This window comes from Stenotrophomonas sp. 115C5, from assembly GCF_056861055.1.
Genome location: NZ_JBSPUQ010000003.1, coordinates 216,174 through 268,578, shown reverse-complemented (window position 1 = coordinate 268,578; position 52,405 = coordinate 216,174). Strand labels below are relative to the sequence as shown.

The window sequence follows — 52,405 nt, the reverse complement described above, 5'->3', positions numbered from 1 at the left end:
GCAGTCCACTGCGGAACCGAGCCGCCGGCCGTGCCGCTGCCAGCGTTCCCCAACGGGTTCTCCAGTGGCACGTCCTCGTTCACTGTGCCACCGGCAGTGGCTGGCCACTGCGGCTCGGTATCGCCGGAACGCGCGTTCGCACCGCTCACCGAGCTGACCGTGTACTTGAAGCCGTTGTTGGCAGACGGCACAACCACGTTACCGACAGTGCGCGCGGCGTAGGCCTCCCACGCGGCGTGGCCACCACCGGTGTCGACCAGCGAATAGGCCAGGCCGTTGGGAGCAGTCGGGCTGACCAGCGCCCCCGGCAGGTAGGTGGTGTTGGCCGCCCACGGCTTCCCCTCCTCCAGCCAGTAGTGATAGGTCGACCCGTCGGAGAACTCGGCCACCACGTACAGGAACCCAAGGTACGGCAGCGAGTAGTGGATCTCCTTCAGCGTGGCCGCACCGTTGCTGGGGTGCTTCAGCACCACCACCGAGTAGCCAGGGCCAGCCGGCATCACCTGGTCCGCATAGACGACGAACGCGCCCTTGAATGAGGTCAGGCCGATCGTACCGGGCGGCAGGTCCAGTTGGATGCGCGCGGCCTGGCGCATGCGGATGGTCCGGGCAGCGGTCACGTAGCCGTTGAGCAGGTCGAACAGGGCATCCTCAGACGCGCCGCCCTTGTCGCGTAGGCGGGTGATGCCGGCCTTTACGGCGGTCAGATAGGTCGCGCGCATCAGTTGCCCTCCGGCCAGCCGCCAACGGGGATCGGGCGCCGCGCCGGTGGAATCTGTCGCGTGCCGGGGATGTAGCGCCGGGTTCCATGGGAACCGGCAATCAGCTGCCGCACGTAGGCCTGGGCCTGCTGCATGTAGTTGCCGGCGTCTGGCTGCTTGTAGTGCGCCTTCGCGTTCGCCAGCGCGTGCAGGAACACCGCGCGGCTGTTGACTGTCAGCAGGTCGTCGTCACCGGAGAGCCACTTCAGCCCAAGGTGTCCACGGATCTTGATCGTGTAGGCACGGTCGGGCGCCGGGAAAATCTCGATGCAGCCGGTGATCCTGTAATAGGCCGGCTTGCTCAGCGAGGTGCTGGTGTACAGCACCGGGTCGATGCCCTCGATCAGCGGCGTCCACTGCACGTCGTCCTGAATGCCTGCCCACGTGATGCGCCGGAAGTCCAGGTACTGGTCCAGATCCAGCGGCACGTCGTACAGGTTGGCGCCGGGCACGCACTGAATGGTCCACCAGCGCTCGGTGCGCAGTTCCTTGTACTGCTGGTACAGCTGGTCCTGAGCGTCACGAATGAAGCTGTCGACCATCGCATCGAGGTCGAATGGCCGGCGCTGCGCCATCTCCTGCAGGCGGCCGTAGTAGGCCTCGGCGTCCTTCTGGCCGTACTTCGCCTTCGCATCGGCGATCGCCTGCATTTCCACGGCCACGCCGTCGATCAGGGTCTTGTCGTCGCCTTCGACCAGCGGCGCCTTCCCGTCGCTGTAGCGATCCATGGCGTACCGCTGCAGCAGTGAGTCCTGCGCGGTGTTGATGATCTGGTCCACATCCGCAGACTTGGCCACCGTGGTGATGTAGCCGCCCAGCTGGTCGTAATAGGCCTTCGCGTCCTGCTGGCCGTGGTGGGCCTTACCGTTGGCCAGGGCCAGCAGGAAGACGGCCCAGGGATCGAGCGTGGTCACGTCGGCGTCGTCATGGAACGGTGCCAGCGGCGTGCTGACGCTCAGCCGGTACTGGTGCTGCAGCGCCACCTGCGCTTCGGAGAGGAAGTTGGTCAGCAGCTCCTTGACGCCCGGCGCCCAGGCGTCGGCCGTGGCCTGCGCGGAGAACCCAAGCCTGCGCAGCAGGTCCAGCCGCAGTGATGCCATCGTGCGCGGTGCAGGCGTGCCCACGTAGGTGAAGCCAAGCGCCGTCGATACCGTCTGCCGCAGCTGGTCGAACGTGCGCTGCACCTTCACCGGCTCGACCACGAAGCCGAGACGGCGGATCACCTCCTGCCGTGCCTTCTTCAGTGACCATTCCACGCCCAGCGATGACAGGTTCACCTGGCCGGTGTCGTAGTTGATCGGCGCGTCGTACCCCAGCGGGCTGTCGTAGACGTTGCCGCCGTTGACCATGATCGGTGCGTTGTTGCCGCCCATATCGTTCTCCAGGAAGAAAAACGGCCGACCGAGTCGCCCCGGCCGGCCGCCAGCCCGCCGCCAGCGGACTTAAACGGTTTCGCTGCCCTGGTCGCCCAGCGCCGCGCTGATGGCGTCGATCACGCCCTTGCGGTTCTTGCCAGCCTTCTCGATCTCGGCAAGTTTCTGCAGGTCCTCGTCGGTCAGGTTGTCCAGCGCCGCCTCAATCTCGGCGACGGTCTTGCCAGCGAGGGTTTCCAGCTCGGTCGGCTGGTCGTCTTCTTCCTCGTCGTCCTGGTCAAACTGCTCGGCTTCGTCCTTGGCCGCAGCGATGCTGGATGCCACCGCCTTGGCGAAGTCACGTTCGTTGCGGTAGGCGTACTTCAGTGCCTCGGAACCTTCCGCAGTGCGGCCGTACTTGTTCTGCAGGCCGGCGAACACTTCTGCCATATCGAAGTTTTCGACCTGGATGGCCTCGCGCTTCGACTCGCTGATGGATTCCGGCGGGTACAACTCTTCCACGATCGGCAGCTCGTAGTCGAAGATCTGCACCGGCAGCTTGGTGGTTGCGTCGCGGTCGATGACCAGCGTCAGCAACAGCAGGGATACGGTCTTGGCCATTACTGCACGCCCTCCAGGGTGATCGGCGCCGTCGCGGCGGTGCCAGTGCGGATGAAGTCCGGCAGGTCGGCAATTTCGACCACCGGGGCCAGGTTGGCGGCCGCGCTCAGCAGGGTGAACCAGCCCGAGCTGCCAGCGGCCGGAGTGCTGCCGTCGGCCGGTGCTTCGTGGCCCTGCAGCAGTACGCCGGTGGTCACGGCAGTGTTATCACCCAGGTTGGCAAGGCCTTCGCGGCCCCAGCCGCCCAGCAGCGGGGTCTTGTTGAGCTTGACGATGGTGCCCCCGGTCGGGAGCGTCTTCACGTTCGGCATTTCGTTCTCCTGCCGGCGAGGGATACCCCCGCCGGCGTTGCGTGGGGTCAGGCGATCGAGAAGACCGCGTTGCTGTTGCCCTTCTTCAGCGTCAGGCCGTAGTGCGCCGTCATGCCGAAGTAGTGGGTATGGCGGTCGTACACGCGCGGCGGCGTGCGGCGAACCATCCAACGGCCCTTCACCGGGCGCAGCTTCAGCGACTTGCTGTTGAGGAAGTACCCGCGCTTCTTCCACGGAACCGCGATGGTGCCCAGCAGGTCGTCCAGGGCGTCGAAGGTCGGATCCCACACCACCGGCACGCCCTTGAAGGCCAGAGCCTTGGTGGACGGGTCAAGGGTGACGCCGCCGGTGGCCGAGGTGCCCATGGTGATCTGGCGGCTCATGACCTTCAGCGCGTCAGCCTGGATGGCGTCGTACATGTCCGAGCCGACCACGATGAAGTCGGGCGCACCCAACTTGCCGTAGGCGATCGACTTGCGCCACAGGGTTTCCAAGTGCGAGATCAGGTTGCCGGCGGTACCGGTGCTGATGCCGATGTCGGCCCAGTTGCGCCAGTACGGCGTGGCCGCGCGATCGATGCCGCCGACGGTGCCCACGGTCGGGGTGGTGCTGACCAGCGCGTCCAGACCCGGAACAGCCTTCGGGTTGGTTGCGCCGTCCAGGTGCACTTCGATGTCCCAGTTCTCCTGGAAACCGTCCTTCAGCGTGGTCCAGTTCTCGTCCAGGATGTTGACGATCTGGATCTTCTCGGCCTCGGTCATCACCGCATTGCGGTCATCGGTGAGGATGATGCCGTTGTTGGCCAGCTCGGTTTCGTTGAGGGTGAAGCCGTCGAAGGCCTCATACGCCTGGAACGGCGCCAGGCGCACGGTCTTCTTGCGGTTGTAGGTGACCTGGTCGTCACCGGTGTAGTTCTGGTAGTTCGAGTCGTTCGTGTAGCGGATCTTCTCGTTGAAGACGCCGTTGCCGAAGATCGAATCCTGGCGGTTCTGGATCAGCCAGTTGGCCAGCGGTCGCTGGGTGGTGAACTGATCGATCGGGTCGTTGGTGGCGTAGGACTGCAGCTGGGTATTGGCACCAGACAGCAGTTGCGCAGCGGTAAGCGGCATGGGAATGGCCTCGGAAGGAAAGATGGCCAGCCCGCAAGGGCTGAGGGTCTTTCCGCGTTCCGAGGGCGCGAGGCTCGTTACAGCGCTACCGGCGGCGAACCCGGCTTACGTCACACGCGGGGCGGCTGGTGTGCCGCTCAGTGGTCAAGATGCCAGCGCTGGTGGGCGCGTCAATGGGCGCTGGCGGTACACTCGGCGGACCGGGGCAAGCCGGCTATCCACATACAGGGGCAATGGAATGAGTTTTCCCGTAGCAGCTTTCTGCGTCGCTGACGCATCCGCCGTTCCGACCGGCCATTACTTTTTCTTGAATGGGAACTGGTTCATCTCCGTCGATGCCAGCCAAGGCCGCAGTTCACAATCCGCAATCTGTCTTTCTGGCGATGCCACCGGGCTGTTTGCTCCATCTCCGGCAGGCGAAGCCATCTACATTGGTGGCGGATTCAAGGTTGTTCCACGCGTCAAGAGCATTGAAGCATCGGTGACTGGACCTAAGAATCCGTGGTTCGGTTCGCTCATCCTCGGCGTTATGCCCCACATTTACACAGAGCAGCGCAGTCTCCCTCGGCTCTTCAGCATCGATGGATTCGAGCGTGACGGAGACGGCCTGGCTGATAGCCGACGACGATTCGTCGAGTGGGAGGCGTGGCTAGTCGACTCGAACGGGAAAGATGTCCAGCAGCAGCCACTGTTCGTCGTGGCTTCGCCAGCCAGCAAGGATTAAAGAGAAAGGGGCCGAAAGGCCCCTTCTCCGTTACTGCCCGCGCGCCCGGGCTGCTTGCACACCGATGTCGAACGCGTTCTCGGGAGTGATCTGCGGAGCAACCGGCGCGGCAGAGTTCGCCCTGACCGGGTTGGGAGCACTGCGGGCGACAGGTGCCGCTGCAGCTGGCGCGGCGACCGCGTTGGCCGGCAGGGCCAGGTAGGCGCGGTGGATCTCGGTCTGCCACTGCGCCGGCGGCAGCGTGCGCTGGATGATGTCGATCGTCGGCGTCAGCAGCACCATTTTCTGGTCGAACTGCGCATCACCAGCGCGGAGCTGCGCACCCAGCTGCTGCACCGACACAAGCCCCTGCTGGTACTGCAGGTCCTGCTGCTGGCGATCCTGCTGCGCTTGGGTGTGGCTCTGCTGCAGCTGGCCGGTCTGCCGGTGCTGGGCCAGTTCCAGTGCCACGTCGCGGGTGATGTCGCCGGAGTTCACGCGGCCGGCCAGGTCCGGGTGCGCACTGAGCGGGTCAAAGCCAGGCGCCTCGCGGCCCAGCTGCTGGCCCAGCCACTGCAGTTCCCCCTGCATGCGCTCGTAGGCGTCTGCCATGCGCCTCGGGTCGCCGGAGTTGATGTCGGACAGGTAGCGCAGCGCACCGCCGAACTGCTCCGGCGTAGCGCCGGTGCTCTGGACAGTTTCCTCCCACTGGCTGACCCGCTCCCGGGCATCCCGCGCCTGGGTATGCAGCTCCTGGAAGCGCTCGGCCGCGCGTTCCTTCAGGCCCAGCTGCTTGACCTCGTCATCAACGGTCGGCTGCTGCGGCTGCGCGGGCGGTGCCGGCTGCTGCTCACCTGCAGGCGGCGCATTCGGGTCGACGGCAGCCGGCGTTGCCGGTGCGCCGTCCTGCGGCGGCTGGCCGTCTGCTGCCGTCGGGGCATCGCCGGGGAGCGCGTCCTCGCGTGCTTCCTGCTCGCGCGCGGCTTCAACGCCGGCGGAGAAGGCATCCAGATCAGCGGCAGCGGGCTGCAGTGCGTCCCCACCGTCGGCAACCGGCGGTGCGCCAGTGTCGGCCGGCTGGACGTCGGTCGGGGTGGTATCCGGCGTGGACGGGGTGTTCTGGTCTTCGGTAGGCATGGTGGAACCTCAGTTGGCGGCGGGTTGGCGTGGCAAGGGGATCAGCCCAGTCCGGGGTGATCGGGGAGCGAGGTCAGCTCGTCGCGCAGGCGGAAACCCAGCAGCGGCCAGATCTTGGCCACAGCGTTCTGGCGCGCGATCTTGCGGCCGATCTCAGCGTCGAAGTTCTCCGGGCTGGCGCAGGCCGATTCGCCGGTTACGGTGAAGCCGTTGCGCAGGACCAGCACGCAGAAGGTGAGCTGGCGGAGTGGCGAAACAGCACCTACCGGGGCGTGGAACCCGTCATGGGGTACGCCATCCGCCGCGATGATGTACCACTCGCTTTCGATCTCCGCCTCGATGGCGCCAGGCGTCACACGCGGGGCGGTCAGGCCCTTGGCCTGGATTTCCTGCTCGATGGTCTTGTCGTTCATGGTCTGCTCCTGTGGTCAGAGAGGCGGGGCGACAACGCCGCCCACGGGTGCTGCGGTGGGTACCGGCGCTTCGGCCGGCGGGAGGGCTTGCATCGGGTCGGCAGGCGGCATGCCGGGCATGGCCGGCGCATCGATCACGGCACCCGGCGCAACCTGCGGCACCTGGGGAATGAAGGTGTAGGCGTCGATCGACGTGTCGCCGGTGCGCTCGATGGTTTCGACCATCAGCTGCTCCAGGCTGCTGGCGATGTCCAGCGGCGTTGCGCCGCGCATCTCGCCGATGGTGACGACAGCCTGCTGCAGCTGCGGCAGGATCGCGCCCCACTGCTGCCGGCGCAGGTTGGACGCCGGGCGCCCCGAGCTGCCGGCGCGGATGTCGACGTTCAGCAGCGCGGAGACCAGCTCAGGCAGGGGCGCGTTGAACCAAAGCGCCTCGGGCCCGGCGATGTCGCTGACCTCTTCAGGCGACAGGCCGGCGGGCGACATGGATTCCTCGGCCGTGTACTGCGCGATCTCGCCCAATACGTCGTCCAAGCTGTCGCGGCTGTAGCCCAGGCGGGATTCGGTGCCCTGTTGCTGGATGTCGGCCTCGGTGGCCGTCTTCGCAGTCTGGATGCTGGAGGACAGCGCCTCCTGGATGCCCCAGATCAGTTCCAGCTCGGCGCGGATCGGGGCTGTGTCGTACAGCGCGGCATCGATCTGGTTGTACTGGATGGGGAACAGCACGTTGCCGGTGGGCTGGCCCTTCAGGTCCAGGCCGACCATCTCCCCGACGCCTGCGCCTTCCAGCTTCGCCGCATCGTCCGGCTCTACAGCGCCGCGATCGAAGCCCAGCTTCGGGATGGCTCGGCGGCGATGCTCGCGGTAGTTGGTGCGGGTGCGGTTGTACTCGTCCAGCAGGGCGCGCGAACGGTCCACCAGCGACTGCGGATGCCGCTCCCCATCCACCCACAGCGGTGCCCACTGGAAGAACGGGTAGAAGCGCGTGCTGCGCTGGTCGGGGGTGTACGGCTGACGCAGGTTGCGGCGCAGGCCAGGCGTGATGGTGTGCACCAGGTTGGTGGTCAGGTCCCACACCTCCCAGATGCACATGAAGCGCGGGCCGGCGTCACTGCCCTGACCCGCTGCCGTGGCGCTGCGGAACACCTCGGCGTCGCTCTCGCTCACCACGCCATCGGCCGGGGCGAAACCGCCTTCGCGCGTACGGCTCTCCGGCTGCACGTGGTAGTAGGCCTCAGCCTTGCCCAGGTCGTCGCGCAGCTCCGGGAACGTCGCCTGCGCCTTGTCGTACGGCATGAAGGTGCGGTGGGCGATCCACGGCGAGATGGCGTAGTCCTTCAGGGTGGCGACGTCCATGGACACCTGGATGTCTTCGCCGCGCACGAAGTCGAAGACCAGGCCGTTGTAAATGATGTGCTCGACCTGCGCTTCCAGCGTCTGCATCTGCTGCTCGTATTGAGCCTTCAGCAGGTCCGGGTTGGCGGCGTTGCCCTCGGCCAGCTCCGTTTCCATCAGCGACAAGGCTTCGAGCTTGGCGCGCAGGTCGGCGATGCGCTGATCGGTGGTCGGGTCGCGTTCGGTCTCGCGGTGCCATGCCGCCTTGATCCAGCCAATGCCGATGCTCAGGCCCGAACGCACCATGGCGTCGGCGGCGTGCTTCAGGCGCCCGCGCTTCCACAGCGAGGCGATGACGATCTCCAGCGTTCGGCCGACCTGCTTGGCCAGCTGCACCCGGCTGGAACCGACAGATTCAGCGGGCTGCACGGCGGGCTCAGGGTCGCGGGCGTACAGGAACGAGGTCAGCAGGTTCACGTAGGTGCCGGCGATCGGCACGCTCACGTCATAGACCGGGTCGACCTGGTTGCGGCAGTAGCGCCGGTCCAGCGCATAGCCCTTGCGGGCATGTTTGTCGAACTCGCGAGATTCCTTGATGCGCTTGTGCCAGTTGGCGACGTCTGCCTCTTCCTGTGCCAGCGCCTGGGCCTGCGCCTCGCGCTCGGCGTCGGCTGCCTGCTCGGCCGCCAGTGCGTCGGTGAAGCTGTCGGCGGTGGGCATGGTCACAGGGCGGATCTCCTACGTTCGGCGAGTGAGGGCTGGTCGGAATGCTCCAACCACTGGCGGCTATGGGGCACCAGCACCCGAGGCCGTTCAATGGACGGTCGGTCGCGCGCGCTTACTGCGGCGGGGAATTTGCTGTGGATGAAGTAGCCAAGGGCGTCCGGCGGATGGTCGAAGCCGGTCGTTTTGTCGGGCAGCCCGTTGGCGTCGTACGGCTGCTTCTCCAGCGCCTCCGTCAGCTTCGGGCAGTTGCGCACGTTCACCAGGAAGCGGCGGCGGCGCTTGGCGTTGAGGATCATGGCGTTGACGCTGACCACGCGGGAGCGGATGCGTGGGTTGGCCGCCGGCACCACGATCGTCATCGACCGCTCGGCGCGGATCAGGCCCAGATCGGACGTGCTGGCGTTGTTGGTGTGCTGGCTGTCGCCGCTGGCGTCCGGGTAGATCGTCATGCGGTGGTTGCCGTACTGATCCCGCAGCGCCTGGATCATCGCCGGGGTGTCGCGGATGCCGGTCAGCTCGGCCAGCGCCATCGGCTCGCCGTCGCGGATCACGCAGACGATGGCCGTCATGTTCAGCACGTTGAAGTCCATGCCGATGTGCAGCGCCTCGCCGTCCTGGATCTCGGCCGTCGTGTTGTTGGCGGTGCGGGAGAACGCCGGGTACACAGACCCCGTGGTCAGGTTGACGAACATCCCGTCGATGTAGGCCTGCACCAGCTGGGGCGGGTAGCTCTCGAACAGCGACTGGATGTAGTCGTCCGGCAGGTTGGCCTCGTTGTCGTAGGTGCTGGCATGCACCAAGCCGTACAGCGCCTGCAGCTTCGGGTTCTCGCTGGGCAGCTGGTGGAACTGCTCGTAGACGAAGTTGAACCCCTCGGGGGTGGTCGTCACATCGATGCCGTTCTGCAGGCCGTCGGCCTTCACACGCAGGCGGGCGATGATCTTGCGCCAGGCGTCCTGGGCCTTCCGCTTCTTCAGCGTATCGATCTCATCGACCAGGGCCTTGCCGACCTTGAAGCCGACGATGCTGGCCGGGTTGTCCATCGACCGGCAGATGACCGTGCCGCGGTACTGGCGGCCTGAGTACAGGTGGGCCTCCTTGTTCGACTCGACGATGCGCGCGCGCAGGCCCCAGTCGTAGGCCACTTCCTCGATCGTCGGATAGAAGATGTCGCGGATCTGCGGATAGCTGGGAGCGAAGTAGCCGGCCGGCACGCGCGGATGCGTCCACACGTGGCTGCACAGCGAGCCGCAGCCAACCCAGGTCTTGCCCGAGCCGAACCCGCCCACGAAGGCGCGGAACTTGTGCGGCAGCTGCAGGAACGCGGCCTGCGGTTCGTTAAGGGTTGGCATTCCGGCGGCGCCCGCTGACCACGTTCACCGTGACCGCGACCGGTGCTGGTGTCTCGCCGTCGTCTTCGCCCTCTGGCTTGTCCCGCCAGCTGCCCGGCTTGCGGTTCTTCAGCCAGAAGATCGCCGCGGTGGTGTCCGGCGGGAACTGCTTGTCGGTCGAGGTGACCACGATCTCCCCTTCCACCACCCGGACGTCGTCCTCTCGGCAGCGGTAGCCGGTTGCCCGTTCGAACAGGGCGCGCTCCACCCGCAGGTCGGCCTCGGCCTTACTCAGCTTTAGGGCTTCCGAAAACTCGGGGTGCTTGATCTTCCACAGGTTGACCGTGGACAGAGCCACGCCGAAGAACTCCGCCACTTCCGGGTCGGTGCAGCCCCTACGGCCCAGCAGTGCGGCCTGGCGCGTGAACTCCGCGCGGTACTTGGTGGGCCTACCACCCTTCGAAGGGGCTTTGGCGGCCTTTTTGGCCGGTTTGGCCTTCGGCACGTCTTGCTTCTTGCGGGGCATCAGCTCGCCCTCTGCGGGCAAGGCTGCCGATTCCCGGGGGCATGAACGTCACCATGGAGAGGCAAGTCCCCATGGCCGCCGCAACGCGGCATTCCCCGTGTCGGCTGCACGCTGTTGTCGACACCTGCGTGCTGGTCGTCCCGGTACTCGCCCCGGGCGGCTTCCTGACTGTTCCGCCACCAGGGCGACGGGCTGCGGTCGATAGCCGGCACCGTTCCGTCGGGACGGACGATGCTCGCGTGCAGCAGTTCCATGGTGGATAGCGTCTGGCGGTCGCTCATGCTGCTGTTATCCCAGCCTGAGCATTCCGATCAATGGCGATCAGGCAGCAGCGAACAATTCCAACTGCATCGGCCAGCGGATGGGCTCAGGCTGCTCCCAGCCGTAGTGCTCCCGCAGGTCCTCGGCGATCTGCTCCGGGTTGGGGAAGCTGACCCTCTTGCCGTCGGCGGTGTCGGCGCCGTAGAGCCCGAACAGCCAGCCGGGGTGTTCCCGCATCATGCCCTCCCCTGCTGCCGAGCCGATGCGCAGGGCGAAGATGCTGCAGGCCGGATCGCCGAACACGTAGCTGCCTTCTCCCTGAGCGTTGCGGATGTCGCGCACGCGGGAAAGCACCTTCCTGGCCACCATCAGCACGTCCGCCTCGCTGGCCACGGCAACGCCAACCGCTGACCGGCGGAACTGCCGGTGCGGTGCTGCCTGCCTGGTCGTCTGGTTGTCGGTCTTCTTGCGCATGGTCGTTCCCCCGGTGGGGTTCGTCGGGATCAGGCTGAGGCCTCGTCGGTGATGTGCGAGGCCAGGTGGGTGTTCTCGAACCAAAGGGCGATCAGCAGCGCGTCGGCGCGGCCGTTGTCCTTCTTGCGGCGCAGGGACGGCGCGGCTGATGGGAACCGGCTGATCGCCAGCACGCGAGCGGCGTCCTTCTCCTGCTTCAGCAGCCCGAACGACCGTTTCCAGCTGGCCGGCTCCGCTCTGGTGGTCGGTATGCCCAGCAGCTCCAGCACTGCCTTTGCCTTGCCGTAGGTGTCGCCGAAGTTCATGGACGACTGGGCGCCCTGCTTTCGACCCTTGGCCGGCATGGCCCGCACCCGTTCGATGCAGGCCGAGACGTGGGCATCCGGGTTCATCTCCTTGGCGGCGCGGATGAACAACGCCATCGCGCGCGCGTCGAGCTCGGTGTGGCCGTCCACTTCCATGGTGGGGGTGTCGATCACCGGCCCGGCCTCGCCGTCCACCAGCGTGGCGATGGCGCCGGTCAGGCCAGGGTCGATGCCGAAGGTCAGGCTGCGCGCCATGGCCGCACCCTCCCCCAATACTGGTCGAGCGCGGTGTTCTGCAGGTCCAGCAGGTAGTCGTCGTTGCCGATCTCCTGGCGGAAGCGGCGCGGCTGCTTGGCGTAGGACGGGCCGAACAGCGCTTCGCAGGTGTCCGCGTCCATACCGCCGAAGGGCTCGCCGCGGTGCGAACACGGGTTCAGGCCGATGGTGAAGTCATGGCCGCGCCGCTTCTGGCCGTGCTTGCCGCCGACCGTCAGGTGGTGCACTTCGCAGGGGATGTAGCCCATGCCCAAGGCATATGCGACCACGCAGCCGATGTCCTTGATGGCATCCATGCGCTGTTGCTGCTCAACGGTGGGCTTGCTGGTGCTGCGACCGCGCTTCATCAGCGTCCACCCATCTGCCACACGCAGTACAGGGCGCTATGCCCCACGCTGGTGCATTCCTTGAACTGCCAGCGAACGCAACCTCCAACCAGAAGCAGAAAGCCTCCGATGAAGACCAGGTAAGCCACGAGTTGTAGCTTTTCTTTGAGCCATTTCATGCCGCATACCTCTGCAGTCGCTTCGGGGCTTGGTCGCTCAGGCGCACGTTGTTCTCCACGGCCCAGGCCTGCGCGAAGGTGATCAGTTCGGCCATCTGTCCCACGGTCATGCGCCGGGTCTGGATGGACAGGTTCACGATGCTGGCGCCGTCAAGGGACGGGACCACGTCGCCCTGCTGTCGGTTGGACTCGCGCGCCCACGCGTCGACCAGCAGGCGCTTCCAGCCCTCGGCGTCGATGTAGCGGCCGGCCCATTTCAGTTGGGTGGCCATCTCGCCGCAGATGGCGTGGAACATGGCGTTCTGCTCCAGGCTACGGCTGGGCTTGTACTCCTTGACGGTCACACACACGTCCAGCCCCAGCTCCAGGAACTGGCAGGCGAAGTGCCACGCAGCCGCCATGCGGTCGCGGGCATTGCCGGCGCGGAGAATGAAGGTTCCCAGGTTCATGCGGCGCGCTCCTCTTCCGTCGCCAAGGTTGTGGCCATACCCCTGCACCAGCCAGCGATGGCGTAGCCGATGGGGACCAGATCCAGTTCGGCATCCACCGGCGGCAGGCCTGCCTCGATTTCCTCGGCCTGCTGAATGCACCAGCTCGCCCTCTCGTTCGGTGTCATGCGCGCTCTCCAGTTGCCATGTCCTTGCCGCTCCTGCGGCGATCGCGCGGCGCGTCGAAGCCGCCGCTGTCATCGTCTGCATCGCGCAGAACGGTTTTGAGCGAGTAGTTCGGCTTCTCGCCGTGGTGGTTCTCGAATCGGCTGCATTCGAGGTGATGCCGCAGGTAGGCGGTGCCGGTCTCGCCCTGGCGGTTCTTGGCCAGGATGAATTCCGAGATGCCGGGAGCGCCGCAGGCGTCCTTCGTGTAGTAGTCGTCGCGGTAGATGAAGGCGATCACGTCAGCGTCCTGCTCGATGCCCCCGGACTCGCGCAGGTCGGCCATCACCGGGCGCTTGTCGGTGCGGGTCTCCAGCGAGCGGTTGAGCTGCGACAGCGCGATCACCGGGCAGCCGAGCGTCTTGGCCAGCTTCTTCAGCGTGCGCGAGATGTAGGAGACTTCCTCGGTCCGGTTACCGGCCTTGGCCGGCCCCGACAGCAGCTGCAGATAGTCGACCGCGACCACGCCCAACCCGCCCTTCACCTTGGCGTGCATGCGGGACGCGCGCGCGACCAGTGAATCCACCGGCAGCGAGCCGCAATCATCGATCGCCAGCGGCAGGCCATGTAGGAAGTTGCGGGCGATGCTCAGCTTGTGCCAGTCGTCGTTGGTCAGCTCGCCCTTCACGCGCATGCGCGACAGCGGCACGCCCGAGTGCATGCTCATCAACCGCGCCAGCAGCTGCCGGCGGGCCATCTCCAGGCTGAACACCGCAGCGTGCTTGCCCTGCACTGCCACGCTGTAGACCCACTCCAGCATGTTCGCCGTCTTGCCCATCGACGGCCGGGCCGCGAGGATCATCAGGTCCGTGGGTTCCAGACCGGGCAGCTTCCTCGCCACGTTCTGCCACGGCGGAACCAGCCCCAGGTCGGCGGTTCCCTCGAACCGGGCCTCCATTTCCTCCCACATGCCCTGCAGATCGCTGCGCACCATCACCAGGCCACCGTTGCCGCCCGACTGCACGCTCAGGTTGGCGAACTTCGCGGTGGCGTTGGCCACCAGCGCATCGGCGTCCTCGTCGGCCGTGCCGTAGGCGTCGTTGGTGATCTCGGTCGCGCGCTCGATCACGCCCCGCAGCAGCGCCTTGTTGCGCACGACCTCTGCATAGCCGCGGATGTTGGCCGCTGACGGCGTGGTGCTGGCCAGCTCGACCAGGTAGGCGCCATCGCCCACCAACTCCAGCTGCCGCTGGTTCTCGAACCAGTTGATCAGCAGCACCGTGTCGAAGGGCTGTTCACGGTCGGCCAGATCGCAGATGGCGTGCCAGATCAGCTGGTGGTCGCGGCGGTAGAAGTCCCGCTCGGTCAGCACATCGCGGACCTCGCTCAGCGCTTCCGGCGCCAGCATCAGCCCGCCGAGGACGGACTGCTCAGCGTCGATCGAATGCGGCGGCACCGGCAGGTAGGCATAGTCGTCGCGGTAGGCAGGCTGGGCGCTCATGGGGCCTGCTCCTGCTCACGGGCCTTTTCGGCGTCACGCTCACGGGCCAGCTGCACACCGGCGGTGGTCAGCTCGCAACCGCCGGCAGGCGGCAACCACCAGAGCTTGAACCAGTTCCGGCGGACGGCATCGCGGAAGTGGGCGCGCCAATCCTTCTGCAACCGGCCGCTGTCGCGATGCCGGCCAGCGAACTCCCGCCATGCCAGGTGCAGGAAGTCCTTCGGGATCCCAGCGTCACGGGCGAAGGCAAAGATCGGGTCCGTCCTCGGGATGGCCGATTCGCCAGCGTCCTGGCACTGGTCGAGGAACGCAGCGAAGGTGATCTTCTCCCGCTTCTTCCGCCCTGGCTTCGCCCCTTCGGCGGCAGCCGGAGGGGTATGGGGAGGTTCTTCTGCTTTTGGAGACGGATTCGGAGACGGAGACGGATTCGGAGACGGGGCATTGCCAGAATCTGCTAGCGGCAGATTTCCGCCTGCTACGGGCATGCCACTACCCTGCTCGTTCTGTGCTTGTAGCAGCTTGGCCGCATACTCTGGCATCAGTTGCGATGCCTCCTGGCGACCGTGCCGGCGGCACAGTGCAGCCCATTTCGCCTTCTCCGAACGAGCCTCAGCACCGGCTGACCAGGGCTGATGCTCGGACCAGTCGTGCAGCTGGTAGGCGCCCTCGCTGCCATCGAGGAATCCGACCGAGGCCAGCTCACGCACCAGCGCGTCGTTGTCGCCAGCCCAGTCCGCAGCCAACTCGATGTCTTCGGCGGTCATCCCTTCCAGATCGCCATCCGGCCGGTTGGCGCGCGCCCACAGGATCAGACACACCAGCGACCAGCCAGCGGCAGGACCCAGCCGACGAACCAGCTTCTTCGTCTTCGGGTGGCCGGGCAAACCCGTGCTGAGACGCGCGTCCGTGCTCATGCGCCCCTCAGCATCCCGGCCAGGCGCGACACTTCCGAGCGCCAGCACGGGGGCTCCATGGCAGCCTGCAGATCGAAGAACTGGCGCAACAGGTTCGACTCAGTCGCAGCGCACAGCGGGCCGACCAGCCGGCGCGGGATCGGACGCATGCCGCGGCGCATGCGCGACACGTAGCTCTCCGACTTGCCGATGGCAGCGGCGACGTTGGCCAGCTTGTGATCGCCGGCCTTCATCGCGATGGCCAGTGCTTGGTCCGGCGACTCGATCTGCCGCACGACCTGCAGCGGTGCGTCCTTCGGCTTCCTGGTCACGCAGATGCCCAGGTGAAGCCGTCCAGTTGGATCCGTCAGGTTGTCAGTGATTTCCATGATTTGCCTTTTCTTGCCAGGGGGTTGGGGGCGGAAATGGAGGCCCACCACAACGGAAGGCCCCGATGCCCGGTTCACTGCGGAATGCCCACGGAAACGTCGTCCAGATGATCTGGACCGGTGGGCGGTGCTTTGCCCTCGTAAGGGCGGGTGGAAAGACCCACGTGCGACCGCTGAAGCGGAAGAAGCGCGAGCCGATGGCGGCCGGTGCGGTGGGCGTGGTTGTGCCCTTCCCCACCAGGCCGGTGTGAGGTGGCCATGTCAGGCAGCCGAATCGGTGGGTTCATTGGCCGGCGCCGGACCGAAGACGTCGGGGCGCAGTTCGCTGCGGTTGACCCGCCCCCGGGTGGCGCGGTGGATCTCGTTTGCAAGCTTCGGACTGGGCTGCTTGTTCCCCAGCGCGATCTGGTAGAGCGTTCCAACGCTGCAGTTGGCCTTTTGGGCAACCGAAACCAGAACCGGGCACTTCAGCGTGCCGGTTCCCCCTTTGCTGGTGGCGTAGTTGGTCAGGTTCATGCGCCGCACATTACCGTTTTGGTTATTGGCGGTCAATACCGTTTCGGTCATTCCCCCGCAGGTCGTCGCTTGTGACCATTACCCCTATGGACGCAAGCACTGCCCGAACCGAAAACATGCGCCGTCTGGTCAATCAGGCGGGAGGCCCAGCCGAATGGGCGCGCCAGTACGGCGGCAGCCGCTGGGCGCAGCCGCAGGTCAGCCAATGGATCTCCGAAGGGGCTCCAAAGGGCATAGGAGGAAGGTTGGCCCGTGACCTGGAGGCTGCCATGGGCCTTGTCCACGGCGAACTGGATCGCCCACCCGCTTCAGCGTCTCAGTCTGTGGGAATAGACGTGGCTACGCTCCGTTCCGCCCATCGGCTACTGCAGCTAGTGGCGGAAATCAGGGGAGAACCACCTGTCCCAGACATCAATGTGGTCGCACTGGCCGTCGCCTATGAGACGGTCAGTGCGGAAGCGGCTGCTCTGGATGACAGCAACGTTCTCGACTTCATGCGGGCCTTCGTGGCACGGCTGGAAAAGGCAAAGGGAGCGAATGATGGCTTTGAGCGAAGAACGGTTGAGGGAGCTGGCTAGCCGGATGGCGAAGGCGATGGGGTCCGAGGTAGGTAGCGATCGGCCTAAGCTTCGCCTGGTAAAACCACAACCTCCCCCGCGCGGCATGGATGACCTGATGCGGGAGTCGCATTGCAAGATGATCAGACACTTCCGGCGACGCTGGGGGTACCCCATGCAGATGATCATCGACCAGGCAGTGTTTGGCCTTGCGGGTATCGAGCAGCTCGATGATGAAGCGCTGATCCAGCTGCACAAGGATATGGAGCGCGCGCAGGAGTGCATGCTGGACGGTGTCAGCTTTGAGGACGCTGGACTGCTCCGCTATCGCTACTGAAGTTTCCCCCTGATCTTCCACCGGAACCCCGCCAGCGCGGGGTTCTTTGCGTTTGGGCCCACCAACCCGAACCGGTCGCAAAAAAATTACCGTTTCGGTATTGACCGTCGATAACCGTTTCGGTAATGTTGCCCCGTCGGCCCACCCGGGCCATCCAAGACGGGGTCCACCATGGCAGAAGCACTTCTCTACCTGATCGCCTGGGCAGCGCTGGTTGCCAGCGCGGTGCTGCGCTATCGCCGCCAGTGTGGGCAGGGCTGAGCCATGGCCTTCCACACTCCCTCCGACCGGGCACGTAGCGCCCAGCGCAACTGGGACGACCAGGAAGATCCATGCCTTGAACAGGAGTACCGCGCCGAGCAGGCCGCGGACCTGGCCAAGGCCTATCGCACCGACCCGGCGAAGCTGCGCGAGGCCGAGGAATTGACGGCCGGCACCTTCAGCGGCACCCACTACACCGAGGTGTCGCTGGCGCTGCACCGGCTGCACCACACGGACCCGGCCGACCTGATGGGTTCGGGCGTGCTGCAGGACCTGTACCGGCTCGCCCGTGACGAGGCCGCCGCGATCGACGCGCAGCTGCTGGAAATGGCGCTGCAGCAGGTGGCCGCATGACCGCCGCCGAACGCGAAACTCGCCACCACGTGGTGGCCACTGTCGTCACGAATGCCCTGTCGTTCTGCCTGAGCGTGCTGGCCGCTGTGCTGCTGCAGGCGGTGCTTTCGTGAGCCGCCGTCTCCGCATTGCCTGGGCCGCAGTCGCGCTGTTCGCCGCCATCGTCGTGCCGCTGCGCATCGCAGAGATCCACCAGGCCCACGTCGATCGTGACGCTGCCAAAGCCAGCTGGGCTGCCACCAGCAGCGTGCGCGGCTGATCCGCTCCCCTTTCCCGCCGGCGCCGCCGGCACTACGAGAGGCACCACCGATGTTCGAACTGCGCGATGCGACCGCCAAGGTCGCCAACTTCAACCCCCGTGCGGAGAAGCACGGCGACGAAAACAAGCTGGCCGGCGACCTGAAGCTGGTCGTAGCCGTCAGCAGCAGCGTGCTGGACTACTTCCAGAAGGGTCTGCGCCAGGCCCTGTATCGCAAGGCTACGCAGGGCGAGCAGCAGGACTTGATCGAGGGCGGCGACGGCCTGACGGCGGTCAAGTTTCCGAAGCTGGGCGCGCTGCCGTGGGACGAAGAGTACCCGGGCTATTCCCTGCTGATCGGCAGCGGCCTTGGGCTGTCCGAGCCGCTGGTTATCAGCGACGTCACCCTGAAGAAGCTGTCCTTCGAACCCCTGGAAGGCGGAACGCTGCAGCTGACCTTCAGCGCCGTGTTCCACCCGACCAAGGCCGAAGCCGGTGCCTTGTGCGAGCAGATCAAGAACGAGGTGCAGCTGACCCTCGTTTCGCCGCTCAACACCAGCAAGGGCGACAAGCCCGTGCAGGAAGACCTCGCCGCGTAACGCATTCCCCCGCCCTCACGGGCCCCGCGCCGGCCGGGATTCCACGACGCCGGCACCTATTCCACTCGACAAAGGAACTGCCATGTCCGAAGCCCTGATCCCGCTCGAATCTGTAAACGCCGTCGAGGTCTTCACCGGCGGCGGACTGGACGACCTGCTGGCCCGCATCCGCGCCGAGGCCGTCACCCTGGTGCCGAACGTCAAGACCGTGGCCGGCCGCAAGGAAATCGCCTCGATCGCCTACAAGGTGTCGCGCTCCAAGACGGCCATTGATGACGCCGGCAAGGCGCTGGTGGCTGACCTGAAGAAGCAGACCGGCGACATCGACTCCGCCCGCAAGAAGGCCCGCGACACCTTGGACGCGCTGCGCGACGAGGTACGCAAGCCGCTGACCGACTGGGAGGCCGAACAGGAGCGCATCGAGCGCGAACGCGTGGAGGCCGAGGAACGCGCCCGCGCCGAGGCCGAAGCGGCGCGCCTGGCGGATATCGCCCGTCGGGAAGAAGAGATCCGAGCCCGCGAGGAAGCCGTGCGGGTCGCTGAGGAGGCCGAGCGCCAACGCGTCGCCGCCGAGAATGCCGAGCGTGAGCGCGTCCAGCGTGAGGCCCGCCTGCAGGCCGAGGCCGCCGAGAACGCGAAGCGCGAGGCAACTGCCGCCATCGAGCGCGCCGAACGTGAGGCCCGTGAAGCTAACGAGCGCGCAGCCCGTGAGGCAGCCGAAGCCGAGCAGCGCGCCAAGGACGCAGCAGCGCGTGCCGAACGCGAAAAGGCCGAGGCCGTCGCTGCTGCGGAGCGCCGCGCCAAAGAAGAGGCCGACCGCGCCGAGCGCGAACGCCAGGCCAAGGCCGATGCGCAGCGCCGTGAGGACGAAGCACGCGCCGCCGACATCGAACACCGCCGCTTGATCAACCGCGCCGCCGTCGCCGCCCTGGTCGCCCTGGGCATCGAAGACGAAATCGCCGCCGCCGTCATCACCGCCATCGTGCAGGGCAAGGTCCCGGCCGTGGCCATCCGCTACTGAGGCACCCATGAACCAGATGACCACCCGCGCCGCTGCCGGCGCCCTGATGACCAGCGAGCAGGCCGAAGCCATCCGCGGCGCGTTGAAGTCGAGCCTGTACCCGGGCGCCAGTGATGCGTCCATCGACATGGTGCTGAGCTACTGCCAGGCGGCCGGGCTCGACCCGATGACCAAGCCGGTGCACATCGTGCCGATGAAGGTGAAGATCGGCGAGAACCCCGACGGAAGCGCCGTCAACGGCATGCGCGACGTGGTCATGCCCGGCATCGGCCTGTACCGCATCAACGCTTCCCGCACCGGCCAGTACGCTGGCTGCAGCGAACCCGAGTTCGGACCGACCTGCACCATGGAATCCGTGCGTGACGTCTGGTCCAACGGCCCAAATGGCCGCAGGCAGAAGACGCAGCAGCCGTTCCAGCTCCACTATCCGGAGTGGTGTCGCGTCACGGTCCGCAAGCTGCTCGGTAACCAGGTGGTGGAGTTCTCCGCCAAGGAATACTGGCTGGAGAACTACGCGTCCAAGAGCGATGGCAGTCCCAACGCCATGTGGGAGAAGCGCGCCTTCGGCCAGCTCGCGAAGTGTGCCGAGGCCCAGGCGCTGCGCAAGGCGTTCCCGGAAGCGGTCGGCTCCCAGCCAACCGCCGAGGAAATGGAAGGCAAGGACATCATCGATGCCGAATCCGTGCGCGCTGATCGCCGCCCCTCCACCGCTGGCGCCATCACCCGCCAGCAGCAGGCCGAGCCGCAAGACACCCCGGAACGCCAGGCACTGTACGCCAGCCTGAAGGATTTTGCCGACTGCGGAATGGAGGAATACGAGGGCGCCTGGGGCCGCCTGACCAAGGAGCAGCGACAGCTGATCGGCAGCGCGGGCCACGAAACGCTGAAGGGCATCGCCGAACGCGCCAGCGCCACCGTAGTCGAAGAAGGCGACCAGCAGACCGCAGCCGATGAAGAGGTGCCGCTGTGATCGTCATCGGGTGCGACCAGGGCAGCGAGGCGTGGCACCGCGCCCGCGCCGGCATCATCACGGCCAGCATGTTCGCCACCGCGCGCTCGCGCGTGGGCGAGCTGACCGACCAGCAGCGCACCTACGTGGATGCGGTGCTGTCCGGCCTGGCCGAGAAAACTGCCATGGAGCGCGCAGGCTACAAGGCCGTGCCGCGCTCGGCCATCATCGAGAAGGCCATCGCCGGCGAGCCCATCGGCGACTTCAGCGAAGCGTCGAAGAACTACGCCTTCCGGCTGGCCATCGAGCGCATCAGTGGCGAGCCGCTGGACGAAGGCTTCGAGACGTTTGCCATGCGCCGGGGCCACGAGCTGGAGCCGGAGGCCCGCGCCGAGCATGAGGTGCAGTCCGGCCTGCTGGTGAAGCGCGCTGGGTTCGTACTGAGCGAGTGCGGCGACTACGGCTGCTCGGCCGACGGCTTCATCGGCGAGGACGGCGGCAGCGAATACAAGTGCTTCATCAACCCGGAGAAGCTGCGCGCGTTCCACATCGACAACGATGCGAGCGAGGTGTTCGAACAGGCCCAGGGCTGCATGTGGCTGACCGACCGGCAGTGGTGGCACATCGGCCTGTATTGCCCGGCGCTCGCCTCCGTGGGCAAGCAGCTGTGGTGGCGCCGCTTCGAGCGCGACGAGGCGTTCATCGCCAAGCTGCGCACCGACCTTGAACCGTTCCGGCAGATGGTCCTGGGCTTCGAGCGCAGCCTGCGCGCTGGCGATCACCAGCAGGTGGCAGCGTGAGCGGCCGGCGCGCAGGGGTGAAGGCTGCCATGCGGAAGCCGATCCCGCCGAACGCCACCGCCCGCGACCTGGTGCGCCGATACGTGCACGAAGACGGGAAGAGCCTGGGCGCGCTGTCCACCGCGTGGGGCTGCAAGCCCTTCAGTGTGTGGCGCGTCTTCCAGCGCACTGACCGGCCGCTGCAACCGCACCACGTCGAGGGCGCCATCACCGCGCTGCAGCTGGACGAGTTCGACGCCAACGAGCTGCGGCTGCGTGCGGCGCGCGAGGCCGGCTGGAAGATCGACCCGTTCTACCTGGGGACTGAAGCATGAAGACCTGCACGAAGTGCGCGGCCCGGCTGCCGCTGCGGTTCTTCGCCCTGATCAACGGCAAGGCCACCGCCGCGTGCGCGCCCTGCCGGAACACCGAGCGCCGCCTGCACGACCCTCTGCGTCCCCTGCGCCGCGACCCGCTGCAGGTGCGCCTGAACAACCTCACCAACCTGTGGCACGGGCCAGTGCGCCGCGTGCCTCTTCGGAGCCACGCATGAAGATCCAGCAGATTGCCCCGTGCAACAAGGTGACCAGCTGTAAGACGGACCCCAAGTATTACGCGCCGTCGACCAGCTACGGCAGCGCCTGCCCGACCCGTACAGCTGCCATCGCCCTGCAGAAGTTGGAACAGGCCTACGCCGAAGACAAGGCAACCCATGAAGCGAACCTACCCGCGATGGCGGCCAACCAGGAGATCATCGAACGGGTAACAGCGCTGATGGCCGAGATCGGAATGCCGTCGCGCTTCAGCGAACGTGATTTGCGCTCCCGATCCCGTTACCCGAAATCGATCACGCACGACGCCGGCTACCTGACCGATCTACGCAGGGAGGTGAAGACGAGCGACGGGTGGGACCATGCCCAAGCAACCTACGGGCGTTTGCTGGCCGACTACCGCCGGTTCGAAGCGGAAGCAGCGAAGCAGAAGGAGCAGGCTGACCGCCACAAGGAAAGGGAGCACAACCGACTGATCGAGCAGCGCAAGGCTGATATGGCTCTGGCCGCGATGCTGATCCGGTATGAGCTTCCTATCGATGCGTCATGGGAGGACGTGCTGGAAGCCTTGCGGGGTCGTGACAAGCGCCTCGATCTGGCTGTGGCCATGCGGCAGACACGCGGAGATTGGAGCGAAGGCCCCTACCGAGTGCGCTATGCACTCGATCGGTTCTCCGTCGAAACCGACGAGGACAAGGCCATTGCCAACGACGTGCTGGATTGTCTGCGCGACTTCGATGACGGCCGTGTGTTCCGCGACACGACCTGGAACTACGACGTTCTGTTCGCCAGCGTTGCCGACCAGCAGCTATCGGCGGACGTGCAGACCGCCTTGGACAACGCACGGGACACCTACTGATGACCTACCACCGCTACGACCGCCGGCTGCCGAAGCGCACCGAGGGCTTCGCCTGGGGCCGATCCATCGACCGCGTCATGGGTGGCCATGTCCTCACCTACCGCCTGTTCCGCCGCGACCTGAAGGGCGCGCTGCACATCAGCATGCGGCAGTTCGCCCTGACCGATCACCGCCGCTTTATCGCCATGGCGCTGCGCCAGATGCGCAAAGACCTGGCCGCGAAGGTCGACGCCATCGGATACGCCCTCATCGAGGCCGAACAGGCCACCACTCAGCTGCAGGAGGTTGCATGAACACCACGATGGCAGACGGAGCAGAGCAGCGCCTAGACGCACAGATCGCCGAAGCGCTCTTCGGCCAGCCGGGCATGAGCAAGATGGACGTAGCCAACCGCGTGCGCGAGCTGCGCGGGGATGGGCCGGCGCTGCTGGGGCAGCGGGAGTTGGGCCTGGCGGATGCTCTGCTGCGGGAAGTCTGCGCGCAGCTTGCATCCCTGGACTGCGGCGCTTGCATCGGAAGCCATGCACCGATGGAGGATCTGCACGGCCGCATCGCGCAGCACCTCGCCGCCCAGCCCTCCCCGGGTGGTCAGGGGGATGCACACGATATAGAAGACCCGTGCGATGTGATTACCCGTGCAGCTCAGAAGCTATCGGCAGCAGGACAGCCGCGCATAGCCGATCGTCTCGTTAGGGCACGGACAGAGGTGGAAAGGCTGCAAGCGGCGTATCTCGCCACCCGCCAGCCGGTGGGGCAGGAGCCGGTAGGCTACGCCACGTTCCGCGATGGCCGATTCGGTAGTTTGCTGTTCCAGACCCGCGCCATGGCTGAGTCGCACGACAGCGCCGCGGTTGCTGGTGGCCCCGGCAATGCGGAAATCGTGCCGCTGTACCGCCCGCCCGCGCAAGCCGTGGACCTGGAACGCTTCCGTCCGGCCGTGATGACTTCGCTCGGTCTGTCCTCTCCAAACAGCACCGAGCTGGAGACGCTGCGCGAGCTGCTGGCCCTGATCGACGGCAAGGCGGTGGGCAAATGAGCCGGTTCTTCGCCGCCGATGGCCGAGCAATGATGCGATGCGACCACAGCGCATGCACCGTTTCGGTTGCAGTTTCCAATGCCGGGACGCTCGGCTGGGACTGGTTTACCGGCTGGCTCCCGGATACGCGCCACTTCTGCAAGAAGCACGCGTCCAGCGAGCAGCGAAACGCCGAGTTCGCACGCAGCCGCGAGGCCACCGCCCATGGCTGACCAGCTGCTCACCGCTGCAATGGTCCACCTGCTCGCCCTGGTTGGGATCCTGCTGGTGCTGGGCGCCCTCTGGCTCGCGCTGCAGGGCTACCGCGCCGCGCGCGCAGGGCTGCGCTGGTGCTGGCGGAGGCGCGCTCATGGCTGATCTGCTGCCCATCCTCGTGGCCTGCGAGTACAGCGACACCGTGGCGTCGGCGTTCCGCGCCTTCGGCTTCGATGCCTACTCGTGCGATTTGCGCCCCAGCGAGGGCGACCCGCGCTGGCACATCCAGGACGACGTACGGAACCACCTGCAGGCCGGCCGCTGGCTGGCGATGGTGGCCCACCCTTACTGCACCTTCAACACGTTGGCCGGCATCCGCTGGATGTACCACCCCGACGACACTGCGCTGCCGCAGCCCGATCGTCGCCGGCACCCGAAGTACCCGAATAGGATGCGCGACTTCTTGGAGGGAGCGCTGCTGTTCGCCGACCTGATGGCCGCGCCGATCGAATTCATCGGCAACGAGAACTCGAAGCCGCACGGGCTGGCCATGAGCGTTCTGGGCCGACCGACGCAGACCGTGCAGCCCTACGACTTCGGCAGCCCATTCACCAAGGGCGCCACGCTCTGGCTGAAGAATCTGCCGGCGCTGGTGCCCACCCACACGAAGGCGCAGGTGATCGCGCAGCACGGGAAGATCGAGGCCCGTTGCCACCTGATGCCACCAGGCCCCGACCGCGAGAAGGAGCGCTCGCGCTTCGATCCCGCGATTGCCGCGGCGATGGCCCAGCAGTGGGGGGGGCACATCCTCGAAACGAAGGCAGCAGGCCGAACGCAGGTAACGATGCCTGCCGATCTGTTTGCAGCCGCATGAACACCGCCACCGAGCAGCTGCGCGCTGCGCTGGCCACGAACTGAAGGAGAACCCGATGGGAGCTGCTGAAAAGCTGGACATCGTCGGCAAGGACTGGCTGACCGTGGACGAGGCCGCGCACTACTGCGGCGTTTCCCGAAGCCAGTTCGATTCGAACATCGCCGACTACGGCGTCGAACCCCGAAATTTCATGGGCAAGAAACTCTACGAGAAGGCCGCCCTCTACTCTGCAATCTACGGCTCCAGACAATGGTCAAAGTCACAATCTTCTGGCGGGACGGCGCCGCGTACCTCAACTGGCGGGAAGGCGGCAAGCGAAGCCGTGTCACCATTGGTCGCGTCAGCCCACGCGAAGCTGAGGGCATACGAGCAGCGAAAGAAGCGGAACTGACCCATGGGGTGCGCATCCTCCCCCGGCTGCCAACTGTCAGGGAGTTCCTGGAGGCGTACCTTGACTGGTACAAGGCGGAGCACCCGACCACACACGGCAAAGCAAAGAGCGAGGTCCGGCTGTTCATTGCCCGCTTCGGCCACCGACCGATCGACACCCTGCGACCGATGGAAATGGAGTCCTACAAGACGGACCGCCTGACCAAGGACAAGGTGGCCCCGGAAACCGTAGGCAAGGAAGTGCGCAGGCTGCAGGCCGCATTCCGGCGTGGCGTGAAGTGGAAGGAACTGGACTTCAACCCGCTGGAGGAAACTCAGGCGCCGCGCGGGGTCCGTAGCGTGGCCGTCCGATTCTACGACCGGGCCGCGATGCGCAAGCTGTACCGTGCAAACCCCGGTCGGGCGCCCCTGTGGCTGTTCATGGCACACACGGGGCTTCGCCGCGGCGAGTTGGTTGGGCTGGGCAAGGATTCGGTGACCGGGCGCAAACTCAGGGTCGAGAGCGAGCCAGACGAAGATGGCCAAGGGCGCACCAAGTCGGGCAAGTGGCGCGAGGTGCCGCTGAACCGGTATGCGCGCTGGGCGCTGCGCCACCTACCCGATCCGCTGGTGGCCGTGCACAAGGACACCGTGTCGGACTGGTTTGCCTCAGATGCCAAGCGGGCGGGGATCGGCGGCAGCCTGCATCGGCTACGGCACACCTTCTGCGCGCATATGGTCATGGCCGGGGTGCCGTTGCGACGAGTGCAGATCCTGGCCGGGCACGCTGATTACGCCACGACCGAGAAATACTATGCCCATCTGACGCCTGAAGGCGACGATGGCGCAGTGGCGAAGCTCAGGTACTGATCCGCGCCGCTGGGACCACTGGGACCAAATCCTGTGGATATGCGGGAAACAGTGGGAAATGCCCGCCGCTGCGGCTGCCTAACTTATTGATTGTGGTGACCCCGGCCCGATTCGAACGGGCGACCTTCCCCTTAGGAGGGGGACGCTCTATCCAGCTGAGCTACGGGGCCATTGGCAGCGGCAAAGGATACCTCGTCTGGCTGAATGGACCAAGCGCGGGGCGTTCTGCAGGACGTCCAGCACCAGTATTCTGTGCACATCCACCCGCTGCACTTATACCGTCGCCGCATGATGACCTTCTGGGAGAGCCTGTCTGCGCTCGGCGACAGCCGCGCCTTGTTTCCGCTTGCCACTGTACTCGCCTTGTTCCTGCCAACCTCTCACCGCCACCTGCTGTGGCGCTGGGCAACGGCAATCATTGTAGTCGCCGCGACCACGCTGGCGAGCAAGATCGCCTTCATGGGCTGGGGTTTCGGCTTGGAGTATCTGAATTTCACCGGCATCTCCGGGCACGCCGCCATGTCCAGCACGCTCTATCCCGTAGCCTTCTGGCTGCTGGCCAGCGGCCGCAGTCGCCACCTTCGGGCCTGGGCCGTCGCGGGCGCAGGGCTAGCACTTGCGATCGGCTGCTCTCGACTGCCATTGCGAGCCCACTCTCCATCCGAGATCATCATAGGAATCAGCCTCGGCGTGGCTGCGTCGGCCTGGGTGCTGCGTGACGGGCAGACGCTGGGCTATATCCTGGCCGTGCATGGCCGCGCCGCGTTGCTGGCCATTGCCGCCGCAATGACCACACCGATATTGCTCGCAGACCTGCACACCCATGACCTCGTGAAGGCCGCGGCGAAGACACTGTCCGGCCGCGCGCAAGCGTTCGAACGCCAGGATCTACGTGGCCATTCGTCACCTGTCAAAGGCCATCATTGGGCACAGTAATCATAAATCTTGACAGCAGGGGTTCATCCGCAGAACATGTGAAAGGAATTTTCCCTGACGGAGCAGGCCTCCCATGTTCAAGAAGACGATCGCAGTTGTGGCACTGGCGGCCCTGTCCGCCTCCCCGATGATGAGTTTCGCGCAGGAAGCGCAGGCTACGGCTGGCTCTGGGGCTACCGCGACTGAAGTCGCAGGCGCAGAAGCTGCAGGCATCTCGTCGGCTGCCGTGGTCGGCACCACCGTGATTGCAGTCGCGGCGGCGGCTGTTGCTTACAGCATCGGCGGCGACAGCACCAGCGGCAGCAATGACGGCGGCAGCGGCACCGATCCGGGCGGCCCGGGTCCGGGCGGCCCAGGCACCGGCGGTACGGGCGGCACCGGTGGTACGGGCGGCACCGGCGGCACCGGCGGCTGATCAGCGCACCGCGTACCACTCAGGCCCTCGCCGGGCGCGGCCCGGCGGGGGTTTTTTATGCCTGCCAGACTCTCATTCCCATGAATAACATCACCCCTCGCCTTCTTGCCGCTGCGTTGACCGCACTGGCACTGTCCAGCTGTGCGCTTGCGCCGGGACAGCACCTGCGCCGCAGCGACGTCGCCGTTGACCGCAAGAGCGGCGATGGTCAGCTGGAAATCGTCACCATCACGCCGAAGCTGATCGCGCAGGAAAACGCCGCGCGTACGCAGAATTCACTGCCGGCTGCATTGTTCGATTACCAGCCGGCACCGTACACGGTCGGCGCCGGCGACATTCTCTATGTCACCGTATGGGATCACCCGGAACTGACCGTGCCGGCCGGTCCCCAGCAGCAAGGTGCTCTGGCAGGGCGCCTTGTGCAGAGTGACGGCACGATGTTCTACCCATACATCGGCAAGGTCACAGCTTCAGGCAAGACGCCGATGCAGCTCCGCGAGGAGATCAGCACCCGCCTGGCCAAGTACGTGGAATCGCCCCAAGTGGACGTATCCGTCCTCACCTATGGCAGCCAGCGGGTCTGGGTGACAGGCGCTGCCCAGCGATCCTCACCGATTGCTCTGGGCACCTCGCCGCTGACGCTGGCGGATGCGATCAGCCAGTCCGGACTGGACAACCAGCAGGCCGACTTGTCCGGCATCCAGCTCAGCCGGGAAGGCACCACTTACACGATCAATCTGGAAACCCTGGCCCGCGAGTTTGGCGGCCGCCAATTGCTCCTCAAGGATGGCGACTCCATCTTCGTCCCTTATCTGGATCGCAAAGAGATCTTCGTGGTGGGCGAAGTCAATCAGCCTGGCGCCTACAGCTTCCGTACGGGCGATGTCTCGCTGAACCAGGCACTGGGCCGTGCTCGCGGCCTGCTTCAACAGACCGCAAACGGCAACGCCGTGTATGTCATCCGCGGCAGCACGGACCTGCAGCAGGAGCCGTCGATGGTCTATCAGCTGGAGGCGCGCTCGCCGACCGCATTTGCTGCCGGCAGCCAGTTCCATCTGCAGCCGGGCGACGTGGTATTTGTCGGCGCAGCCGGCGTCAGCCGTTGGAACCGCTTCGTAAATCAGCTGCTGCCCTTCACCAATATCCTGTACAACGCGGCGCGTACCGGAACCGAAATCAAGGACAACTGACATGGCTCGCATGGATGCGGCTTGCCACTGCCCAGCACATCGGGCCCATGGCGCGGTGTTGATGGTCATCGTCGCCGCCCTGCTGCTCACCGGGTGCACCACCGGCAGCCGTTCCACAGTGGACACCTTCCGGCTGATCACCCATCGCCCGGCACAGGCGACCGCAGAAGGCGTGGCCAACAACCGCTTCCCACAGATGCAGGTAGAAACTCCTGACCTCACCGCAGTGGCGGTGTTGGGCTACATCGATGGAGGCCGCCAGCAGTGGTTCGCAGGCTCACATGCGGTGTTCGAAATGGACGCTCACGGCCTGCTGCTGGGTGGCAGCGGCCTGGGGCAGCAATGGCGTGCGCGTATCGATGGCCCTTCGCCGTTCGACGACCTGCGTACAGTGACCGCGCCCGTTACGGTGCAACGCCGCTATGACTGGGTTCCCGCCTACCAGGTCGACGTCGCCGTGACCGGCACACTGAGCAGGGGCGCACTGGAGCAGGTAGACATACTGGGTTCGCGTCGAACCCTGCAGCGGTTCGACGAGCGGCTACAGGGCGGCGGAATGAGTGGCCGCAATGTCTACTGGGCAGATCCGGTCACGGGCTTCATCTGGAAAAGCCGACAGCATCTGGCACCCGGCCGCGTCGCAGAACTGACCCAGCTCAAACCCTATCGCACGGCCAAGGATTGAGCCATGACGTTCAGATTTCCCAACCCGGCAATCCTTGCCGCGCTGTTTGCTGCCACTGGCGTCCAGGCCGCGCAGATACATATTGAAGGTGCCGCAGAAGCAGCCGGGGAGTACGAGCTGAGCGCTGGCGCCCGTCTGGCCGACGGGCTACTGCTAGCCCGCCCAAACACCGACGCCTACCTCCTGGGGACAAGCCTCGAACGCCCACACGCCCTGAAGGCCCAAGTGCGGCTGCGCGCAGGGCTGCAGTATGGCGCCGGGCAGCTGGCAGAGTCTGCCGACGCACAGGTGGTCACGCTCGCGGAGGCATTGCAGACCTGGCTGGAGACACATCCGGCCACCGGCCGGACACCCATCACCGGCCCCGCCCGACTGATCCAGGTCCGGCCCGCGAACAACCCGGTACTAGCCACAGGCGATAGGCTGCGATTCCCACTGCAGCCACGCACGATCACCGTCATGGGCGCAGTGGAGCAGGAATGCGAGCTGCCGCACGTCCCGCAGCGCGATGCACGCGACTATCTGCGTGACTGTCATCCCAGTCCTCTTGCCGACCGCAACGATATTTACGTGATTCAACCCGACGGGCGAATCCAGCAGTTGGGTATCGGCCTGTGGAACCGCGCAGATCCCCAGGCTGTCGCGCCTGGAGGTACGGTCTTCGTGCCCGTACGTGCGTCCCTCATCAAGCATATCGACCCGCTGTTCAACAGCGATTTCGCCACGTTCATCGCCACCCAGCCCATCAATCCGTGATGACCCAGCCCTGCCTGCGCGCGCACCCGGTGCGCCCCGCCCGTTTCGCACTGAGCGCGCTCGCCTTGTCGCTGTCCTGCGCGCTGCATGCACAGGAGGCGCCGCCACCCACCGCCAACGAATGGGGCGGGATCGGCCTGTTGCAGACGCCTACCGCGCGCATGGCAAGCGACGGAGACCTGAGCTTTACGGCGTCATACAACGCTCCGTACGCCCGCTATAACCTGACCATGCAGCCATTCCCATGGCTGGAGGCGTCATTCCGCTACATCAATGTCAATAACTTACTGTACGGGCCCAGCGTTGCAGGCGATCAGCATTACAAGGACAAGTCGATCGACTTCAAACTGCGCCTATGGCAGGAATCACGCCTGCTGCCGGAGCTGGCCTTTGGTGTGCGCGATCTGGGTGGCACTGGATTCTTTTCCAGCGAATACCTGGTTGCCAACAAGAATTTCGGTCCGATCGATGCGTCGATCGGACTTGCCACCGGCTACATTGGCAACCGCGGCGACTTCTCCAATCCACTCGGCGCTATCGATGATCGCTTCAAGGACCGCCGCTCCATTGCCAACAGTGACATCACCCAGTCCGGCAAGTTCGGCCTGAGCAACATGTTCAAGGGGCCAGTTGGCGTTTTTGGCGGCATCACCTACCAGACGCCGATGGATGAGCTGCTGCTCAAAGTCGAATACGACGGCAACGACTACCGCCGCGAACCCCGCAACAACAACCTGCGCCAGCGCACGCCCGTCAACGTGGGCCTGGTCTATGTGCCAAACCGCAATGTAGAGCTGACTGCAGCCTGGGAGCGCGGCGACGCGGCGATGTTCTCGCTCACCCTGCGTGGCAACCCGGGCAATGCGCCTGCTGCACCGAAGCCGTTCGACCCGCCACCGCAGCGACTGCTGCCCGAGACGGCCGCCGTCGATCAGCGCGCATCAGTTGCCAACAGCGACGCTTCTGGTGCCGCACCTGGCACCAGCACCGATTGGGCAGCGATCAGCACCGAGCTGCAGCGCAATGCCGGCTTCCGCGTCGAACGCATTTCGCGCCGCGGCGACGAACTGTATGTCGACGGTTACCAGACCCGCTACCTGCATGCCGCCAAGGGCCTCGGACGCGCCACGCGCATTCTTGCCAACGCGACCGGCGATGACTACAACTGGTTCACCCTGCGTACCACCCGCGTGGGCATGCCGATCGCCGATCTGTCGATCAACCGCGAAGCGTTCGCGGGATACCTGGATGGCACCGTCAGCGAAGACGTACTGCGACGGAGCACGGAACTGCAGGCGCCTGACGCGCGCGCGCGCGAAACGCTTTACACACCCAAGCGCAACCCGTTCGGCGGCGGCTTCAACATCGGCTACCGGCAGAACCTTGGTGGCCCCGATGGCTTCATTCTGTACCAGGTCGCAGCCAACTATACGGGCAGCCTGTTCCTGCGCGACAACATCTGGCTGACCGGCACCATCAGTGCCGATGTCACCAACAACTACCACAAGTTCAAGTACAACGCCCCAAGCCGCCTGCCGCGTGTACGTACCGACATCCGCCAGTACCTGACCACCTCCGACATCATGCTGCCCAACCTGCAGGCCAACATCGCCGGGCGGCTGGCACCGGACCTGTATGGCATCGCCTACGCAGGCTACCTGGAGTGGATGTATGCTGGCGTCGGCGGCGAACTGCTGTATCGCCCAAGCGGCGAGCGCTGGGCGGTTGGCGCAAATCTCAACCGGGTGCAACAGCGCGACTATGACCAGCACTGGGGCCTTCGTGACTACCGCGTCACCACCGGCCACGCCACGTTCTATTACGCCTTCGACGCCCGTGAACGCATCATCGGCTCGCTATCGGTCGGCCAGTATCTGGCCGGCGACAAGGGCGCCACTCTGGACCTGGCCCGCGTATTCGACAACGGCGTGACAATGGGCGCGTATGCGACCAAGACCAATGTCTCGGCGCGCGACTTCGGTGAGGGCAGCTTCGACAAGGGTATCTACTTCAGCATTCCGCTCGATGGATTCCTGCCACGCTCCACGCGTGGCCGTGCGGCCTTCAATTGGAACCCGCTGATCCGCGATGGTGGCGCCATGCTCGGCCGCAAGTACGGCCTGTACGGCATGACTGGTGATCGCGACGAGCGCTTCTTCTACGACAATCTGCGTAACGTCGGGGAATGACAAAAGCCGGGAGCCTGACGGCTCCCGGCCATTCGTCTGCAGCGCAACTTCAAAGAGCTTGTGCAATCAAAGGTAACGCACCCAGCTCTTCACCCCCTCATCCATCAGCGTGTAGACGTGCTCGAATGCAGCACGCTGCTGGCGATAGGGATCGGGAATCTCGCGATCGGACTGCCACTTTCCCAGCAGGAAGGTCTTGCCCGACGCCTCCGGCGCGATTTCGATGATGCGATGGACATGCTTGCGCTCCATCACCAGCACCAGATCCGAAGCTGCCAGGATGCCGCGGTCGATCTGCCGCGCACGATGGCTGCTGCCATCCAGGCCATGCTCGGTCAACAGCGCCTGCGCGGTGGCATCCACACCATGATTGACCAGGGCCCCCAGCCCGGCCGAGGACACCGTGATGCCCCTGCCGCTCACAGCCTCACGCAGCATCACTTCCGCCGACGGACTACGGCAGATGTTGCCGACACACACAACCAGAATATTCTTGAACACGGACAACGGCTTCCATCAATTCTTCAATACATGGCACGCAACACCTGGCCGCCCCTACAGACCGGGCACTTCCATCCGAGCGTGCCGCCACATGCCGGCAGCAGCCTCGCCTAGTATGCCGATTTCTGGCCCAGCACTTTGAAGGCCGTCATCAAAATGATCCGTACGTCCAGCGTCGGACTCCAGCGCCGGATGTAATCAATGTCGTACTGGACCCGCTTCTTCATCGAGCGCAACTCCGGTGTCTCACCACGCAATCCGTGGACCTGCGCCCAGCCGGTAATCCCCGGCTTCACATAGTGGCGATGCATGTAGCGCTCGATCACACGCTCGTAGTGATTGTTATGCTGAATCGCGTGCGGTCGCGGCCCAACCACCGACATGTTACCGCCCAGCACATTGAAGAACTGTGGCAGCTCATCCAGGCTGCTGCGACGCAGGAACGCACCGAACCGGGTCACTCGCGGATCACCGCGCGTCGCCTGGGTGATCTGCCCGGCGCCCTCTGCATGTACGCGCATGGAGCGGAACTTGAGCATCCAGAATTCCTTTCCGCCCAGTCCATGGCGCTTCTGGCGGAACAGCACCGGCCCCGGAGAACTCAGCTTCACACCAATGGCCAACACGGCAAACAAAGGCGCCAGCAGGATTACTGCCACGCCTGCAACCATGATGTCCTCGACGCGCTTGAACAAGCGGAATCGATGATCAACCAAGCCTTGGCGTACACCGATCATCGGCACATCACCCACCTGGTGCACACCAGGGTTCAGCGCCCCAAGGCCCGTGGTATCAGGAATCAGACGCACAGGCACCGGAAAACGCTCGATCTGCTTAAGCATGTCCTTGATGGCGCCAGCATGCCCCATCGGCAGAGACACCCATACCTGATCGAATTCGCCGCGGTGCTGATCCATGTACTGCGGGACGTCTTCCAGTCGCCCCAGCCTGCACGGCGCGTCCCCTCCGCGGCGGGTGGCGATATCGCCCGCACTGGCAAAGTAGCCGATGACGTCCTTGCCAAGCTCTGGCTTCCCGCGCAGCAGGCGATGCAGCCTCAAAGCGGGAGCCCTTAGCCCAACCAGCAGGATGCGCTCGTGGTCCATTCCGCGCGAGCGCAGGCGATGCAACTGCACTCTCAGCAATACGCGCAGCGCCGCCATCGATGCCAGACCAAAGGCGTACCAGCCAATCAGCCATGTCGAGGGCACCACGTCGGCAAGCCCAACCAGCACGACGTAGAGCGAAAACAGCGCAAAGGTGGCAGACCACGCCAGCAACAGCAGCCAGAGGTCAGCGAGCAGCCCCCGGATGCGCCAGTTCCGATACAGCGGCGCCACGGAGAAACACACGATGGCGCTGAGAATCACCGCGCCAAACACGATTCGCTGGGAGGAGTCCGGCGCAGCTGCTCCATACAACACGATATGGGAAAGCACTGCCATGCCTGGCAGTAGCAACATGTCGCCCAGGCGTAGCCCCAACTCCAAGGCAGCCCGGGCTTCGACGCGGCGGCGGCCAGCCCGGGCCCGCTCTGCGGAAAGGTCTTCTACTGATCCCTGTAGCAACGCACTTCTCCATTTTCGGCTCGACGGGACGCGGAATTGTCTGCGTCCACGTGCGCGGACTCCCCAGCCAGCACGGAATCGTCGAGGTTGTGTCAATCAAATGTGGAGGAATTGTGGATGAAGTCTGGGCCAAAAGATAGGAATTCCGACTGGGCACAGGCTCGGACGAATGCCATGAAATCACCCCATCCAATTGAAAATATTGACAATTTCCAATGTGTCAATTTGCATCAACATGCGTCATTTAGCGTCAATAAATGAACGTCATTGCGCACTTCATGTCGGTTCACTGGCGCTCAACCCACCCCGCACCGCACCAAAGCCCCACCACCACCCTCTGCTACCATCGGCGGTTCTGTTCATCGCGTCCCCCACCTGCCCGCGATGGCGCCAAACAACGTAACGAAACACAGGAGTCTGCATGTCTTCCGAGCTGCTCAAGTCCCTTGGCCTGGACGCGATCAACGCTGGCACGTACCTGGGCAACGGGGAGTGGTCGAGCGCGACCAGCGGTGAGCTGATCACCCCGGTCAACCCGACCACCGGCGAGCCGATCGCGCAGGTCCGCGCGACCACCGAGGCCGAGTACGAGACCGTCGTCGCCCGCGCCCAGGAAGCCTTCAAGATCTGGCGCACCACGCCGGCCCCGCGCCGCGGCGAAGCCGTGCGCCTGTGCGGCGAAGCACTGCGCAAGCACAAGGACGCCCTGGGTTCGCTGGTTGCCCTGGAAATGGGCAAGAGCAAGCCGGAAGGCGATGGCGAAGTGCAGGAGATGATCGACATCGCCGATTTCGCCGTGGGCCAGAGCCGCATGCTGTACGGCTACACCATGCATTCCGAGCGCCCCGGCCACCGCATGTATGAGCAGTACCACCCGCTGGGCCTGGTCGGCATCATCTCTGCCTTCAACTTCCCGGTGGCGGTGTGGAGCTGGAACTCGTTCCTGGCCGCCATCTGCGGCGACGTCTGCATCTGGAAGCCGTCCAACAAGACGCCGCTGACCGCCATCGCCTCACTGAAGATCTGCAACGACGCCCTGCGCGAAGCCGGTTTCCCGGACATCTTCTTCCTGATCAACGATGCCGGCACCGCGCTGTCGGAGAAGATGGTCGATGACCGTCGCGTGCCGCTGATCAGCTTCACCGGTTCAACCCAGGTCGGCCGCACCGTCAACGAAAAGGTCGCACGCCGCCTCGGCCGCTGCCTGCTGGAACTGGGTGGCAATAACGCCATCATCCTGGACGAAACCGCCGACCTGAAGCTGGCCGTGCCGGGCATCGTGTTCGGCGCCGTCGGCACCGCCGGCCAGCGCTGCACCACCACCCGCCGCCTGATCGTGCACCGCTCGATCTACGCCGACGTGCTGGCCACCCTGGTCAAGGCCTACAAGCAGGTGGAAGGCAAGATCGGCGACCCGACCGATGCCGCCAACCTGATGGGCCCGCTGAACAGCGACGGCGCCGTGCAGCAGTTCCTCGATGCCATCGCCCAGGCCAAGGCCGCCGGCGGCACCATCGAGACCGGTGGCACCCGCATCGACCGCGCCGGCAACTTCGTGCTGCCGGCGATCGTCTCCGGCCTGAAGAACAGCGATGCCGTGGTCCAGCACGAGACCTTTGCGCCGATCCTGTACGTGATGCCGTACGACAGCCTCGACGAAGCCATCGACATGCAGAACGGCGTGCCGCAGGGCCTGTCCTCGTCGATCTTCACCCAGAACCTGAAGACCGCCGAGAAGTTCCTGTCGGCCGCCGGCAGCGACTGCGGCATCGCCAACATCAACATCGGCACGTCCGGTGCGGAGATCGGCGGCGCCTTCGGTGGCGAGAAGGACACCGGCGGTGGCCGCGAGTCCGGCTCGGATGCGTGGAAGGTCTACATGCGCCGCCAGACCAACACCATCAACTATTCGGATTCGCTGCCGCTGGCCCAGGGCATCAAGTTCGACCTGTAACGCTTTCTGTAGTGCCGGGCCATGCTCGGCAGGATGTGCCATGAACACCGCAGGAAATGCAGCCGAGCATGGCTCGGCTCTACAGGGTGGCAAGCCGGTGATTGATTTCACCGGCCGCCGCGTGCTCATCGCCGGTGGCAGCAAGGGCATTGGCCGTGAGATGGCGCTGGCATTTGCCGGCACCGGAGCGCAGGTATCAGTCTGCGCTCGCGGCCAGGCCGGCCTGGATGCCCTGCGTGCCGATGCGCAGGCGCAGGGCATCGGGCTGCACGCCTTCGCTGCCGATCTGGGCGAAGCCAACCAGATCCAAGCCTGGCTGCAGTCCGCCGCCGATGCGCTCGGCGGTATCGACGTGCTGGTCAACAACGCCACCGGCTACGGCATGGCGGATGACGAAGAGGGCTGGGCCGCCAGCCTGCAGATCGACCTGATGGCGGCGGTGCGGGCCTCGCGCCTGGCACTGCCGTGGCTGCGCGCATCCAGCGATGCCTGCATCCTCAACCTGTCCTCGATCGCCGCACAGCAGCCGCGTCCCGGTGGCGCGCCCTACGCTGCCGCCAAGGCCGCGCTGTCGCACTACACCACCTCGCAGGCACTGGCGCTGGCCAAGGACCGGATCCGGGTCAATGCTATCGCCCCGGGCTCGATCGAATTCGATGACGGTCTGTGGGACCGCCGCCGCACCGAAGATCCTGCGCTGTACCACGGCACCCTGGCGAAGATCCCGTTCGGCCGCTTCGGCCACCCGCGCGAGATCGCCGACGCTGCCCTGTTCCTGTGCTCGCCGCTGGCGCGCTGGATTACCGGGCACGTACTCAATGTGGACGGCGGCCAGGTGTTGATGGGCTGAATTTGTAGAGCCGAGCCCATGCTCGGCTTGCGCGCAAAGCGCGGTCCATACCGCATCGGCCCAGAGTTCAGCCGAGCATGGGCTCGGCTCTACAGGGCACTGCCCATGGGATTGCCCGGGCAGAGGCACTATCATGTGCACACTGCCAAGGAGGACCCCGATGAGCGTGGCACCCCGACAGACAAGCGCCCTGGCCGTGGTCAGCCTGGTCATGGGCATCGCCAGCTGGACCGTCCTGCCCTTCGTGGCCAGCATCGTGGCCATCATCACCGGCCACATGGCCCGCGCCGAGATCCGCCGCCGCCCGCATGAACTGGAAGGCGATGGCCTGGCCGTCACCGGCCTGGTGCTGGGCTGGGTGATGGTCGGCGCCGTGATCGCCGCCATCCTGGTCTTCATCCTGTTCTTCGGCGGCCTGGCCTGGCTCGCCGCGATGTCGAACTGATCATCATGACCACTTCCGACAGCACTGAACGCTTCAGCAGCCGCGTCGGCGACTACGTCCGCTACCGGCCCGATTACCCGCCCGCCCTGTTGGAGTGGCTGCATGGCCCGATGGGCGTCAGCCACGAGGCCGTGGTCGCCGACATCGGCGCCGGCACCGGCATCTCCAGCCGCCTGTTCCTGGCCACCGGCCATCCGGTGGTTGCCGTTGAACCGAATGCGGCCATGCGCGGCGCCGCCGAGGAATGGCTCGCACCGCAGTACCCACGGTTCAGCGCAGTCGATGGCCGCGCCGAGGCCACCGGGCTGAACGATGCCAGCGTTGACCTGGTCAGCGTTGCGCAGGCCTTCCACTGGTTCGATACCGTGGCGGTGCGCGCCGAGTGGCAGCGCATCCTGCGTCCGGGTGGCCTGGCACTGATCTACTGGAACTCGCGCCTGCTCGATGCCAGCCCGTTCCTGATCGGCTACGAACAGCTGCTGCTGGACTACGGCACCGACTACACCGCGGTGGCCGAGCGCTACCAGGACGACGCCACCATGCAGGCGTGGTTCGGCCCCGGCCTGCGCGGCATGGTGGAGCTGACGAACGTGCAGTATCTGGACTTCGATGCGCTGCGCGGGCGCCTGCTGTCCTCCTCCTATGCCCCGCAATCCGGTCATCCGCGCCACGCGCCGATGATCGCCGCCCTGCAGGACCTGTTCGCCGCCCACGCGGTCGACGGCCAGGTCGCCTTTGAATATCGAACCCGAGCCTTCCTCGGCACGCTGGACTGAACCGACGCATGTATTCGCTTGCCCGCCCCTTCCTGTTCTCGCTCGACGCCGAGCGCGCCCACGGCCTCGGCCTGTCCGCACTGGACCTGGCCTATCGCACCGGCACCACGCCGCTGCTGGCCGCACGCATCGCGCCGATGCCGAGCACCGTGTTCGGGCTGACCTTCCCCAATCCGGTCGGCCTCGCTGCCGGCCTGGACAAGAATGGCGAGCACATCGATGCATTGTTCGCGCTGGGCTTCGGCTTCGTCGAGATCGGCACCATCACGCCGCGTCCGCAGGCCGGCAATCCGCAGCCGCGTCTGTTCCGCCTGCCGAAGCACAACGCGATCGTCAACCGCATGGGCTTCAACAATGCGGGCGTGGACGCGCTGGTGCGCAACGTCGAGCGCGCGCGCAACCGCCGCGGCCTGCTCGGCATCAACATCGGCAAGAACAAGGACACCCCCAACGAACAGGCCGTGGACGATTACATCGCCTGCCTGGACAAGGTCTATCCGCTGGCCGACTACATCACCGTCAACATCTCCTCGCCCAACACCGCCGGCCTGCGTGAACTGCAGGAAGAAACCGCGCTGCGACAGCTGGTCAGCCAGCTGCGTGACCGCCAGGAAGACCTTGCAGCCCGCCACGGCCGCCGCGTGCCGATGCTGGTGAAGGTGGCGCCGGACCTCAGCGAGCGCGACATCGATGCCGCTGCCCGCGTGCTGGGCGAGCTGCAGGTGGACGGCGTGATCGCCACCAACACCACCATCGACCACAGCAAGGTGGCAGGCGATCCGCTGGCCAACGAGGCCGGCGGCCTGTCCGGCGCGCCGGTGCTGGAGCAGTCCACGCTGGTGCTGCGCCGCCTGCGTTCGCGCCTGCCCGAATCGGTACCGCTGATCGGTGTCGGCGGCATCCTGTCCGGTGCCGATGCGGTGGCCAAGATGGCCGCCGGTGCGGCGCTGGTGCAGTGCTACAGCGGCCTGATCTTCCGAGGCCCGGCGCTGGTCTCCGAATGCGTGGAGGCAATCCGTCGCCGCCGCGAAGCGCCGAGCCGCGGCGCGGTGGCCCCACTATGAGCGCGCCCATGGATACCGTCGACGGCAACGCCCCGCTGCGCTGGACGCTCACCCGCAATGCACCGCTGCAGGCGCTGAACACCTTCCACGTGCAGGCCAGCGCCGCGCAGCTGCTGGAACTGCACGACGCCACCCTGCTGCCGGAAGTGCTCGCGCTGCCCGAGGTAGCCAACGGCCCGCTGTTGGTACTGGGCAGCGGCAGCAACGTACTGATCGCCGAGGACCTGCCCGGCACCGTGCTGGTGTTCGGCAACCGCGACATCAGTTTCCTGGAACACCGCGCCGACCATGCGGTGATCCGCGCCGGCGCCGGCGTGCCCTGGCATGGCCTGGTGATGTGGTCGCTGCAGGAAGGCCTGTCCGGCCTGGAAAACCTGGCGTTGATTCCCGGCACCGCCGGTGCCGCGCCGATCCAGAACATCGGCGCCTACGGCGCGCAGGTCGGCGAATTCATCCAGGCCGTCGAGGCCTGGGACTGCCAGGCGCAGGGCTGGGTGCGGCTGGACAACGAACAGTGTGGCTTCGCCTACCGCGACAGCGTGTTCAAGCAACAGCCTGATCGCTACCTGATCACCGCCATCGAGCTCAAGCTGCCGCTGCTGCACGATCTGCGCATGGACTACGCCGGCATCCGCGAGGAACTGCAGGCACAGGGCGTGGAACTGCCGAGCGCGGTGGACGTGGCAAACGCGGTGATCGCGATCCGCCGCCGCAAGCTGCCCGACCCGGATGTACTGGGCAACGCCGGCAGCTTCTTCAAGAACCCGGTGCTGCCGCTGGAACAGGTCGACGTGCTGCTGCAGCACTTCCCCGAACTGCCGGTGTTCCCGTCCGACCAGGACGGCAAGCGCAAGGTCTCGGCGGCATGGATGATCGAGTCCTGCGGTTGGAAGGGCTTCCGCGAAGGCGATGCCGGCGTGGCGCCAAGCCACGCACTCGTGCTGGTCAACCACGGCAACGCCACCGGTGCTGAACTGCTGGCGCTGGCGCGACGCATCTCCGCTTCGGTGCTGGAGAAGTTCGGCGTACCGATCGAACCGGAGCCCCGCCTGCTCGGCGCACAGTGGTGAACAGCCCCGCCCTCTCCCCCAGCGCCACCCCGATGCGGGCGGCGCTGCTGATGCTCGGCAGCACCATGGCATTTGGCCTGATGGCGGTGGCCATCCGCTATGCCACGCGCTACGTGCCGACCCAGGAAGTGGCGTTCTTCCGCAATGCCTTTGGCCTGCTCGCGTTGCTGCCGATGCTGCTGCGCCCCGGCCACGCGCCGCTGAAGACCCAGCAGCTGCCGCGCTATTTCGTGCGCAGTGCGATCGGGCTGGGCTCGATGCTATGCGCGTTCTGGGCGCTGGGCCACCTGCCGTTGGCGCAGGCGGTTTCGCTGTCGTACTCCACGCCGTTGTTCGTCACCATCGCCGCCGTGCTGTGGCTGGGCGAGACCGTGCGCGTACGGCGCTGGGCTGCAGTGGTGGTCGGCTTCATCGGCGTGCTGGTGATCGTCCGCCCGGGCACCGCTGGCTTCACGGCTGGCAGCCTGGTCGCTGTCGGTGCGGCCGTGCTCAGCTCGCTGGTGGCGATCCAGATCAAGCAGCTGACCCGTATCGACAGCGCCGATACCGTGGTGCTCTATACCTACGTGTTCTGGGTGCCGCTGTCGCTGGTTCCTGCCCTGTTCGTCTGGGTCTGGCCCACCGGCATCGCCTGGCTGTGGCTGCTGGCCACCGGCGTGCTCGGCACTGTCGGCCAGCTGCTGTGGACGCGGGCGCTGCGCCTGGGCGAAGTCTCGGCGCTGACCCCGATCAGCTTCCTGCAGCTGCCGCTGGTGACGCTGTGCGGCTGGCTGCTGTTCAACGAAACGGTGGACCGCTGGACGATCATCGGTGCCGGCATCATCCTCGCCGCGAACGCCTACATCGCCCACCGCGAAGCCGTACTGTCGCGGCGTGCCGCAAGTGCAGCGGCCTCGGCAGCGGCCAAGCCCGCCGAGTAGATCCACGCCACACGTGGATGACGCTGCACTCCTCTGTAGAGCCGAGCCTACGCTCGGCTGCTCTTCGCGCCTCCACCGTTGACTGAGCGCGCAGGGTTCATCCACGCATGGCGTGGATCTACAGCCCGCGATACACCCGCTCCGCCGCATCGAACACATTGCCCGGCGCGAACTGCTCGCCCAGGTAATGCAGTGACTGCCTGCGCAGTTGCGGCGAACGCTCCTCACCATCGCTGCCCAACAGCACCTGCTGGAACTCGATCAGGTCCTGGAGAATGCGCCAGTGCCGGTACCAGGCGATCCAGCGCGGGTCGCCGCGGTCGCTGCCGTAGCCGTCCTCGAAGCCCAACGGATTCTCACGCCCCCAGCGCCCGCCAACAGCCGCACCGATGAACATCAGGTCGCGCTCGCGCGGTGCCAGCGACAGGCCATCCCAGTCAATCAGGTGCAGGCCCCCGTCATTGCCCATCAGCAGGTTGCCGGCATGCAGATCGGTGTGGCACAGATGCAGGTCTACCGGCACGTCCTGCAATGCCGCGAGCAGCTCCCGTGCCTGCGCATGCAGCGCCGCGATGCGCGCATGCTGCCGGTCCCATACCGAAACGAAGGCGCGACCCAGCCCATCCTTCGCGGCCGCCAGGCCCTCGCCAGCCAGCCATTGCCCAACGGTTTCCAGCGCCGCGGTTTCCAGCCGTACGATCGGCAGCGCCTGCTGCAGGTCCGCTGGCAGCTGCGCGCCGTGCAGGCGCCGCAGCACCTCCCCCAGCCGTTTCCACTGCGTGCGGCTCAACGCCGCCTCGAACCCGGACTGGCCTTCCACATAAGGGAACAGGGTGAACTGCAATCCCCAACGCTGCACCGACGCACCACCGGTCAGTGCCGGCCACGGCGCGACGATCTCATCGATGCCCAGCGTGCCGCGCATCCAATGCAGGCTGTCCCACACTGCGGGGGCAACCTGGTAGGTGCGGCATTTCAACCACCACTGCCCGTGCCGCGCATCGACGCGATACACGCTGGCATTGGCGTCGGCACCCACCGGGCGTGGCACCACGGCGGTGGGGGTGATGCCATAGGATTGTTGCAGGACTTCGCCGAGATGCTGCGCCGAAGCGAATGACATGGATGCAAGCGGAAAGTGTTACCTGCCGCCACTATCGCAGATGCACTCGCCACGACACAGACATGTCCGTCACAACATCGCCTCGGCACGACCAGAGAACTAGCCTGCGATGCGCCGCATCACCGCCTCCAGCGGGCCGCGCGCGAACTGCCACGACCACAGCCATGCCGCGCCCGTCGCCAGCATCAGGAACAGCAGTGCCCACAGCAGCACCGACGCCAGCGATGCACTGCCATCGAGCAGGCCCAGGCTTTCCAGCGTGCCCATGCCCAGCAGGATATGGCCGACGTAGAGGGTCAGGGTCATGCGCCCGGCCGCGGTGAACGGCTCCAGCCAGTCCCCCGGTCGCGCACGCGTCAGCCACAGGCAGGCGGCAATGACACTGCACGCCGCACCCGCACCCGTGAGTACGTAGGCCGGCCCCGGCGGCATTGGCTGCGTTCCCAGCCACGCCTGCCAGGGCGTTCCCTGCGCAAGCTGCTGCATGCCATGTCCGGCCGCGATCAGCAGCAGGCCCAGCACCAGCAGCGCACGCTGGACCCGCGACTGCGACAGTTGCAGGCGCGCCAGCAGCATCCCCAGCAGGAAGAAGCACAGCCACGGCAGCAGCGGATGGAAGCCGTTGAACAGCAGGTTGCGGGCCGCGCCCGGCCATTGCCACAGGTCGGCGTATTCCAGCGTCTGCCAGTTCCATCCCTGGCTGTAGTCCCAGTGCAGCAATGCCCAGAACGAACAGGCCGCCAGGCCCACGATGCTGGCCAACAATACCTGCGGCGAGGCACGCAGCCACAGCACGGCCAACGCGAAATACACCGCGTAGTAGTGAAGGATATCGGCCGGGAACAAGGTCAGGTTGAGCAGGCCCAGCACCATCAGGAACAGTGCGCGCCGCCAGGTCTGCACACTGGCCGGCCACCACCCCTGCCGCTGCGTGGCCAGCACCAGGCCAAGACCGGCCAGGGTGACGAACGTCGCCGAGGCTTTCCCTTCCAGCAGATGGAAGAACCCTGCCAGCCAACCCTCGCCCTCTGCCGGCACGGCCATCGCTAGACGGAAGTTGACCAGCACCATGCCGGCCAAGGCCAGGTAGCGCGCCAGATCAAGGCCGTGCAATCGCCGGTCAACGGCGCTCATGCGCGTGCCCCGAGCAGCAGCGCGAGCAGGCCAAGATCCAGCGATGCCTCATCGATGCCATAGGCTTCGCCCAGCCCCCGACGCAGCGCATCGCTTTCGATGGCATCCAGCAGCACCTGCGCCTGTAGCGCCGCTGCCAGCACGGGACGCCGCCGCTCGCGCTGCGCCACCTGCTGCATGGCTTCGGCCAGCGTCATCTGCAATTGCCTGCGATTGGCCGCAAATGCCTCGGCCACGGCTGGATTGCGTGCACTCTCGGCCAGCACTTCGACGGCAAGCGTCGCCCATTCCGGCTGGCGGCACAGTGCGTGGAAGTCCTGAAGGAAAACCAGTACCTGTGCACGCTCGCCATCGGACGCGGCCAGTCGCTGCAGCAACGGTGCCAGTTCTTCGCTCTCGGCCACCGCCACTGCAAGGATGATCGCTTCCTTGCCCGGGAAGTGGTTGTAGAGATTGCCCAGGCTGACACCGGCCGCCTGCGCGATGTCACGCATGCTGGTCTGGTGGAATCCCTTTGCGACGAAGCACTGCAGTGCCGCCTGCAGGATCAGGGTCACGCGCTGCTCATTGCGGTCGATTCTGCTCATGCCACGAATAGTGAACGAACGTTCGTCCATTTTGAAGATCGTAACCCGGCCACCACCGGGCTTCGTTCAGGCAGCCTTGACCTCAACCGCTGTTGAGGCCCGATGCTGCCCGCCCCGCCCAACGCTCAACCCGGAGTTGCTGCATGCCACGGATGATCTCCACCCTGCTCGACAGCCGCGTGCTGTGGTTCCTCGCCCGACTGCTGCTGGCCGTGGTGTTCCTGTCCTCGGGTCTGGCCAAGCTGCTGGCATGGGACAACAGCGTGGCCGAAATGCAGGCGGCCGGGCTTCAACCGCCTGCGCTGTTCAACATCGCCAGCGCCGTGGTGCTGCTGGGCGGCTCACTGTGCCTGCTGCTTGATCGCCTGCTATGGCTGGGCAGCGGCGCGCTGGGGGTGTTCATGCTGCTGACCATCGTCATCGTGCATACCTTCTGGACCAAGCACGGCGCGGAACAGCAGCTGGCGCTGTTCTTCGCGCTGGAACACCTGAGCGTGGTCGGTGGCCTGATCTGCGCGGCCATCGCCAGCCATGCGCGGGCTCAGAAGAACTCGTCGAGCAACCTGTAGAACGCCAGCCGGCGCTCATCAGCCACCACGCCATAGCGCCGGAACAGCGGCGCGACCCAACACGTGTCGCCGAAATTGTGGACCAGGCTGCGCGCGGCCAGCGCCAGGTCCTGGTAGCGGTCGGCCACGCCCAGCCGCCCACAGTCGATGAAACCACTGAAACGCCCCTCGACCGCCATCAGGTTCGGCAGGCACGCATCGCCATGGCTGACCACCAGATCTTCATGATCGGGCCGGGTGCTGCACATTTCGGCGAAGACCTGCCGTGGACGCTGGCCCAGGCGTTCGTCATCGAAGTCATCGGCGTCCACACGCCCCGCCTCGACCCGTACCTGCGCGGCCTGCAGGCGCGAGGCCAGTCGCTGGTCGAACGGACAGGCTGCCACCGGCAACGCATGCAGGCCGCGCAGCGCGTCGGCCAGCAGTTCCACCAGTTGCTGCGGCGCCAGTTCCGGCGACGAGGCCAGATCACGGCCGGGCAGCGCACTCATCAGCAACCAGCGCCGGCCCGCCTCTTCGGCTGTAGCAATCACCGTCGGCGCCGGCTGTCCCTGTGCCTGCAGCCAGCGCAGGCGCGCGATCTCATCGCCCAGCTCACTGAATGCGTCGATCACTTCCGACTTCAGGAAGGCGTCGGCCTGCCCAGGACGATGCACCCGCGCGACATCCGCACGCGACACGCCGATCGACTGCCGCTCGATGCGGGCATCGGCCAAGCCCTGCTGCCACGCTCGCGGCAAAGGCATGCCGTGGTTACCTGCGTGGATTGCATCCATTGCTGAGTGTTCCTGTTGTCGGTGGCCCCACGGATTCTCGCTCATCCGGCCCTGGCCATGGCCCACAGGCATGCCGAAAGGTACATGCCCAGCCCGAACACCGAATGTGCGAGCAGGCTGCGCAGGCGAGCCTTGACCGGTGCCGGCGTCCTGGACGCGGCAATGCCTGCGCCCATGCCGGGCTGCATGATGAAGAACGGCGCGACAATGCTCAGAATGCCGAACAACAGTGCCGGCAACAGCGTTGGCGACCGCACCCAGTCATCGCCGACGACCGCGAGGAGTGCCGCCGCGAAGATCACGCCGATCAGGTAGTGCGCCGACCAACCCAGCACATGCTCCCCCTTTACCGGCGCGGCCCGGCCGATCGCCTCGTGGCGGAAGCGCCCGCGTGGCAGATGGCCGAGCCAGCGGCCGACCATCCCGAAGTCCAGCGTGGGAATGCCGAACACCCGGCGCTGCAGCACCGACCACAGGTCCAGCACGGCGGTGGCGCCAACGCCGATCACCAGCGCGTCCGCCAGGAATGCCGAAGATCCGTTCATGATGAATACCTTCAATTATTTGCTTGAATGATAGAGCGATGGTAGCGTGCTGATCATGAACGCTTCAAGTCACCTGCCGCCGTCGCCGCTGGAGGCGCTGGCCGAGATCGCCCGCACACTCGGCCATGCCCATCGGCTCGCGCTGCTGGAGCACGTCGCCCAGGGCGAACGCGCAGTGGAACGCCTGGCCGAGCTGACCGGGCTCTCGGTGGCCAACACCTCCCAGCATCTGCAGCAGCTGCGCCGCGCCGGCCTGGTGCAGACCCGCCGTGATGGCAAGCGCATCCTCTACCGCGGTGGTGACGGCCCGCTGGGCAATCTGCTGGCCGCACTACGCGACTATGCCGACCATCAGCGCAGCGAGATGCACGGCGTGATCGCCGACAGCGTGCATCGCCGCGACACGCTGGAAGGGATGACCGTAGAGCAGCTGCTGGCGCGGCGAAGCGATGTGGTGCTGCTGGATGTGCGTCCGCGCGAGGAATTCGATCTGGGCCACCTGCCCGGCGCGCTGAACATTCCCGCTACGGAACTGCGCGAACGGATGGACGAACTGCCGCGCGACATCCACATTGTTGCGTACTGCCGCGGCCCCTACTGCGTGCTTTCAAGCGCTGCCGTAACGCAGCTGCGCGAGGCCGGACTGACCGCGCAGCGCCTCGCTGCCGGCTATCCGGAATGGAAGGCGGCCGGACTGCAGGTGGATCTGCCCGCACACTGAGCGAGACTTTGTCATGGATGATGCCTTCTCCCCGTTGATTCATGCCGCCTGGCACGGCGTGTTCGCCGGGGCTCGCACGTTGCAGAACGATCGGATGCTGCGCCTGGCGTGCAGTGATGATCTCGACGAGGGCGAGGACGGCATGCTGCTGCAGCCAGTCGCGGGCCCCGCACGCGCACTGTTGCGCCCTGCACTGGCCGCTCGCCTGTACCTGCACGCGCAACCGCACTGGACGCTGGCACAGCTGCAACAGCGCCTGCAGCAGCTCGGCCAGCGCACGCATGGTGCGGATCGCGTCTTCTATTTCCATGCCGCAGAACTTGCAGCCCTGGCCGAGCGCCCGGCACCGCCATATATCCGCCGTCTCGACCCGGCCGACGCCACCGCGTTCGACGTGTTCCAGGCCAGCGCCAGCGAAGAGGATCTGGATGCGGCCTGGGTTGAACTGGACCACTGGCAGGTGTTCGGCGCCTTCGATGGCGAGCGGTTGGTTGCCGCGGGAAGCATGTACCCGTGGGGCCTGGATCCGGCCCTGGCCGACATGGGCGTGCTGACCCTGCCCGAGGCCCGCGGTCGCGGGCACGCGCGCCAGTTGGTACACGCCATGGCCGTGTCCGCGCAGGCGGCCGGGCTGCAGCCTCAGTACCGTTGCCAGCTCGACAACACCGCCTCGATCATTACCGCCGAGCGCAGCGGCCTGCGTGCGTTCGCCGACTGGGACACCGTTCTGGCAGTCGATTGAGGCTGCCGCAGTACAACAAGGAAGCAACATGAAATTGATGGTCATCGGCGCCAGCAGGGGCCTGGGTCGGGCGTTCGTGGAAGGCCTGTGCAGTGCGGGCGACACCGTCATCGGCGTTTCGCGCAAGCGTCCACGCGATCTTGAATGCCCCGAGGGTGTCACCCTGCAGTGGATCGAAGCCGATCTGTCCCAGCCCACCCTGGCTGCCAATCACATCGCGGCGCAGGCACCGGCCGATCTGGATGTGCTGATCCACAACCTGGGCATCTGGGAAGAGACCGCCTTCAGCGACGAGTACGCCTTCCTCGACGAGAGCGATGCGGCGCTCACCCAACTGGTCGACGTCAACATCACCGCGACCCTGGTGCTGCTGCAGCGCCTGCTGCCGCGGGTGCTGGGCGCACCACGCCCGCAGCTGGTGCTGACCGGCTCGACCTCGGCGCTGCCACGCAGCGGCCGCCCGGAAGTGGCGTTCGGCGCATCCAAGTTCGCGCTCAACGGCATCGCCGATGCACTGCGCGAGGGCTTCCGCGATCGCCGCCTGGCGGTGACCAGCCTGCAGCTGGGCTACCTCAACACCGACGATGGACTGTCGGTGCCGGTTGCAGAGGCCGCAGCGCGCGGCGACGGCGAGCTGGTGCCGGTGCATGACGTCGTTGCAATGGTGCGCGCGTTGCTGCAGTTGTCAGCGTCTGGCTTCGTGCGCGAACTGGTGCTGCCGGCCATCGCCGACCCGCGCTACTGACTACCGCTGCGCAGGCCAGCCTCGACCTCTTCGCGCAACAGGTACCCAAGCACGATGGCGGTCAGCACCGTCGCCATCGCCAGGACAAACAGCTGGCCACGGACGGCCTCCATGTACGCCTGGGCCAGCACCGTTCTTGAAACGCTGGGCAACGCCTCCACCGTTCCGCCAAGGTCGCCCATGGACAGCCTGTGTACAGCGGCGCGGGCCACGACGCCGGTCTCGAGCGCTACGCTCCCGCCGATCCGGGCCGAGAGCATGATGCCGACAAGCGCGAGGGCAATGGAATCGCCTGCCAGTCGCATCGCATTGAAGATGCCAGCGGCCATACCTGCCTGCTCCTTGCCGACCACGCTGACCGCCAGGCCATCCATGATCCCCCAGGGCAAGCCGATGCCGATTCCGATGACCAGCATCGGCATCCAGCGCACCGACGGGATCTGGAACACCTGCGCCAACCATGCCAGCCCAAGTGCACCGATCAGCAGGCCCGCACAGCACAGCGTCCGCGCCGGAATCCAGCGCAGCAGGTAACCGGCAACCAGGGGAACAACCAGCAAGGGTGCAGACAGTGTTGCCATCGCCAGTCCAGCCTCGGTGGGCCGCAGTCCTTCAACACCGATGAAGCCAGCCGGCAGCACGACCAGAAGGACGACGTAGGAGAACGCAGGGGCAGCGGCCAGAATCTGCACGCCAACAAAACGCCGGTTGCGGAACAGCCCAAGATCCAGCAGCGGTGTTCGATGGGAGCGCTCAACGGCAATGAACACACCCAGCAACACCACCGAGAGCGCCAGCAGCACCAGCGTCTGCGGCTGCAACAGGCCACGTTCCGGCAGCACGATCATGGCGTAGGTGAGTGAGCCCAGCGCCAGCATGAAGGTGATGACGCCCAGCCAATCCAGGCGTGGCGAACCGGCGTTTCTCGATTCGACGGATGACATGGCGACCAGCGGTACGGTCAGGGCGGCCAGCAACGCAGGCAGGAAGAACACCCATTCCCAGCCCAGCGCATCGATCAACCCGCCTGCCAGCAGCGGACCGCCTGCGGCCCCTGCACCAAAGGTGGTGCCGATCAGGCTGAACACCCTGGCCCGCGCCTGGCCGTCGAACACCTGCGCCAGCGACGCCATCGCGCCCGCAAACGCTGCCGATGCCGCCATCCCCTGAAGCAGTCGCAGGGCATTGATCCACGCCACATCGGGCATCAAGGGAATCAGGCCGGTGACAAGCGCAAACAACGCGCCGCCCAGAATCCAGATCCGGCGCCTGCCATGCAGATCGGCCAGCCCACCGGCCACCAGGGTGGTGCAGCCGTAGGTCAACAGGTAGGCGTTGATGATCCAGGACAACGCCGCAGGGGAACCCCCCAGCGCATCCCGGATGGCAGGAATGCCCACGGCGGGGCTGGCAATGCTCAAGGGAATGGTGAGCGCCGTCAGACAGCCCGCCAGCACCACGCCAAAGCGTGATGATCCGGCCGTCTCAGCAGAGGCAACAGACATGTCGATGAAGCTCCAGCGTGGCCAAGCGCCACCACATTGATGCTATCGACGACGCTATTGTGGAAAAATCCTTCATTCGGTCCATGCTTTAATGACACAAACGTCATCAATGGCCACGTCATGGACAGCTTTGCCGGTCTCAGCCTCTTCGTTCTGGTTGCCGAGGCACGCAGCTTCGCGGCCGCAGCACGACAGCGTGGCATCACCCCTTCGGCCGCAAGCAAGACCATCGCCCGGCTGGAAGAGCGCCTGGGCGCCCGCCTGCTGAATCGCAATACTCGCAGTGTCAGCCTCACTGCCGAAGGTGAGCAGTTCCTTGAACGCTGCCGTCGCATCATGCTCGAGGTTGCTGCGGCGGAGCGCGAACTGACCGACGCCCACGCCGCGCCCAGCGGTCGCCTGAAAGTCAGTCTTCCACTCGCCAGCGGGCTGATGCTGCCGGTGCTTTCAGCGTTTGCGCACCGCTTCCCTGCCATCGAACTCGACCTGCACTTCAGCGACCGCCTGGTCGATGTCATCGAGGAAGGCTTCGACGCTGTTGTCCGCACCGGCAGCCCCGCCGACTCCCGGCTGCACGGCCGCAACCTCGGCAGCACCCGGCTGCTGTGCGTGGGTGCCCCTGCGTACTTCGCCCAGCGCGGCACGCCGCAGCACCCGGATGACCTGAGCGGCCACGCCTGCCTTCTCCATCGCTTTCCCGGCACCGGCTTGCTCGAACGCTGGCCACTGCCCGTGCAGGAGGGAGGCATTGAGCCGCGGCTGACTGCCGCAATGACCGCCAATCATCTTGAGACAATCCTGCACATGGCCATCGATGGCCATGGCATTGCGTGCCTGCCCGACTTCGCCACGCGTGATGCGCTGGACCGCGGTGCGCTGGTCAGCGTTCTGGACCCATGGAGCACCGAGCGAAGCACCTTCTGGGCCCTCTGGCCAAGCCATCGCCATCAGCAGCCACGTGTACGCGCCTTCGTGGATTTCATGGCCGAACACCTCCTGCCCGAACGCAGCCAGTGCAATTGAACCTGCGCCCTGCTGCGACTACGCTGCGGGTCACTGGCCGTCGGTCACAGGCGGGAACCTGCTATGGATGCGCTTTCACGGGTCTCGGCCCAGGTCCTGGACAGCGCCCTGCCCAGCCTGCCGCTGTACCTGCTGCAGGCCACGGCAGTGATCGGCATGATCGGCGTGCTGCTGATCGCCACCCGTCGCGCCGGCCACGCCATTGAAGGCCGCCGGCTGTACGTGGGCGTAGCGCTGGGCCTGATCTACCTGTTCAACGCCTGGTTCGTGGCCCGCTATACCCAGGGCGTGGTCAAGCTCCACCTGGGTTTCGACATCCTGGTGGTCAGCGGACTGCTCGGCGGCTGGCGCGGCGGCCTGGCCTGCCTGGGTGCCAGCCTGCTGGCCCGCTACCAGTTCGCCGGCACCCAGTATTTCCTGCCGGCCGGCCTTGAGGCCACGCTGCAGATGCTGGCCGGCGTCTGGCTGCGCAGGCGCCTGCACCCGCGCATGCTCAATGAACTCTCGCTGCGCATGATCCTGCAGGCCTGGGGCGTGCGTATCGTCGTCACTGCGTTGGGCCTGGCACTGGGCGTCGCAATCATCGGCGCCCATCAGCTGCCCGTGGAGGAGTTGGCAATCCAGCGCCTGCTGGCACTGCCGCTGTCACTGCTGATGCTGGGCGCAGTGTTCGCACTGGTCTACAACGATGCGCAGATCGATGCACAGCGCCAGCGCGAACACGCCTGGCTGCGCATCGATCCGATCAGTGGCCTGCCCAACATGCGTGCGCTCGGCGAACGCCTGCAGCATTACTGGCGCGACAACGACGGCATCGGCAAGGCCTGCCTGATCGTGGCCGAGATGGGCAACCTGCGCGACCTGCGCCTGCGCTACGGTCCGCTGCAGGACAACGGCCTGTGGCAGCGCGACAGCACCGAAGAGGTGCATCGGCTGCTGCCCTCGCTGCCGGCCGGCCAGCTGGAGATCTACCAGTTCGGCGATGCCGCGCTGGCGATCCTGGTGCGCGACCTGACCTTGTCCGAACTGCGCACGCAGCCGCAGATCACCGAGCTGGCCAGCAACCTGGCCGATCGGGTCGGCCGCGATTGGCCCGGCTTCCGGCCGCTGTTCCGCTGCGCGGTAGTCGAACTGAAGCCACCGGCCGCGGCAGACGATGGCCACCTGCCCTTCCGGGCAATCACCGTGGCGCTGAGTGCGATCGAATCCGGCGTCGTGTTCTTCGACGACCCGATCCAGCGCGACAGCGAGATCGACGCCCTGATTGAAGTCGCCCTTGATCGCTGGCTGCAGCAGGGCGACGCCCCGCTGTGCTACCAGCCCAAGCATCGCCTGCAGGATCGCCAACTGGTCGGCGCCGAAGCACTGCTGCGCATGCGCGACGGCGAGGGTCGGCTGATCGCGCCGATGCGGGTGATCTCGCTGCTGCGCCGGCAGGGGCGGCTGGCTGAACTGGAATGGGCCACGCTGCAGTCGGCCACCCACTTCCTGCAGCAGTGCCGACGCGATGGCACGCAGCTGAAAATCGCCGTGAATGTTTCGGCCGAGTCACTGCGCCTGCCCGGCTTCGGCCTGCGCCTGCAGGAACTGCTGGCACTGCACGATGTGCCCGGCGTGATGCTGCGCCTGGAGATCGTCGAATGGACCGAGATCGTCGAGCGCGACGTAGTCGATGCCAACATCGCACAGCTGCTGGCGGCGGAGGTCACGTTGTCGCTGGATGATTTCG

65 protein-coding genes and 1 tRNA gene (2 of these 66 only partly in view) are annotated in these 52,405 nt (G+C 65.9%); 38 read left to right on the top strand and 28 right to left on the bottom strand.

Annotated features, from left to right (window positions below):
* The 5 genes from AC13FN_RS06515 to AC13FN_RS06495 all read right to left on the bottom strand — a co-directional run.
* On the bottom strand, window positions 1–722 hold the 5' portion of the coding sequence (locus AC13FN_RS06515) for a hypothetical protein (protein WP_482984790.1). The gene continues 1,759 nt to the left of window position 1, outside the view; 722 of the gene's 2,481 nt are visible here — the first part of the coding sequence; its start codon is at window positions 720–722; its stop codon lies beyond the left edge, outside the window.
* Window positions 722–2,134, bottom strand: a complete 1,413-nt coding sequence (locus AC13FN_RS06510) for a phage adaptor protein (RefSeq protein ID WP_482984791.1) — start codon at window positions 2,132–2,134, stop codon at window positions 722–724. The genes AC13FN_RS06515 and AC13FN_RS06510 overlap by 1 nt, the downstream gene beginning before the upstream one ends.
* Before the next feature lie 69 nt (window positions 2,135–2,203).
* Window positions 2,204–2,734, bottom strand: a complete 531-nt coding sequence (locus tag AC13FN_RS06505) for a hypothetical protein (protein WP_482984792.1) — start codon at window positions 2,732–2,734, stop codon at window positions 2,204–2,206.
* The gene (locus AC13FN_RS06500) at window positions 2,734–3,045 is read right to left on the bottom strand and encodes a hypothetical protein (protein WP_125428158.1); all 312 of its coding nucleotides are present in this window, start codon (window positions 3,043–3,045) and stop codon (window positions 2,734–2,736) included. The genes AC13FN_RS06505 and AC13FN_RS06500 overlap by 1 nt, the downstream gene beginning before the upstream one ends.
* A 47-nt stretch (window positions 3,046–3,092) precedes the next feature.
* Window positions 3,093–4,154, bottom strand: coding sequence for a phage major capsid protein (locus tag AC13FN_RS06495; protein ID WP_482984793.1), 1,062 nt, complete (start codon window positions 4,152–4,154; stop codon window positions 3,093–3,095).
* Window positions 4,155–4,392: 238 nt separating this feature from the next.
* Between AC13FN_RS06495 and AC13FN_RS06490 the strand changes: the two genes are divergently transcribed.
* Complete coding sequence (locus AC13FN_RS06490; protein WP_482984794.1) at window positions 4,393–4,878, top strand: hypothetical protein; 486 nt, start codon at window positions 4,393–4,395, stop codon at window positions 4,876–4,878.
* A gap of 30 nt (window positions 4,879–4,908) precedes the next feature.
* Here AC13FN_RS06490 and AC13FN_RS06485 read toward each other — a convergent pair whose 3' ends face one another.
* The 14 genes from AC13FN_RS06485 to AC13FN_RS06420 all read right to left on the bottom strand — a co-directional run bounded on the left by AC13FN_RS06485 (window position 4,909) and on the right by AC13FN_RS06420 (window position 16,038).
* Entirely contained in the window at window positions 4,909–5,994 is a 1,086-nt protein-coding gene (locus tag AC13FN_RS06485; RefSeq protein WP_482984795.1) for a hypothetical protein, read from the bottom strand.
* 41 nt (window positions 5,995–6,035) lie between these two features.
* Complete coding sequence (locus AC13FN_RS06480) at window positions 6,036–6,407, bottom strand: Gp49 family protein (protein ID WP_329766103.1); 372 nt, start codon at window positions 6,405–6,407, stop codon at window positions 6,036–6,038.
* Between the two features lie 15 nt (window positions 6,408–6,422).
* Window positions 6,423–8,468 (bottom strand): hypothetical protein, encoded by a 2,046-nt coding sequence (locus AC13FN_RS06475; protein WP_482984796.1) that lies wholly within the window; start codon window positions 8,466–8,468, stop codon window positions 6,423–6,425.
* Window positions 8,465–9,820 (bottom strand): phage terminase large subunit, encoded by a 1,356-nt coding sequence (locus tag AC13FN_RS06470; protein WP_482984797.1) that lies wholly within the window; start codon window positions 9,818–9,820, stop codon window positions 8,465–8,467. Before AC13FN_RS06470 ends, AC13FN_RS06475 begins: the two co-directional genes overlap by 4 nt.
* Complete coding sequence (locus AC13FN_RS06465) at window positions 9,807–10,325, bottom strand: terminase (protein WP_482984798.1); 519 nt, start codon at window positions 10,323–10,325, stop codon at window positions 9,807–9,809. Before AC13FN_RS06465 ends, AC13FN_RS06470 begins: the two co-directional genes overlap by 14 nt.
* Before the next feature lie 321 nt (window positions 10,326–10,646).
* Entirely contained in the window at window positions 10,647–11,060 is a 414-nt protein-coding gene (locus AC13FN_RS06460; protein ID WP_482984799.1) for a hypothetical protein, read from the bottom strand.
* 29 nt (window positions 11,061–11,089) lie between these two features.
* Window positions 11,090–11,620, bottom strand: coding sequence for a hypothetical protein (locus AC13FN_RS06455; protein WP_482984800.1), 531 nt, complete (start codon window positions 11,618–11,620; stop codon window positions 11,090–11,092).
* Window positions 11,605–11,988, bottom strand: a complete 384-nt coding sequence (locus AC13FN_RS06450) for a Ref family recombination enhancement nuclease (protein ID WP_482984801.1) — start codon at window positions 11,986–11,988, stop codon at window positions 11,605–11,607. The genes AC13FN_RS06455 and AC13FN_RS06450 overlap by 16 nt, the downstream gene beginning before the upstream one ends.
* 154 nt (window positions 11,989–12,142) lie before the next feature.
* Window positions 12,143–12,595: a recombination protein NinB gene (locus AC13FN_RS06445; protein WP_482984802.1), complete on the bottom strand. Its 453-nt coding sequence runs from the start codon at window positions 12,593–12,595 to the stop codon at window positions 12,143–12,145.
* Window positions 12,592–12,762 carry a hypothetical protein gene (locus AC13FN_RS06440; protein WP_482984803.1) on the bottom strand — a complete coding sequence of 57 codons (171 nt, stop codon included), beginning with the start codon at window positions 12,760–12,762 and terminating at the stop codon, window positions 12,592–12,594. Before AC13FN_RS06440 ends, AC13FN_RS06445 begins: the two co-directional genes overlap by 4 nt.
* Window positions 12,759–14,240 (bottom strand): replicative DNA helicase, encoded by a 1,482-nt coding sequence (gene dnaB / locus AC13FN_RS06435; RefSeq protein WP_482984804.1) that lies wholly within the window; start codon window positions 14,238–14,240, stop codon window positions 12,759–12,761. Before dnaB ends, AC13FN_RS06440 begins: the two co-directional genes overlap by 4 nt.
* Window positions 14,237–15,202 (bottom strand): hypothetical protein, encoded by a 966-nt coding sequence (locus tag AC13FN_RS06430; protein ID WP_482984805.1) that lies wholly within the window; start codon window positions 15,200–15,202, stop codon window positions 14,237–14,239. Before AC13FN_RS06430 ends, dnaB begins: the two co-directional genes overlap by 4 nt.
* Window positions 15,151–15,522 (bottom strand): hypothetical protein, encoded by a 372-nt coding sequence (locus AC13FN_RS06425; protein WP_482984806.1) that lies wholly within the window; start codon window positions 15,520–15,522, stop codon window positions 15,151–15,153. The genes AC13FN_RS06430 and AC13FN_RS06425 overlap by 52 nt, the downstream gene beginning before the upstream one ends.
* A gap of 261 nt (window positions 15,523–15,783) precedes the next feature.
* Window positions 15,784–16,038, bottom strand: coding sequence for a transcriptional regulator (locus AC13FN_RS06420; RefSeq protein WP_135273357.1), 255 nt, complete (start codon window positions 16,036–16,038; stop codon window positions 15,784–15,786).
* A 116-nt stretch (window positions 16,039–16,154) separates the two neighbouring features.
* On the opposite strand from AC13FN_RS06420, the gene AC13FN_RS06415 reads away from it, so the two are divergent.
* The 18 genes from AC13FN_RS06415 (at window position 16,155) to AC13FN_RS06330 (ending at window position 25,887) form a co-directional block, all read left to right on the top strand.
* Window positions 16,155–16,616, top strand: coding sequence for a hypothetical protein (locus tag AC13FN_RS06415; protein ID WP_253900843.1), 462 nt, complete (start codon window positions 16,155–16,157; stop codon window positions 16,614–16,616).
* 154 nt (window positions 16,617–16,770) lie between these two features.
* Window positions 16,771–16,932: a hypothetical protein gene (locus AC13FN_RS06410; RefSeq protein ID WP_157805986.1), complete on the top strand. Its 162-nt coding sequence runs from the start codon at window positions 16,771–16,773 to the stop codon at window positions 16,930–16,932.
* A 264-nt stretch (window positions 16,933–17,196) separates the two neighbouring features.
* Window positions 17,197–17,547 carry a hypothetical protein gene (locus AC13FN_RS06405; RefSeq protein ID WP_482984807.1) on the top strand — a complete coding sequence of 117 codons (351 nt, stop codon included), beginning with the start codon at window positions 17,197–17,199 and terminating at the stop codon, window positions 17,545–17,547.
* Between the two features lie 109 nt (window positions 17,548–17,656).
* Window positions 17,657–17,806 carry a hypothetical protein gene (locus AC13FN_RS06400; protein ID WP_482984808.1) on the top strand — a complete coding sequence of 50 codons (150 nt, stop codon included), beginning with the start codon at window positions 17,657–17,659 and terminating at the stop codon, window positions 17,804–17,806.
* A 50-nt stretch (window positions 17,807–17,856) separates the two neighbouring features.
* Entirely contained in the window at window positions 17,857–18,384 is a 528-nt protein-coding gene (locus tag AC13FN_RS06395) for a hypothetical protein (RefSeq protein ID WP_164158749.1), read from the top strand.
* Window positions 18,385–18,466: 82 nt separating this feature from the next.
* Entirely contained in the window at window positions 18,467–19,405 is a 939-nt protein-coding gene (locus AC13FN_RS06390; RefSeq protein ID WP_482984809.1) for a hypothetical protein, read from the top strand.
* A gap of 7 nt (window positions 19,406–19,412) precedes the next feature.
* Window positions 19,413–20,375 carry a phage recombination protein Bet gene (bet, locus tag AC13FN_RS06385; RefSeq protein ID WP_054172907.1) on the top strand — a complete coding sequence of 321 codons (963 nt, stop codon included), beginning with the start codon at window positions 19,413–19,415 and terminating at the stop codon, window positions 20,373–20,375.
* Window positions 20,372–21,154, top strand: coding sequence for a lambda exonuclease family protein (locus AC13FN_RS06380; protein ID WP_482984810.1), 783 nt, complete (start codon window positions 20,372–20,374; stop codon window positions 21,152–21,154). Before bet ends, AC13FN_RS06380 begins: the two co-directional genes overlap by 4 nt.
* 29 nt (window positions 21,155–21,183) lie before the next feature.
* The gene (locus AC13FN_RS06375; protein ID WP_228756390.1) at window positions 21,184–21,468 is read left to right on the top strand and encodes a hypothetical protein; all 285 of its coding nucleotides are present in this window, start codon (window positions 21,184–21,186) and stop codon (window positions 21,466–21,468) included.
* Window positions 21,465–21,686, top strand: a complete 222-nt coding sequence (locus AC13FN_RS06370; RefSeq protein ID WP_482984811.1) for a hypothetical protein — start codon at window positions 21,465–21,467, stop codon at window positions 21,684–21,686. The genes AC13FN_RS06375 and AC13FN_RS06370 overlap by 4 nt, the downstream gene beginning before the upstream one ends.
* Window positions 21,683–22,543, top strand: a complete 861-nt coding sequence (locus AC13FN_RS06365; protein ID WP_482984812.1) for a hypothetical protein — start codon at window positions 21,683–21,685, stop codon at window positions 22,541–22,543. The genes AC13FN_RS06370 and AC13FN_RS06365 overlap by 4 nt, the downstream gene beginning before the upstream one ends.
* Window positions 22,543–22,836: a hypothetical protein gene (locus AC13FN_RS06360; RefSeq protein ID WP_482984813.1), complete on the top strand. Its 294-nt coding sequence runs from the start codon at window positions 22,543–22,545 to the stop codon at window positions 22,834–22,836. The genes AC13FN_RS06365 and AC13FN_RS06360 overlap by 1 nt, the downstream gene beginning before the upstream one ends.
* Window positions 22,833–23,579 (top strand): hypothetical protein, encoded by a 747-nt coding sequence (locus AC13FN_RS06355; protein ID WP_482984814.1) that lies wholly within the window; start codon window positions 22,833–22,835, stop codon window positions 23,577–23,579. The genes AC13FN_RS06360 and AC13FN_RS06355 overlap by 4 nt, the downstream gene beginning before the upstream one ends.
* On the top strand, window positions 23,576–23,791 hold the full coding sequence (locus AC13FN_RS06350; RefSeq protein ID WP_482984815.1) for a hypothetical protein: 216 nt from the start codon (window positions 23,576–23,578) through the stop codon (window positions 23,789–23,791). The genes AC13FN_RS06355 and AC13FN_RS06350 overlap by 4 nt, the downstream gene beginning before the upstream one ends.
* The gene (locus AC13FN_RS06345) at window positions 23,784–23,936 is read left to right on the top strand and encodes a hypothetical protein (RefSeq protein ID WP_482984816.1); all 153 of its coding nucleotides are present in this window, start codon (window positions 23,784–23,786) and stop codon (window positions 23,934–23,936) included. The genes AC13FN_RS06350 and AC13FN_RS06345 overlap by 8 nt, the downstream gene beginning before the upstream one ends.
* Complete coding sequence (locus AC13FN_RS06340) at window positions 23,929–24,648, top strand: hypothetical protein (protein ID WP_235646619.1); 720 nt, start codon at window positions 23,929–23,931, stop codon at window positions 24,646–24,648. Before AC13FN_RS06345 ends, AC13FN_RS06340 begins: the two co-directional genes overlap by 8 nt.
* 55 nt (window positions 24,649–24,703) lie before the next feature.
* Window positions 24,704–25,039: a hypothetical protein gene (locus AC13FN_RS06335; protein ID WP_482984817.1), complete on the top strand. Its 336-nt coding sequence runs from the start codon at window positions 24,704–24,706 to the stop codon at window positions 25,037–25,039.
* Window positions 25,040–25,047: 8 nt separating this feature from the next.
* Window positions 25,048–25,887 carry a tyrosine-type recombinase/integrase gene (locus AC13FN_RS06330; RefSeq protein WP_468011102.1) on the top strand — a complete coding sequence of 280 codons (840 nt, stop codon included), beginning with the start codon at window positions 25,048–25,050 and terminating at the stop codon, window positions 25,885–25,887.
* 93 nt (window positions 25,888–25,980) lie between these two features.
* On the opposite strand, the gene AC13FN_RS06325 is transcribed toward AC13FN_RS06330, so the two are convergent.
* Window positions 25,981–26,057, bottom strand: a tRNA-Arg gene (locus AC13FN_RS06325).
* A gap of 118 nt (window positions 26,058–26,175) precedes the next feature.
* On the opposite strand from AC13FN_RS06325, the gene AC13FN_RS06320 reads away from it, so the two are divergent.
* The 6 genes from AC13FN_RS06320 (at window position 26,176) to AC13FN_RS06295 (ending at window position 32,058) form a co-directional block, all read left to right on the top strand.
* Window positions 26,176–26,823, top strand: a complete 648-nt coding sequence (locus AC13FN_RS06320) for a phosphatase PAP2 family protein (RefSeq protein ID WP_049436340.1) — start codon at window positions 26,176–26,178, stop codon at window positions 26,821–26,823.
* Window positions 26,824–26,896: 73 nt separating this feature from the next.
* The gene (locus tag AC13FN_RS06315; RefSeq protein WP_482984818.1) at window positions 26,897–27,238 is read left to right on the top strand and encodes a hypothetical protein; all 342 of its coding nucleotides are present in this window, start codon (window positions 26,897–26,899) and stop codon (window positions 27,236–27,238) included.
* 116 nt (window positions 27,239–27,354) lie between these two features.
* Window positions 27,355–28,428 (top strand): polysaccharide biosynthesis/export family protein, encoded by a 1,074-nt coding sequence (locus AC13FN_RS06310; RefSeq protein WP_019338478.1) that lies wholly within the window; start codon window positions 27,355–27,357, stop codon window positions 28,426–28,428.
* Window positions 28,429–28,489: 61 nt separating this feature from the next.
* Entirely contained in the window at window positions 28,490–29,113 is a 624-nt protein-coding gene (locus tag AC13FN_RS06305) for a YjbF family lipoprotein (RefSeq protein WP_197644936.1), read from the top strand.
* 3 nt (window positions 29,114–29,116) lie between these two features.
* Window positions 29,117–29,869 carry a capsule biosynthesis GfcC family protein gene (locus AC13FN_RS06300; protein ID WP_478413597.1) on the top strand — a complete coding sequence of 251 codons (753 nt, stop codon included), beginning with the start codon at window positions 29,117–29,119 and terminating at the stop codon, window positions 29,867–29,869.
* Window positions 29,869–32,058: a YjbH domain-containing protein gene (locus AC13FN_RS06295; protein ID WP_217015709.1), complete on the top strand. Its 2,190-nt coding sequence runs from the start codon at window positions 29,869–29,871 to the stop codon at window positions 32,056–32,058. The genes AC13FN_RS06300 and AC13FN_RS06295 overlap by 1 nt, the downstream gene beginning before the upstream one ends.
* Before the next feature lie 66 nt (window positions 32,059–32,124).
* Here the strand turns inward: AC13FN_RS06295 and AC13FN_RS06290 are convergent, their stop codons facing one another.
* On the bottom strand, window positions 32,125–32,559 hold the full coding sequence (locus AC13FN_RS06290; RefSeq protein WP_029550852.1) for a low molecular weight protein-tyrosine-phosphatase: 435 nt from the start codon (window positions 32,557–32,559) through the stop codon (window positions 32,125–32,127).
* Between the two features lie 110 nt (window positions 32,560–32,669).
* On the bottom strand, window positions 32,670–34,022 hold the full coding sequence (locus AC13FN_RS06285; protein ID WP_228355267.1) for an undecaprenyl-phosphate glucose phosphotransferase: 1,353 nt from the start codon (window positions 34,020–34,022) through the stop codon (window positions 32,670–32,672).
* Between the two features lie 526 nt (window positions 34,023–34,548).
* Here AC13FN_RS06285 and amaB point away from each other — a divergent pair.
* The 7 genes from amaB to AC13FN_RS06250 all read left to right on the top strand — a co-directional run bounded on the left by amaB (window position 34,549) and on the right by AC13FN_RS06250 (window position 41,206).
* Entirely contained in the window at window positions 34,549–36,081 is a 1,533-nt protein-coding gene (gene amaB / locus AC13FN_RS06280; RefSeq protein WP_049436290.1) for an L-piperidine-6-carboxylate dehydrogenase, read from the top strand.
* Window positions 36,082–36,121: 40 nt separating this feature from the next.
* Window positions 36,122–36,931 (top strand): SDR family NAD(P)-dependent oxidoreductase, encoded by an 810-nt coding sequence (locus tag AC13FN_RS06275; RefSeq protein ID WP_482984819.1) that lies wholly within the window; start codon window positions 36,122–36,124, stop codon window positions 36,929–36,931.
* A gap of 160 nt (window positions 36,932–37,091) precedes the next feature.
* Window positions 37,092–37,376, top strand: coding sequence for a DUF4190 domain-containing protein (locus tag AC13FN_RS06270; RefSeq protein ID WP_010484694.1), 285 nt, complete (start codon window positions 37,092–37,094; stop codon window positions 37,374–37,376).
* Window positions 37,377–37,381: 5 nt separating this feature from the next.
* Window positions 37,382–38,152, top strand: a complete 771-nt coding sequence (locus AC13FN_RS06265; protein WP_478410917.1) for a class I SAM-dependent methyltransferase — start codon at window positions 37,382–37,384, stop codon at window positions 38,150–38,152.
* 8 nt (window positions 38,153–38,160) lie between these two features.
* Entirely contained in the window at window positions 38,161–39,216 is a 1,056-nt protein-coding gene (locus AC13FN_RS06260; protein ID WP_482984820.1) for a quinone-dependent dihydroorotate dehydrogenase, read from the top strand.
* An 8-nt stretch (window positions 39,217–39,224) separates the two neighbouring features.
* Complete coding sequence (gene murB, locus AC13FN_RS06255) at window positions 39,225–40,286, top strand: UDP-N-acetylmuramate dehydrogenase (protein ID WP_482984821.1); 1,062 nt, start codon at window positions 39,225–39,227, stop codon at window positions 40,284–40,286.
* A 32-nt stretch (window positions 40,287–40,318) separates the two neighbouring features.
* Complete coding sequence (locus tag AC13FN_RS06250) at window positions 40,319–41,206, top strand: DMT family transporter (protein ID WP_312391495.1); 888 nt, start codon at window positions 40,319–40,321, stop codon at window positions 41,204–41,206.
* A gap of 118 nt (window positions 41,207–41,324) precedes the next feature.
* Here AC13FN_RS06250 and AC13FN_RS06245 read toward each other — a convergent pair whose 3' ends face one another.
* The 3 genes from AC13FN_RS06245 to AC13FN_RS06235 form a co-directional block, all read right to left on the bottom strand.
* Entirely contained in the window at window positions 41,325–42,329 is a 1,005-nt protein-coding gene (locus AC13FN_RS06245) for a phosphotransferase (RefSeq protein WP_482984822.1), read from the bottom strand.
* A 99-nt stretch (window positions 42,330–42,428) separates the two neighbouring features.
* Entirely contained in the window at window positions 42,429–43,463 is a 1,035-nt protein-coding gene (locus tag AC13FN_RS06240) for a DUF418 domain-containing protein (RefSeq protein WP_482984823.1), read from the bottom strand.
* A complete protein-coding gene (locus AC13FN_RS06235) occupies window positions 43,460–44,050 on the bottom strand; it encodes a TetR/AcrR family transcriptional regulator (protein ID WP_482984824.1) in 591 nt (196 codons plus the stop codon). The genes AC13FN_RS06240 and AC13FN_RS06235 overlap by 4 nt, the downstream gene beginning before the upstream one ends.
* Window positions 44,051–44,193: 143 nt before the next feature.
* Between AC13FN_RS06235 and AC13FN_RS06230 the strand changes: the two genes are divergently transcribed.
* Window positions 44,194–44,619 carry a DoxX family protein gene (locus AC13FN_RS06230; protein WP_482984825.1) on the top strand — a complete coding sequence of 142 codons (426 nt, stop codon included), beginning with the start codon at window positions 44,194–44,196 and terminating at the stop codon, window positions 44,617–44,619.
* Here the strand turns inward: AC13FN_RS06230 and AC13FN_RS06225 are convergent.
* Both AC13FN_RS06225 and AC13FN_RS06220 read right to left on the bottom strand, forming a co-directional pair.
* The gene (locus tag AC13FN_RS06225; protein WP_482984826.1) at window positions 44,592–45,395 is read right to left on the bottom strand and encodes an APH(3')-II family aminoglycoside O-phosphotransferase; all 804 of its coding nucleotides are present in this window, start codon (window positions 45,393–45,395) and stop codon (window positions 44,592–44,594) included. The two genes, AC13FN_RS06230 and AC13FN_RS06225, sit on opposite strands and share 28 nt — an antisense overlap.
* 41 nt (window positions 45,396–45,436) lie before the next feature.
* Window positions 45,437–45,940: a DUF2938 domain-containing protein gene (locus tag AC13FN_RS06220; protein WP_482984827.1), complete on the bottom strand. Its 504-nt coding sequence runs from the start codon at window positions 45,938–45,940 to the stop codon at window positions 45,437–45,439.
* 55 nt (window positions 45,941–45,995) lie between these two features.
* On the opposite strand from AC13FN_RS06220, the gene AC13FN_RS06215 reads away from it, so the two are divergent.
* From AC13FN_RS06215 to AC13FN_RS06205, 3 genes are read left to right on the top strand one after another with little or no spacing between them, the layout of a single operon-like run.
* Window positions 45,996–46,661: an ArsR/SmtB family transcription factor gene (locus tag AC13FN_RS06215; RefSeq protein ID WP_482984828.1), complete on the top strand. Its 666-nt coding sequence runs from the start codon at window positions 45,996–45,998 to the stop codon at window positions 46,659–46,661.
* A 13-nt stretch (window positions 46,662–46,674) separates the two neighbouring features.
* A complete protein-coding gene (locus AC13FN_RS06210) occupies window positions 46,675–47,403 on the top strand; it encodes a GNAT family N-acetyltransferase (RefSeq protein ID WP_482984829.1) in 729 nt (242 codons plus the stop codon).
* A gap of 28 nt (window positions 47,404–47,431) precedes the next feature.
* Window positions 47,432–48,148, top strand: coding sequence for an SDR family NAD(P)-dependent oxidoreductase (locus AC13FN_RS06205; protein ID WP_313296339.1), 717 nt, complete (start codon window positions 47,432–47,434; stop codon window positions 48,146–48,148).
* Here the strand turns inward: AC13FN_RS06205 and AC13FN_RS06200 are convergent.
* Window positions 48,142–49,653 carry an MFS transporter gene (locus tag AC13FN_RS06200; protein ID WP_482984830.1) on the bottom strand — a complete coding sequence of 504 codons (1,512 nt, stop codon included), beginning with the start codon at window positions 49,651–49,653 and terminating at the stop codon, window positions 48,142–48,144. The genes AC13FN_RS06205 and AC13FN_RS06200 overlap by 7 nt on opposite strands.
* Window positions 49,654–49,773: 120 nt before the next feature.
* Here AC13FN_RS06200 and AC13FN_RS06195 point away from each other — a divergent pair, with 120 nt between their 5' ends.
* Window positions 49,774–50,676 carry a LysR substrate-binding domain-containing protein gene (locus AC13FN_RS06195; RefSeq protein WP_482995101.1) on the top strand — a complete coding sequence of 301 codons (903 nt, stop codon included), beginning with the start codon at window positions 49,774–49,776 and terminating at the stop codon, window positions 50,674–50,676.
* A 63-nt stretch (window positions 50,677–50,739) separates the two neighbouring features.
* A protein-coding gene (locus AC13FN_RS06190; protein ID WP_482984832.1) for an EAL domain-containing protein crosses the window boundary here: on the top strand, window positions 50,740–52,405 show its 5' portion. It continues 281 nt past the right edge of the window; only the first 1,666 of its 1,947 coding nucleotides appear in the window; it begins with the start codon at window positions 50,740–50,742; the stop codon falls past the right edge of the window.

What these genes read in the sequence shown, in the direction of transcription:
- AC13FN_RS06510 (WP_482984791.1), bottom strand. Translation starts at nt 2,134, where the DNA reads ATGGGCGGCAACAACGCACCGATCATGGTCAACGGCGGCAACGTCTAC.
- AC13FN_RS06505 (WP_482984792.1), bottom strand. Translation starts at nt 2,734, where the DNA reads ATGGCCAAGACCGTATCCCTGCTGTTGCTGACGCTGGTCATCGACCGC.
- AC13FN_RS06500 (WP_125428158.1), bottom strand. Translation starts at nt 3,045, where the DNA reads ATGCCGAACGTGAAGACGCTCCCGACCGGGGGCACCATCGTCAAGCTC.
- AC13FN_RS06495 (WP_482984793.1), bottom strand. Translation starts at nt 4,154, where the DNA reads ATGCCGCTTACCGCTGCGCAACTGCTGTCTGGTGCCAATACCCAGCTG.
- AC13FN_RS06490 (WP_482984794.1), top strand. Translation starts at nt 4,393, where the DNA reads ATGAGTTTTCCCGTAGCAGCTTTCTGCGTCGCTGACGCATCCGCCGTT.
- AC13FN_RS06485 (WP_482984795.1), bottom strand. Translation starts at nt 5,994, where the DNA reads ATGCCTACCGAAGACCAGAACACCCCGTCCACGCCGGATACCACCCCG.
- AC13FN_RS06480 (WP_329766103.1), bottom strand. Translation starts at nt 6,407, where the DNA reads ATGAACGACAAGACCATCGAGCAGGAAATCCAGGCCAAGGGCCTGACC.
- AC13FN_RS06470 (WP_482984797.1), bottom strand. Translation starts at nt 9,820, where the DNA reads ATGCCAACCCTTAACGAACCGCAGGCCGCGTTCCTGCAGCTGCCGCAC.
- AC13FN_RS06465 (WP_482984798.1), bottom strand. Translation starts at nt 10,325, where the DNA reads ATGCCCCGCAAGAAGCAAGACGTGCCGAAGGCCAAACCGGCCAAAAAG.
- AC13FN_RS06460 (WP_482984799.1), bottom strand. Translation starts at nt 11,060, where the DNA reads ATGCGCAAGAAGACCGACAACCAGACGACCAGGCAGGCAGCACCGCAC.
- AC13FN_RS06455 (WP_482984800.1), bottom strand. Translation starts at nt 11,620, where the DNA reads ATGGCGCGCAGCCTGACCTTCGGCATCGACCCTGGCCTGACCGGCGCC.
- AC13FN_RS06450 (WP_482984801.1), bottom strand. Translation starts at nt 11,988, where the DNA reads ATGAAGCGCGGTCGCAGCACCAGCAAGCCCACCGTTGAGCAGCAACAG.
- AC13FN_RS06445 (WP_482984802.1), bottom strand. Translation starts at nt 12,595, where the DNA reads ATGAACCTGGGAACCTTCATTCTCCGCGCCGGCAATGCCCGCGACCGC.
- AC13FN_RS06440 (WP_482984803.1), bottom strand. Translation starts at nt 12,762, where the DNA reads ATGACACCGAACGAGAGGGCGAGCTGGTGCATTCAGCAGGCCGAGGAA.
- dnaB (WP_482984804.1), bottom strand. Translation starts at nt 14,240, where the DNA reads ATGAGCGCCCAGCCTGCCTACCGCGACGACTATGCCTACCTGCCGGTG.
- AC13FN_RS06425 (WP_482984806.1), bottom strand. Translation starts at nt 15,522, where the DNA reads ATGGAAATCACTGACAACCTGACGGATCCAACTGGACGGCTTCACCTG.
- AC13FN_RS06420 (WP_135273357.1), bottom strand. Translation starts at nt 16,038, where the DNA reads ATGAACCTGACCAACTACGCCACCAGCAAAGGGGGAACCGGCACGCTG.
- AC13FN_RS06415 (WP_253900843.1), top strand. Translation starts at nt 16,155, where the DNA reads ATGCGCCGTCTGGTCAATCAGGCGGGAGGCCCAGCCGAATGGGCGCGC.
- AC13FN_RS06410 (WP_157805986.1), top strand. Translation starts at nt 16,771, where the DNA reads ATGCAGATGATCATCGACCAGGCAGTGTTTGGCCTTGCGGGTATCGAG.
- AC13FN_RS06405 (WP_482984807.1), top strand. Translation starts at nt 17,197, where the DNA reads ATGGCCTTCCACACTCCCTCCGACCGGGCACGTAGCGCCCAGCGCAAC.
- AC13FN_RS06395 (WP_164158749.1), top strand. Translation starts at nt 17,857, where the DNA reads ATGTTCGAACTGCGCGATGCGACCGCCAAGGTCGCCAACTTCAACCCC.
- AC13FN_RS06390 (WP_482984809.1), top strand. Translation starts at nt 18,467, where the DNA reads ATGTCCGAAGCCCTGATCCCGCTCGAATCTGTAAACGCCGTCGAGGTC.
- bet (WP_054172907.1), top strand. Translation starts at nt 19,413, where the DNA reads ATGAACCAGATGACCACCCGCGCCGCTGCCGGCGCCCTGATGACCAGC.
- AC13FN_RS06375 (WP_228756390.1), top strand. Translation starts at nt 21,184, where the DNA reads ATGCGGAAGCCGATCCCGCCGAACGCCACCGCCCGCGACCTGGTGCGC.
- AC13FN_RS06370 (WP_482984811.1), top strand. Translation starts at nt 21,465, where the DNA reads ATGAAGACCTGCACGAAGTGCGCGGCCCGGCTGCCGCTGCGGTTCTTC.
- AC13FN_RS06365 (WP_482984812.1), top strand. Translation starts at nt 21,683, where the DNA reads ATGAAGATCCAGCAGATTGCCCCGTGCAACAAGGTGACCAGCTGTAAG.
- AC13FN_RS06360 (WP_482984813.1), top strand. Translation starts at nt 22,543, where the DNA reads ATGACCTACCACCGCTACGACCGCCGGCTGCCGAAGCGCACCGAGGGC.
- AC13FN_RS06355 (WP_482984814.1), top strand. Translation starts at nt 22,833, where the DNA reads ATGAACACCACGATGGCAGACGGAGCAGAGCAGCGCCTAGACGCACAG.
- AC13FN_RS06350 (WP_482984815.1), top strand. Translation starts at nt 23,576, where the DNA reads ATGAGCCGGTTCTTCGCCGCCGATGGCCGAGCAATGATGCGATGCGAC.
- AC13FN_RS06345 (WP_482984816.1), top strand. Translation starts at nt 23,784, where the DNA reads ATGGCTGACCAGCTGCTCACCGCTGCAATGGTCCACCTGCTCGCCCTG.
- AC13FN_RS06340 (WP_235646619.1), top strand. Translation starts at nt 23,929, where the DNA reads ATGGCTGATCTGCTGCCCATCCTCGTGGCCTGCGAGTACAGCGACACC.
- AC13FN_RS06335 (WP_482984817.1), top strand. Translation starts at nt 24,704, where the DNA reads ATGGGAGCTGCTGAAAAGCTGGACATCGTCGGCAAGGACTGGCTGACC.
- AC13FN_RS06320 (WP_049436340.1), top strand. Translation starts at nt 26,176, where the DNA reads ATGATGACCTTCTGGGAGAGCCTGTCTGCGCTCGGCGACAGCCGCGCC.
- AC13FN_RS06315 (WP_482984818.1), top strand. Translation starts at nt 26,897, where the DNA reads ATGTTCAAGAAGACGATCGCAGTTGTGGCACTGGCGGCCCTGTCCGCC.
- AC13FN_RS06305 (WP_197644936.1), top strand. Translation starts at nt 28,490, where the DNA reads ATGGTCATCGTCGCCGCCCTGCTGCTCACCGGGTGCACCACCGGCAGC.
- AC13FN_RS06300 (WP_478413597.1), top strand. Translation starts at nt 29,117, where the DNA reads ATGACGTTCAGATTTCCCAACCCGGCAATCCTTGCCGCGCTGTTTGCT.
- AC13FN_RS06295 (WP_217015709.1), top strand. Translation starts at nt 29,869, where the DNA reads ATGACCCAGCCCTGCCTGCGCGCGCACCCGGTGCGCCCCGCCCGTTTC.
- AC13FN_RS06285 (WP_228355267.1), bottom strand. Translation starts at nt 34,022, where the DNA reads ATGTTGCTACTGCCAGGCATGGCAGTGCTTTCCCATATCGTGTTGTAT.
- amaB (WP_049436290.1), top strand. Translation starts at nt 34,549, where the DNA reads ATGTCTTCCGAGCTGCTCAAGTCCCTTGGCCTGGACGCGATCAACGCT.
- AC13FN_RS06275 (WP_482984819.1), top strand. Translation starts at nt 36,122, where the DNA reads ATGAACACCGCAGGAAATGCAGCCGAGCATGGCTCGGCTCTACAGGGT.
- AC13FN_RS06270 (WP_010484694.1), top strand. Translation starts at nt 37,092, where the DNA reads ATGAGCGTGGCACCCCGACAGACAAGCGCCCTGGCCGTGGTCAGCCTG.
- AC13FN_RS06265 (WP_478410917.1), top strand. Translation starts at nt 37,382, where the DNA reads ATGACCACTTCCGACAGCACTGAACGCTTCAGCAGCCGCGTCGGCGAC.
- AC13FN_RS06260 (WP_482984820.1), top strand. Translation starts at nt 38,161, where the DNA reads ATGTATTCGCTTGCCCGCCCCTTCCTGTTCTCGCTCGACGCCGAGCGC.
- murB (WP_482984821.1), top strand. Translation starts at nt 39,225, where the DNA reads ATGGATACCGTCGACGGCAACGCCCCGCTGCGCTGGACGCTCACCCGC.
- AC13FN_RS06250 (WP_312391495.1), top strand. Translation starts at nt 40,319, where the DNA reads ATGCGGGCGGCGCTGCTGATGCTCGGCAGCACCATGGCATTTGGCCTG.
- AC13FN_RS06245 (WP_482984822.1), bottom strand. Translation starts at nt 42,329, where the DNA reads ATGTCATTCGCTTCGGCGCAGCATCTCGGCGAAGTCCTGCAACAATCC.
- AC13FN_RS06240 (WP_482984823.1), bottom strand. Translation starts at nt 43,463, where the DNA reads ATGAGCGCCGTTGACCGGCGATTGCACGGCCTTGATCTGGCGCGCTAC.
- AC13FN_RS06235 (WP_482984824.1), bottom strand. Translation starts at nt 44,050, where the DNA reads ATGAGCAGAATCGACCGCAATGAGCAGCGCGTGACCCTGATCCTGCAG.
- AC13FN_RS06230 (WP_482984825.1), top strand. Translation starts at nt 44,194, where the DNA reads ATGCCACGGATGATCTCCACCCTGCTCGACAGCCGCGTGCTGTGGTTC.
- AC13FN_RS06225 (WP_482984826.1), bottom strand. Translation starts at nt 45,395, where the DNA reads ATGGATGCAATCCACGCAGGTAACCACGGCATGCCTTTGCCGCGAGCG.
- AC13FN_RS06220 (WP_482984827.1), bottom strand. Translation starts at nt 45,940, where the DNA reads ATGAACGGATCTTCGGCATTCCTGGCGGACGCGCTGGTGATCGGCGTT.
- AC13FN_RS06215 (WP_482984828.1), top strand. Translation starts at nt 45,996, where the DNA reads ATGAACGCTTCAAGTCACCTGCCGCCGTCGCCGCTGGAGGCGCTGGCC.
- AC13FN_RS06210 (WP_482984829.1), top strand. Translation starts at nt 46,675, where the DNA reads ATGGATGATGCCTTCTCCCCGTTGATTCATGCCGCCTGGCACGGCGTG.
- AC13FN_RS06205 (WP_313296339.1), top strand. Translation starts at nt 47,432, where the DNA reads ATGAAATTGATGGTCATCGGCGCCAGCAGGGGCCTGGGTCGGGCGTTC.
- AC13FN_RS06200 (WP_482984830.1), bottom strand. Translation starts at nt 49,653, where the DNA reads ATGTCTGTTGCCTCTGCTGAGACGGCCGGATCATCACGCTTTGGCGTG.
- AC13FN_RS06195 (WP_482995101.1), top strand. Translation starts at nt 49,774, where the DNA reads ATGGACAGCTTTGCCGGTCTCAGCCTCTTCGTTCTGGTTGCCGAGGCA.